Source organism: Brevundimonas sp. EAKA, from assembly GCF_000698025.1.
Classification (GTDB): Bacteria; Pseudomonadota; Alphaproteobacteria; order Caulobacterales; family Caulobacteraceae; genus Brevundimonas; species Brevundimonas mediterranea_A.
On the sequence record NZ_JMQR01000005.1, the window covers coordinates 1 to 57,671 of the forward strand.

Below are 57,671 nucleotides of genomic sequence, written 5' to 3' on the forward strand. Positions count from 1 at the left end.
CTGCTGTGGTTCGGCTCCGCCGTCGTCTCCGACACTGCGTGTTTGTTGGTGGCCGCGCCCGCCGCCTCTTTCTCCGCTGACCGCCTCGCCATCCGGCGCGAGGACCGACACCTGACGGCCCTCTTCGGGCCAGCCTGGTCCGCCTACGCCGATCGCGTGGACCGCTGGTTTGGGCGGCGGATGCCGTCGCAATCACCTTAAGGCTGGCTTAAGCTTGGCCCGGCCTGTTGCGACAAAACGCAGCAGGAAACGACGATGGGAGACATCAAGAGGCCCGCGCCAACCACGGGAACGCTTGTCCGGTGCTGATGGGCCTCCTCATGAGCGGTGCGATCGCCGCCGCCGGGCAACCCACGGACGCCCAGGATAGCTGGCGCGTCTCCGGATCGGCGCGCGCGCGGGGAGAGACGCTGTCAGGCCAGTTTTGTCCGATGGCGGAGCCAAGCGACGCCGTCCTGACGACGCGGCTGACGCTGGCCGTCGAGCGGGATGTGGGTCACGTGACGTTCGGGCGAGGTGTTCGATTCGCGGGCGTTCGGGCAAGGTCCGCTGTCGTCGGTCGGCGTTGGCGAGGTCAATGCGCTGGAGTTGGTTCAGGCCTACGCCAAGATCCGTCTCGGCGCGCGACGTGAGCGGACACTGAAACTCGGCCGCTTCACCATGGATCTGGGTTCCAAGCGTTTCGTTTCTCGCCAGAATTTTCGCAACACCACCAACGCCTATACCGGCGCCCGTTTCGACACGCCCCTGGCCGACGGCGCGCTGACGGCCTTCTGGGTCATGCCGCAGGTGCGGTTGCCGGACGACAGGGCCGCCATCGAGGACAATCGGATCGCGTGGGATCGAGAGAGTTCCAACCTGCAGTTCGCCGGCCTGTTTTGGACTCGCGACCTCGGCCAGCGGCGGTCGCTCGACCTCTATGTCTACGGCCTGACCGAAAGCGATGACGCGGACCAGCAGACCCGAAACCGCCGGCTGGCGACGCCCGGCGTCCGTTGGCGCCATTCGCCGGCGGCCGGGGCGTGGGATGTCGAGGTCGAGGCGGCGGCCCAGGTCGGTCAGGTCCGGCGCTCGGCCTCGCCCGCAGACACCCAGGATGTGGATGTCAGGGCGGGCTTCATTCATCTGGAGGCGGGACGTACCTTCGCCCACGACTGGTCGCCGAGACTCGCCGCCCAGTTCGACAATGTCACGGGCGATGGGGGACGGGGCGACTATGGCCGGTTCGACACCCTGTACGGCGCACGCCGCTTCGAGTTCGGCCCCGCCGGTCTCTACGGCCCGGTCTCGCGCGCCAACCTCGTGTCGCCCGGCGTTCGCCTCGAGGTAAAGCCCGACCGCAAGCTGGACGGCTTCGTCGCGGTGCGGGGCCTGTGGTTGGAAGACGCGCGCGACAGTCTGGGCGCGACGGGGGTCATCGACCCGTCGAGCGACAGCGGCCGCTTTGGCGGAACTCAGATCGAGGCGCGGGTCCGCTACAAGCTGACCCCCGACGTCACTCTGGAGACCGGCGGCGCCCGGCTCTTCAAGGGCGGCGCCCTGACCGATGCCCCGAACGCGCCGGCGACCGCCGACACCACCTACGGCTATGTGGACGTGACCTATGCCTTCTGACAGAGTCCTCGCCCCATGTCGCTGACCATCGGCCTCCTGCTGGCGCTCAGCTTCCTCGTGTCCTTGCTGGCCCTCGCCTTTCTGATCTGGGCGGTGACGAACCGGCAGCTCCAACTACACCAGGGCCAGGCCTACACCGTCTTCACGCCCGGCGAGGCGGGCACGCCCGACGATGCGACGATGGCCGGCGAGGACACCCAGTCCGTCGGGCCGCATCACTATGACACCGAGCGCGAGGGCATCGATGCGGTCTCGCGCCGCCCCGTGATGATCCTGATCGGCAGCGGCATCACCTGGCTGGTCATCGGCTCCATTTTCGGCCTGATGGCCTCGCTGAAGCTGCACTGGCCGGACTGGCTGACGGACGTCGCGCCGCTGACCTTTGGCCGGGTCCGCACGCTTCATCTGAATCTCGTGATCTATGGCTGGCTGTCGATGACCGGCATCGGCGTGGCGCTCTGGATCGCCCCGCGCATCTTTCATACGGAGCTGCGACATCCCCGACTGCCTGTGATCGGGGCCGTGCTCTGGAACATCGCCGTGGCCTGCGGCGCTCTGGCGATCGCCTCGGGCTGGACGGATGGCGAGGAATGGCTGGAGATCCCCTGGCAGATCGATGGGCTGTTGGCCCTGGCCGGGGCCTTCTTCGTCTGGCCGCTTCTCCACACAGCACTACGGCGCAACGTGGACCACATCTATGTGACCGGTTGGTACTATCTCGGGGCGCTGTGCTGGTTCCCCATTCTGTTCTTCATCGCCAATCTGCCGGGCATCCATTCGGGCGTGCAGGAGGCGACGGTCAACTGGTGGTTCGCCCACAATGTCCTGGGGCTCTGGCTGACCCCGCTGGGCGTTGGCGCGGCCTATTATTTCATTCCCAAGATCATCGGCAAACCCATCTACTCCTACAGCCTGTCGCTGCTCGGCTTCTGGGCGCTCGCCTTGTTCTACAGTCAGGTCGGCATCCACCATCTGATCGGCGGTCCGGTGCCGACCTGGGTGGTGACCCTGTCGATCGTCCACAGTGTGATGATGTTCGTTCCGGTGATCGCCGTGGCCATCAACCAGCACGTCACGGTCGCCCGCAACCTGTGGGCCTTCAAGGCCTCGGTCCCTCTGCGGTTCATCTCGCTGGGGGCGGTCATGTATACCCTGGCGTCCTTCCAGGGGTCGATCGAAGCCTTGCGCACGATCAATACCGTGACCCACTTCACCCAATACACGGTCGGGCACGCCCATCTCGGCGCCTATGGTTTTGTGTCCTTCATACTGTTCGGCGCGGTCTACCACATGGGCCCGCGACTGACGGGACGGCAGTGGCCCGAACCGGCCCTGATCAAGGCCCATTTCTGGCTCGTGGTCATCGGCTTCGCCATCTACTTCTTCGCCCTGACCATCGGCGGCGTGCTGCAGGGTCTGGCCATGCTGGACGCGACGCGCGCCTTCGCCGACAGCGTCACCGTCCTGGCGCCCTATCTTGAGGCCCGGTCTGTCGGCGGCGGGCTGATGACCCTGGGTCACCTCATCTTCGCGGGCCATTTCATAGCCCTGCTGGCCAAGGGCCGCGCGCCCCAGGCCGGGGCCGTCCCCACCGACACCGTTCCGGCGACCACAGCATGAACCGCGTCATTCCTCTGGGCGTCCTCGCCCTCGCCATCCTGGCCTTCGCCACCCTGATGCTGGTCATCCTTCCCGGCATCCAGATCCGCGAGCAAGCGCCCACGCCGGGTCTGCTGCCCTACACGGAGGCGGAGCTTCGGGGACGGGCGGCCTATGTCTCCGAAGGCTGCGTCTATTGTCACAGCCAGCAGCCCCGCGCCCTGGACCAGGCGCCGGACAGCGAACGCGGCTGGGGCCGGGCCGCGGTGGCCTCCGACTATTTCTACGACCAGCCCCATCAACTGGGCACCATGCGCACCGGGCCGGATCTCCAGAATGTGGGCGCGCGACTGCCGAGCGAAGCCTGGCACATGACCCACCTCTATCAGCCGCGCGCGATCTACGACTGGAGCATCATGCCGGCCTATCCTTATCTGTTCGAGGTCAAGGACAAGGCGGCGCCGGGCGACGTTGTCGTTGCGCTGCCGGAACGCTATGCGCCCAAGGGCAAGGTCGTCGTGGCCAGACCGCAGGCGCGCGACCTCGTGGCCTATCTGCGCAGCCTGGACCGGACCTTCCCTGCCCCGCCCACGGCCGTCCGCGACGACGGATACAGCGAAAAGGGCGAGCCGAAATGATCCGCAAAAGGCCGCCTGACGCCCCTCGGCCCCGCGAACCGGACGAGGCCTTCGAACCCTACGAGGAATTCCGGCGCATTCCGCTGCCGGTCTACTGGATCGCCATCGCCCTGGCGATCTGGGGCGCGGTCACCTTGTGGGACAACGCCCAGGCGGTCAGCGTCGGGCGAGAAGAACGCGCCGAGCAGATCGAGGACATCCCCGCCCTCGCCTTGAACAGCGGCGCTCAGGTCTTCGAGGCGCGGTGTTCGACCTGCCATCAGCCCAACGCCGTGGGCGTGCGCAGCGCCATCCCGCCGCTGGCGGGATCCCGGTTCGTCGCCGCCGATCCGGCCGTCATCGTGCAGATCCTGCTGCATGGGATCGACGGCCCGATCGATGTCGGCGGCAAGGTCTTCGACGGCCATATGCCGAGCTTCGCAAGCGTGCTGTCCGACGCCCAATTGGCGCGGGTCGCCACCCATGTCCGCCAGACCTGGGGCGGCGATGACCAAGAGATCACGCCCGCCTTCGTGACGGCGCAGCGCGACCGCTTCCCCGGCCGCGGGGCCTGGCGCGGAGGCGAGGAGCTGGCTCGGGTCGTCGATCCCGGATTGGCGCCTCAACCTCCGGTCGGACCTGTCCGGATCTTCAGTTTCGACGATCCTGGCGTGATGCGTCTGGTCACAGAGGGCCGAGGCGAAGCCTGGGCCTGCGCCTCCTGTCACGGCGCCGCCGGCGAGGGCGGCGCCAACGTGCCCCGACTGGCAGGTCTGCCCGAGGGTTACATCGTCAAACAGCTGCAGGACTATGTCTCGGGCCGCCGTCGCAATGAGACCATGCAGACCGTCGCCGGCGCCCTGAGCGACGCCGACCGACGCGGCCTCGCGCGATACTATTCGGCCCTGCGCACGCCCTCCACAGCGCGGCCGGAGCTTGGCGGCGGACTGAAGCGTGGCGAGCAGCTGGCGCTGTATGGCGACTGGTCCAAGAACCTTCCCGCCTGTTTCAGTTGCCATGGCCCCTCGGGCTTCGGCGTGGCGCCGAACTTCCCCTCCCTGGCGGCCCAGCATCCCGCCTATACGGCCTCGCAGCTGGCCGCTTGGGTCGGGGGGCAGCGCGACAACTCTGACGTCCAGCTGATGAACGAGGTCGCACGCAATCTGTCCGACGCGGACCGACGCGCGATCGCCGACTATCTGGCGACCCTTCCGCCGGTGCCGGCCGCTTCCGATGATGAAAGGCGATGACCATGGATGACGACGCTCCGCCTCCCGCACCGCAGGATCGGCCCGCCAAGGGCCGGTTCGCCCGTGACGTGATCTATGCCGTCGGCGGCGGCTTCGCCCTGTTCGCCATCGCCGCCTACGCCTTTGACGCGGGCTGGCTGCGGGATCGCAAGGCTGGCGAGGCCGACGGCGACAGGAACGTCCACGCAGCCCTGTTCCAGCCGCCGCCGGACAGCGCCATCCCCGACGGGCCGGAAGGCGATGCGATCCGGCGCGGCCAGGCGATCTTCATGAACACCTCGGCCAATGCCTCGGATTTTGTCGGCAACAATCTTTCGTGCTCGAACTGCCACCTCGACGGCGGTCGACGGGCCAACTCGGCGCCCATGTGGGCCGCCTGGACCGTCTATCCCAAATACCGTTCCAAGAATAAGCAGATCAACACCATGGAAGATCGGGTGAAGGGCTGTTTCACCTATTCGATGAACGCCCAGCATTCGCCGACCGGCGGCCCGCCGCCGGCCGGTCACGACGTCTACAAGGACCTGCAAATCTATATGCACTGGCTCGCCACCGGAGCCCCGACGGGCCAAGACTTGGAGGGCGCCGGCTATCCGGAGCTTGAAAAGACCGCGGCGGGTTACGACCCGGCGCGCGGGAGCCGGGTCTACGCCGCCAACTGCGCGACCTGCCATGGTGCGGACGGCCAGGGGCAGTACGACCTGAATGGACGGCCGGTCTTCCCGGCGCTCTGGGGCCCGCGGTCCTATAACTGGGGCGCCGGCATGGCGCGGGTGAACACCGCCGCCGGCTTCATCAAGGCCAATATGCCGCTCGGCCAGAGCGATCGTCTCACAGACCAGCAGGCCTGGGACGTCGCCGCCTTCATCAACAGCCACGAGCGCCCCAAGGATCCCCGCCAGACCGGGACAGTGCAGGAGACGGCCCAAAAGAACCACAGCGGCGAGGAGACGTTTTACGGGCGCACCTACCAGGGCCGTCTGATCGGGGTGGGCACGCCTGAACCGGCCGCTCGCGCCCGGCCTTGAGCGCAGACCCCCGCCAGCAGCTGTTCGCCGTGGACGGCCTCTTCTGCGGCGGGTGCGCGCGCGGTCTAGAGCGTCGGCTTGGCGAAACCGACGGCGTCCTCCTGGCCCGGGTCCACCACCTTTCCGCCTCGGCCCTGGTGCGATGGGACACACAGCGCTGCGATACCGCTCATCTTCGCGCCGTCGTCCGTCAGGCCGGCTATCGCCTGATCGAGCGCGCCGACCCTCAGGATGCGGTGGACCGGTTCGACGGTCAAATCCGCCAGTTGACGCTCAGGCTCGCCGTGTCGGTGGCCTTCGGCATGTGGGCGATGGTCGCAGCGATCGTGATCTATGTGACTCCGAGCCTCGGCGCGAACCTCGGCTGGAGGCTGGCTATCGCCAGCGGTCTGCTGGCCTCGCCGGTGCTTCTCTATGGCGGTTGGGACATCGGCCGCATGGCGATCCGATCCCTGCGTCTCCGCGCGCCCGGGCTAGACCTCCTGGTCACGCTCGGCGTTCTGGGCGCCGTGGCGGCCTCGCTCGTTCATCTGGGGGCCGGCGATCGCCACGTCTACTTCGACACGGCGGTCATGCTGATCACCCTGCTGCTGACCGGACGTCTGATCGAGACCCATATCCGCCGCAGGGCCGCCCAGGGCGTGGTGGCGATGGGCCGTTTGTTCGACGACACGGCCCTGGTCTGGCGGGAGGCGGACGGCTGGCAGGCGGCGCCCAGCGCCAGCCTCCGTCTTGGCGATCTCGTGCGGATCCCTGCCGGCGCCGTAGCGACCGTCGATGGCCTGATCTTGACCGGTAAGAGCCGCCTGAACTCGGCCGTGCTGAACGGCGAATCCGCGCCGCGCGCCATCACTCCGGGAGACCGCATCAGCGCGGGGGCCGTCAATCTCGACCGGATGATCGAAGTCTCGGTTGATCGCGAAGCCGGAGATCGCGACGTGGATCGGATGGGGGGACGGGTGGCCCTAGAACTGGCGACGCGCGGCGGTGACGAGGACCGGATCGCGCGCCTGGCCGGCACGCTGACCCAGGGCCTGATCCTGGCGGCCGTCCTGGTGACGGCAGCGACGCTGGCGGTTATGGCCGACGGGGGCGAGGCGGTGATGCGCGGCCTGGTCGTGCTCCTGGCGGCCTGCCCCTGCGCCCTGGCCCTGGCCGCGCCCCTGGCGCAGGCGCGGCTCTCGGCCAAGGCCGCCGGGCACGGTCTGCGGTTTTCCGATCCCGGCGTCGTCGATCGCATGGCCGGGCTGCGCACCGCCTTTCTGGACAAGACCGGGACCCTGACCCTGGGCCGCCTCGAGGTGGTCGCCGTCGACCCCTGCCCCGGCTGGTCTGTGGCGCAGGTGCTGGACCTGGCGGCGCGTGCGGAGACCGGCATCGCCCATCCCCTTGCGCAGGCCGTCGTCGCCGCCGCGTCGATCGGCGACGCGGTCGTCGTCGGCGGTCAACGCCTGGATCGCGGCGCCGAGACGACGCTGGCGGACGGAACCCACGTCCATGTCGGCGGCGTCGCTAGTTTGCAGGGAGAAACCCGTCTTCGGGTCACCGTGGATGGTCTCGCGGTCGGCGACCTTCTGCTCGCCGATGCGCTGGACCCCAGCGCCGCCGACGGTGTGGCGCAGCTCAAACGGCGAGGATTGCGGGTCGCCATGGCCACCGGCGACGCCGACGGGCCGGCCCTGGCGGTCGCGCAGCGGATCGGCCTGGACGCCGCTGCGGTCCACTGGGGCTGCACCCCCGCCGACAAGGCCGACAGGATCAGGAACACGAGAGGACCTGTGCTCTTCGTCGGCGACGGCGTGAACGACGCCCCCGCCCTGACCGCCGCCGCCTGCGGGGTCTCGGTGGCCCGGGCGCATCCGGCCGCCGCGGCCACGGCGGCGATCGTCATCCTCGAAGGGGGTCTTGAACAGGTCGACGTGGCGCTAAGCCTGGCCGCCGAGACACGCCGCAAAATCCGCCAGAATGTCGTCCTCGCCCTCGCCTACAACATCATCGTCCTGCCCCTGGCGGCTTTGGGCCTGCTTTCTCCCTTGGGGGCCGCAATCGCCATGACCGCGAGTTCCCTGCTGGTGCTGCTGAATGCGTTGCGAGATTGACCGACGGGGCAGTCCGGGGGCCATCCGCCCTCGGCGCCGGACGAACACCGACACCTCATGTCTTGCGTTGAGCGCCGGTTTCGACCCAGCACGGCTGTGGGATTTCGATAGAGGGCCTTTCGCGCGGGCGCTCGGACGACGGGGAACGTCCGGCGATCCTCAGATCTGGAGCCAAGAGACGCCAATGGCTCGGCAGCGATCGCGGGGAAGATGTTGAGCGGAGCACGCTTGTTTCTAGCCCGCCGCTACGAACGATCTGATGGCGATTGCCATGGAGTTCCGCTCAGCAGCCTGCGCCAAAAGTCCGTTCTGCGAATTGGGCGCCCTAAGTCTGATCCGCACGATCCCATCCGCGCATGATGACCCCCTACTCGACGTCAAGATATGCTGATCGCGCATGCCGTCATCCTCCCGCCGAGCGCAGTCAGGAGGATGTGCCCCGGCTTCTTCGGCGCAGCGGTCAGATTCGCTCCGCCGAAAAGACATATATTCATTGGGCGTCACCCGTGGTTGTCTCGATCTGCGCCGGTTAGGGCGCCGCCTGTCGAGGCGCGACCAGCTTAGGGAAGTAGGGCGGCGGCTTGCAGGGCGCGCCGGCGATCAGCGGATGCACCTTGGCGAGTTTCACACCGAGGCATTGCGTTACGAAATCGCCCGCGTCATAGGCCCCTGGCGCGCCTTCAAATGACTGGTGGTGATAGACGGCGTTTCGCGCATCCCGGATGCGGTCGAGCCAAGTCACCGCGAGTTGCTTCGGAACCATTTGCCCCTTGAAGACGAACTTGGGCGCGAAGAGCGACCAGTGGTCCTCAATCAGGAAGACGAGGTGTCCGAAGTCGCAGGCTGTCAGGAGCTCGTTCCCGGTGCGAAAGCTGGTGACCGCGACCTTCTTGTCGATCAGGGACTGCAGGATTCGCCCCATTCGGTAGGGAATCTCGCGGTTGATGTCGACGTTGCCGATGCGCGTCACCGACCGGGGATCCCACGCGCTCGACATCAGCCCTTTGAGTACAGGGTTCCACCAACCTTGGATGCCGTAGTGGGTCTCCAGCTCGACGGCGAGGCTCGCGCGCAGGGCGGTCTCGACCGTGTGGAACATCGGGAACATCTGAGCGTGCTCAGCGACCTTGCGATTGTAGATTCGGTAGATCGCGTCGCGGATATCGCCCTCAGCCGGTTCTTCCGGCAGCTTCTTTTTCGCGGTCGCCGCGATCTCCTGGATGGCGCCGCTCAAAAGCTGCGAGCTGACGACCGACAGGTCCGTTCGGAGACGGTCGATTACGGCTTGGTCGGGTCGCTGCGGCAGGGCGTCGATGAGGGCGTTCAGGGATTCTGTGATAGACTTGGTCACGCGCCGACGCCCCCGCTCCAGCCCGGCGCATTGACGAACCGGGAAACAAACCTCATATTCACGGCACTCCAGCCACGTCGTTCCGTGGGTTCGTTACCAGCCGCAAGGCTGGCGTGGAATGAGTCTAAACAGACTTCCAAGGGCCGCCGCGAGGCGGCCCTTCTACTTTGGGCCTCGATCCGAGCGGTCAGGCCGTCGCCTTCCACCTCGTGCGTCGAGACCGGATCGGTCACGGCTCCACCAAGGGTTCAAGTCTTGAGCGAGAGCTGCAGCTTGTCCTGATAGACCCTGATGCGCTTTTTCGCCCTGGCGACGACGTCGTCGTAGAAGAGGATTTCGGAATAGGTCTCGCCCAGTTGTCGCCTGGCCACCGGGTCGCGGAGCTCACCTGAGGAAAACCAGCCCGTGCCGGTCGGAAACTGGGTCCAGGTCTCGCCGAGCCGCAGCGGGTTGAGCGTGTCGCCGATCAGATAGCAGTAGAAACGGTTGAGCTTGCCGCCGGACTTGGCCGCAAGGAGATGGGCGTACTCCCGCAGGTCGCCGGTGTGATCGTCCATCGACACGCCAGGCGCCTTGAACTCGACAATGATCGCCGACCCCTCCTTGCTGAAGAGCGCGATATCGGGGCGTTTCGCGGCATGGTCATTGGAACGCTCGACCAACAGCTTGGCGAACTCGCGATCGATATCGTCCTCGAAGACGGTCTCGTCCCCCTCCCAGACGATACTGGCCAGCGGAACATCCGACGCGATGTAGTCGTAGTACTGGTAATCCTCGCTCAGCAGCCAGATGTCGTGATCGGTGACGTCGGTGCTGTCCCGCCGCATCGGGAAGAAAATGCTGTGAATGATCCGTTCGTCCTTGCGGCGGACACCATCCGCCAACGACTGCATGGCGAGGTTCTTGCCGCAGGCCAGGGCGAGAATTTCCACGATGGCGGCGCGGCGAACGACGAGCTGGGACAGGTTCGCCATGTCGAAATTCTTGAGCGACGAGGTGTACTTCCAGGCCAGCTGGTTGATCTTCGCACGGAACTCCTCGGAATCCGGTTCGGCGCGGATGATCTCCTCCTTCAAGTCGAAGATTTCCGCCGTCTCCTCGATGACCCGCTCCTGGTACTTCTTGAGCACGCGCTCGACCACGGACTGCGCCGGCTCGCCATAGACGATGCGCGTCGAGGTGTCGGCCAACATGGCTTCGCTCACACCGAACTGGTCGGTGAGCTCCTTGATCACGACCTCCTTCGTCCAATCCGCCGGAACGACCATCTCCTCGATCACGGGATCGATGGCGGCATGGATGTCGGCGTAGGAGAGGGGGTCCGAGGCGAAGAGGTCCGTGGTCGGGATCTCGGCGGGAATGTCGTCGAAGCCGTCGCGCTGTTCGTTCACCCGTTGGTCGAGGAAGTCGCTCTCCACGAGGACGATGTGGTGAAAGCCGCCGACAGGGTTGTTCTGCTCGGTCTTCGTACGGAGGTAATAGCCTGTGATGTCCTGCACCGGAGAGGATTTGGCGCAGAAGGCGATCGCATTCCTGGGCAGGCCGAACTCGGCGGCGTCCAGCTGATAATGCGAGAGCCGGAAGGTCTGATGGACCCCGGTCCCCTCGCCCGTCGACGGATTCCGCTCCTCGACCTCTACCGACCGTGTCGCGGTCACTTTCGGAAGATCGGCCCGCTTCAGCACTTCTGTGTTGGCGTCGCCGTCGCCATGGCGGGTCACAAAGGCGATGCCGAAATCCCCCAGGCGTTCATCCAGCCCGACGAGACGCTGGAGGAAGGCCATGAGCATCTGACGCTTCAGCGCTGCAGCGGAGAAGAGCGTGCTGGGGGCCGCCCCCGCGAAGCGCGGCCGCGCCGTCTCCTTGAAGGCGCCGAGCGACAGCGCCGTGCCGATAACCGTCTCAGCGCCGGGCGTTTCCGAGAAGTCCTCGAAATCGATCTGCTTGGTCGGCTCGGCATAATCCATGCGACGATGGATCGCCTCCCCGCCCCGCCTGAACGTGCTCTCGATCGATAGCGAACCGAAGTAGTGGAAATACTGAATGCGCCCCGCGCCCTTACACTTGCCGATCCCGGCGATGTGCAGGTCGTCCTTGTATGACGTGTCCTTGGTGAGGAACGCCTTCAGCTGATCGTCACCGAGCCCGCAACCGTTGTCGCGACAGCGCACCGACATCACCTCGAGCTCGCCGAACAGATCGCTCGTCCTGAACACCACGTCCACACGGACATCGAGCGCCGGCGCCGAAGGCTCGGCATCCTTCCGGATCAGGTAGGAGTCGATGGCATTCGAGATCAGTTCCTCGAACACAACATAGGGGTTCGTACTGAGCTTCGTATTCTTGATGCTGCCCCGGATATCGAGCGTCATAGTCGTGTCGGCCCGTCTTCGAGGTGTCGCCCTTCCCTCTCCAGACCAGCGCCCAGAGGGCAAGTCAAGACGACTTTCTTCGCTCCACGAGACGTCCGCGACCGCACCTGGCGCAGGCGAACGACTCTGGAACACTCGCGCAATGCGGGTATCATCGCCCCTCGTTCAAGCCGCTGGAATCACTCCGGCGGATCGGGGGAAGTCTTGACGGCGTTCGAAATCCAGAATGAGAACCGGAACCCGGGCTCCGCTCTTCGGAACGAGGCGGCGAACTACCTCAGCGGTCTCTACGGAAACGGCCGCACCGAGATCCTGATCGCTGGAAAGAAGGTCGACGGCGTTTTCGAGCGAGACGACTTCGGAAGCCGCGAGACGATCATCCTTGAGGCGAAGGACTACGCGCGCCCCCTCCATCGGGACGACCTCAAAGCAATCTGGTCGGACTATGAGACGGTTCTGGATGAAGTGCGGCCGGCCAAGCTTCTGGTCATCTCCCGTCACGGTCTGGCTCCCGGCGCACAGGCCTATCTCGATACCCGCCCGCCGATGCGGCACCGCACGATCTGGGAGCTGGAAGACGAGGTGCTGGGCCTGCGACCTCACACCCAGGCGATGGCGGCCGCCTTTGAGGAGGGCGGGCTCAGCCGGTTCTACATCGAGGCCCGAGCCGCCGAGGTCGCGTATGATGCCGACATGGCCGAATCCGAAGGCGAGGTCGTCGGTCTGATCGACGAGGTCGTGGCATGGCTGGCTACGGAAGACCCCACGCCGCTGGCGATCCTCGGCGGTTACGGGGCCGGCAAATCGAGTTTCGCCAAACGCCTCGTGACGCAGCAGGCGGCGCAGGCTCTGACGGATCCCAGCGCTCGCCGTCCGATCCTGATCAAGCTCGGCGGGCTGTCCCGCTACAGCGATCTGGAGGGCTTCCTCGGCGCGATGCTGACGAGTCAGCACAATGTCCGGGGATACAACTTCACCCGCTTCCTGGACTTCAACAGCAAGGGCCGTTTCCTGATCGTCCTCGACGGCTTCGACGAGATGAAGCACGCGATGTCCTTCTCGGAGTTCCGCGCGCAGGTCGGTCAGTTCAATCAGCTCATCACACCGGGGGCGAAGGTGGTTCTGCTGGGCCGCCCCTCCGCATTCACCACCGACGCCGAACACCACTATGTACTGAAAGGGCGCATCCCTGCGCAGGATCGCTGGCGCAAGCTGCCGGGCTGGCCCGAGTTCAGGGAGTACCGCCTCGCCGATTTCAGCGACGCGGAGCGCGATCTCTTCATCGCCGGCTTTCTGGCCTATCAGGCCGGAACCTCGGGCGATGGGGGTGCGGATGCGGAGTGGGTCGACAAGCGTCGCCAGGAGGTGTCCGAACTCGCGGCGGCGGACCCTGCGGTTTTCGGACGCCCCGTCCATCTGAAAATCCTCGCCGAAATGGCGGCGGACCGCGAACAGGATCTGACCCGACTGCGCCGAAGCCCGTCGCGCTGGTCGCTTTATGATGAGTTCTTTCAGTCGCTGGCGCGCCGTGAGGCCGAGAAGCCCGCCCGCACCCCCATCGGCGAGAAAGATCGACTTCGTTTCCTGGCCGAACTCGCCTTTTGGCTTTGGAGAGATCGGGCCGCAGCAACGAGCTTCGTCGCGGAGGTCATTCCATCGGACCTTCTCGCGGACTTGCCGGATGGAGACGCGCACGAGGTCGAACACAAGCGTCGGGAGTATCTCGCCGGGGCCTTCCTGGAGCGGAAAGCCGGCGACATCTATTATTTCCCGCACCGGTCGTTCGCCGAATTCCTCGTGGCCTCCCGGATGTTGAGCTGCCCGCCGCAGGCAGGCGACCATGTCCTCTACGGGACCCTCGCGCAGGAGGGCGTTCTGGAGTTTCTCCAGACCCCCGAAAACCAGCCCCGCCTCCGCGCCTGGGCGGAAACCTTCGTCTCGGCGCAGGGCTCGCTCCGGCCGAGTTACATCCGCCTTTTGATCGATGCTTTCGGCGGACCAAACCCGCTCATCCAGCACATTCCTTCAACCTACTGGACATTGCCGATCCGACTGATCGGCGGATCGTTGAAGATCGATCCGTCGAACCTGGCGCCTCTGCGGACCGCGATGATGCAGGCTCGCGTTCCCGAGCTGGCGCTCGCACTGCAGTTGCTCGAGCCTCACGGCGTTCTCGCCTCTGAAGACACTGTCCGTCAGGCGCTGGAGCCGATGATCGCCGGCGTCCTGATCGAACGAACCCTGGGACACGTCCGAGAGCTGCCGCAGAATGATCGGCTCTCGGTCGATGGCGAAGAGGGCGAGCGCATGCGTGCGCTTGCGACCGCGGGGGTAAAGGAAATCGCGGCCGGCCGCACAGGGCGCGTGGTGTCCATGAACTGGCTTGGACTGCTTGAAGGGGCCTGGGCGGCGAGCCAGGCGCACGGCGTCGTCCTCAAGACCCACGCCCCTCAACAAGCCTCGGGTTACCCACCCCTCGAACTGCCTCTCGATGTCGTGCTCTCGACGATCCCGGTGGCATCCCGCCCACGGATTCAAGGGTTTCTGCATAAGCTTTCCGACCTGCGGCACATCATCGTTGTCGCGCGCCGTAACCCGCGCACGATCGCAGCGGATCGGCCAATCCGGAGGCCCTGAATTCCGCTCGCGCGAAGCCCTTCCCGGCGTCGTGCGGCGCGGTTGTGCAGGCGACGCGCGATCATCGGAGAATGGCCGACCGAGGCCGTGGGTGCGTGGTGAGGTGACGTGGGCGCCGAACGTTTGCACCTGATCGACGGACCGGGACCGCCGACAGGAGCGGCGCGCCGCCCAGCCGTCACTCAAAAGGGCGAGAGCGCCAGGTCGACCCTCTCGATCAGGGCCCGAAAGAGTTCAGCCGTTTCGGTCACATAGGCTTTGGTGAAGACCGTCAGCTTCTCGTTGTTCTTGTCGCGGCCGTTTCGATGGACGCAGTCGTGACGATGCTGAATCGCGACAAACAGCTTCTCCCTCTGTGTTTGCTCCTTGAGGAGTTCGACCTCCAGAGCGATCCGGTACAGCGTGTCGACCTTCGCGAGGTTGTGGTAGCGGATGTCGGCCAGATAGGCCCCGACCCTGTCTCGGATCAGGCCGGGATTTTCCTGGATCTCCGCCAGGGTGAACCTTTCCTTCGCCAGTTCCTTGTCGCCGGCGAGAAGCCGCCCCAGACGCTTCTCGTCGCCCAGCACTTCCTTGAGAAGCGTGTCGCCGAGGAAGGCTTCGAGAGCCGCAACGTGCTGAGAGAAGACCATCCGATTGATCAGGGCGCCGCCGTCGTCCGAGCCGTGGGCATCGAGATAGGCCTGCGCCTGCTCGAACGACTCCGCCCAGATTGAGAGCGGGTTTTCCGGGAGAGCGTAGTCGGACCAATCCTCCTCGGGAGAGTAGAAGGCGACATCCGCCGAAACCGCCGTCTCAGGATGGGCGTTGAGCCTGACCTCGCAACTGCCTGCGCTGTTCACGACATAGGCCTCAAAGACGGTTTCGCAGTGGGGGCATTCGACCTCGGTTTCGCCCTCGGAGTTCAGGTCCGACATGCTTTCGGCTGCGCTCCAGTCCGGCTCGGGCACCTCCGCGCTCGTGACCGCCAGGGCGTGGCAATCCGGGCATGTGAACTGGATCTGCGTCTCGAAACGTTGGGTCATGCGGGCGCGGTCCTCTTGAATGGGCGGGGGTCGGCATTGGGCCGACCGCGCGAACGCCAGATATCGCGGAACAGGACCGGCTTCGCCCCCCAGTTGCTGTCTCTGGACAGACTATCACACGACCGGAGTAGAACGACGCCCTCCGAAGCTCCCAATACGCAAGAAGTTCGGTGATCGTCCGCAAAAAAGTTGCGGGTCACACGCAATCTATTGGCGGTCAAAATATAACCTTGCATTGCATCAAATATATCTGCACTAACTTGTGTAATCGGATCGGCCTCCCCCCGTTTCCCGGTCCGCCCATTGTTCAGTCGAGGGCGTCATGCAGACTTCCGAACCACGAGACCCCTATGGAGCGGCTCTGGGTGCTCTAAAGCGGTTCGCCGAGGCGGGCCGGTTTGTTCCGGGCGAGCCGATCGTGGTGACGGAGCTGGCGGCGGAGGTGGGATTGAGCGCCACGCCGGTCCGGGAAGCCCTGGCCTGTCTCGCGGGACAAGGGCTCATCGAGCGCAGACGCGGACGCGGCTACTTCTACCCGTCGCTGAGCCCGGCGGAGATCATCGACCTGTTCGAACTCCAGCTCGCCTATCTCCACGCCGCGCTGACCCTCTACCCCCGCGGGCTCACACCTTTGCGCAAGGCGGCCGTTGCGGTCGATCCGCTCGACGGCGTTCAGGCCCTTTTCGACGCGATCATCAACCAGTCGACCAACGCCGCGCTTGTGCTGGCCCATCAACGTGTCGTCGACCGGCTCAAGGCCGTTCTCAAGGCCGAGCGCATCCATGAAGAAACTGACGGCGCGACCGTAAGGACCATGGTGGAGGTGATCGTCGACGGGCGGATCCCGGCGCTCCTGGGTCTGCTGGAATCCTATCACGAGCGCCGCTGCTCACGCACAACGATCCTGGTGATCGAGGCCGCCTGATCCCCTCACTCCGTCCCACTTCGCGCCACCTCTTCCCGAGGCCCGACGCCGGCGAAGACCAGAGCGGCCAGTGCGCCAGCCGCCCCGATGCGCCGGTCATGGTAGCGCCCGACGGTCGCAGCGAACGCGGGCGCGGCCTCCTCATTGTAGGCGGTATAGAGCCCTATCGCCTCGTCACAGAGATCGTCAAACAGGGTCGCCTCATGGCGGCGCACCAGATCGAGCTGTCCGCTCACCTTCTGAAATCCGTCCCACAAGGCCTGATTGCCGGCGCTGCAGACGATGGTCGCGAACAGCCGGTTCACGGCCGCTATGGGACGACCGTGTTCGTAAGCGGGCGCCGGCGGACGCACGGCTCCGAGGGCGCGCAGGTTCACCTCGACGGCGATGCGGACGTAGTGGCCATGCATCGCCCAACGGTCACGGGCTGCGGTGGCGTCCAGCCGCAGGGTGACATAACCGCCGGTCGACGCACGCTCGACCAGTCCTTCTCCGCTCAGCCGAGCAAGAGCCTCTCGGATCGGCGTGGTCGACAGGCGCAGCCGCCGGGCCTCGTCCTGAACAATGACCGGCGACCCGCCGGCCAGGGCTCCCGAATGAATACGCTCACGCAAAGACGACAGCGCCTGGGTGAACGGGTCGCGATTACGCGCCATGTTCAGATTCCGATCTGCTCGGACCCCGGTCCGCCCCCTGATCGTCCACCCAAGCATCGTTCCCCAGACCGGCGAGTTCGTCTGCGAAAATCTTCTTCGGACAGGCCGCCATGCTCTGGCGCGCGCCCCGCCGATTTCTTGCGGGTTCTTCGTCTCGCTCCGGAACCATTCAAAAAAGTCGCACACGCCTGCATTGATTCGACACACCCAACACAGCACCTTCAGTGGTGAAAGGTCGAATCGCCTATGCTTTCCGATCCACCAGAAAAGTTGAGTGATGCACGGCTGATCGGTCTGGCGGCGCGGACGGTGCGGCGTGCCCGAAACATGACCGCCCAGCAGGTGGCGACCGCCATGAACCTGCCGCTTCGCACCTACGAATACTTTGAAGCCGGCGCTGGCCGGGTGAACCTCGACTACGTTCACCGGTTCGCCGTCGCGACGAACTGCGACCCGTGGTCGCTCTTGCTCGGCCCTTCGCTCGGCTCGATCGAGTTCGCGCGTCAGACGGCTGACAGCAAGCTCATGCTGATCTTCCTCATCGCCCTGGGCGAGTTCGTCCGGAAGATGGGAGACCGGCTTTTGACGCTCGATCCCCGCGCCCTGATCGAGGCCTTCACCGAGACCTTCCGCAAGCTGGAGGAAGAGAACCGGGCCAAGAGCGAGGAAACCGAGTCCTGGCTCGACGCGGGCCGCGACCGTCTGGCGGGCAAACCGCCGGAAGATGAGGTCTGAGCCGCAGCAGTTGAAATACACGACAGATATAGATTGCCGCTGGGGTCACCGCGGGCGCTCCATGACCTGCCGCAATCCGCGGCGACTTGCGAATGGAGGCTACCATGACCAGCACCGTTCAGATCCGACTGATCGGCTTCGGACCCGTCACCGCCCTCACCCGGGGCGCCATCGTCGGGCCGCCGCTGGAGATCGAAGAGACGCCGTTCGACGGCGTGGCCTGATCGCCCGGGACGAGCGTCGTTCGCGGCGCTCGTCTTGCCCCACATTGAGGATGACCGGTCGCCCGACAGCCGTCGCGGCGACGTTTGTGCATTCGCTCCTGTCCGATCGACAAGGCTCAAATACACGACAGATATAGATTGCGACCGCCGGCTTCGGAGCGGCTCCATAGGCTGCCGCAATCCTGCGGCCTCACAACCTGGAGGCTCTCATGACTGGCATCGCTCAGATCCGACTGATCGACCTCGGTCCCGTCACTGTTCTGACGAGGGGCGCGGTGATCGGCCCGCCCGTCGAACACGAGGAAATGCCGTACGACGGCGGGGCCTGACGGCCTCGGGGACGAACGCCTTTTGCGGCGCTCGTCCCCAGCCGCCGCGCGCGTGCCTCATGGAGAACCAGACCTTCGATTCCCCCACGCCCTTCGTCGCCGAGCCGGGGAGCGCTCTCGCCCACCTTTGGGAGCATCTGCATTTTGCTGTCGTCGATGAAGACGTCATTGTGCTCGATGAACGGACGGACGCTTACAGCTGCCTGCCCGGCGCCGGAACGGTGATACAAGTCCGTGGCGACCTTATCGTCGCCCCCGAACCCGTGCTGGAGCAACTTCGGGACGGCGGGTTTCTCGGCCCCTCGGGTGAGACCCGGGCCGTCGCGCCGCCGGCGCCGACCCGAGCCCTTCCCCTGCCGCCGTCGCCTGCGATCGATGTGGTTGCGACCACGCGGTTCTGGTGGTCCTGGTGGCGCGAGGGACGGAATTTCGAATCCCGATCCCTCGCGAGTCTGCTCGCCACGCACCGCCGGCGCTCCCCCTCCTCGAGCCTGTCCGAAGAGGAGGTCGCCCGTCTGACGGCGGCCTTCGTGCGCCTCCTGCCTTGGGCGCCGGGACAGGGCGCCTGCCTCTACCGGGCGCACCTGCTGAGGACCTTGATCCGGGACGCAGGCGGAGACGTGCGATGGGTGTTCGGGGTTCGCACCTGGCCATTTTCCGCCCACTGCTGGCTGCAGGTCGGCGACGCGGTGCTCGACGACGAGCCGGACCGGGTCGCCGTCTACACCCCGATCATGGTCGTCTGAGGTGGGGCATTTTCTGCATCTCGCCTGGTCCGACACCAGCAACCTTGCTCTCGCCGAAGGCCTTGTGGCTGAAGCCCAGGCCCGAGGGTTTGTCCCGGTCCAGGTCATGGAGCAGGCGTGGCTCGGCACGAAGGGGCCGAGGCCCCTGGCGGTCCACCATCCCGCCGGCGAGCATCTGCTCGTCCTCGGCGACCTGTTCGATGCCCTCGACGGGGATCGAACCCCTATCCCGACGCACGGCGACGACGCCGACCGCGCACGCGCCCTGATCCGGCGGTACTGGGGGCGGTACATCGGGATGTTCAGGACGCCGCGAGGCCAGGTCCGCCAGATCCTGCGGGACCCTTCCGGCGCCCATGAATGCGCGGCCTGGCGGTACGAAGGTGTCCAGGTCGTCACCTCCGAACTCTCCGACTGGCTGCTGGAAAGCGCCGCGCCGCCGGTCCAGATCGACTGGGACGTGGTGGGCGGTCTGCTGCGCGACCCCATCAATGCGACCGCGGCCAGTCCGTTGATCGGGATCAGGGTCGCCGAGGCCGGCGACCTGACCGATCTCAACGCCCGGCGAACGACTCCGCTGTGGCGTCCGGTAGACTTCACCGCCTCGGTCACCTCCGATCCCCGCGAAGCCGCAGCCTGGCTGAGAGGCCGGATCGACGGCTGCCTCGCCGCCTTCGCCAAGGTCATCGAACGGCCGGGCGTCGAAGTGTCCGGCGGGCTCGATTCTGCGATTGTCGCCGGCGGCTTTCAGGCTGGGGGAGCGACCCCGCACCTCTGGTTCAACATGTTCGGCCCGTTCGCCGAAGGCGACGAGCGTCGGTTCGTTCGAACCCTCGGAGATCGCCTCGGCTTCGAACCGCACTGCGTTCAACGCGCGATCAGGCCGATGACGACGGAAGGGTTCGAGGTCACCGCTCGAGGTCCCAGACCCGGAGTGAATGGAAGAGATTACTCGTTCGACACGGCCGTCGCGGAAGCCTGCCGGGAGGCCGGCGTCGACGCCCTCCTGACCGGGAAGGGTGGCGACGGGGTCTTCTTCCAGATGGGGGTTCCGGACATCTTCACCGACGTCCTTCGCGAGCGGGGTCTCGGCGCTGTGTTCAGCCCCGCACTACCGCAACTGGCGCGGTGGACACGCCGATCGACCTGGTCCCTTCTGCGCACCGCCCTGAGCACACCGCGACGCGCTCCGCTCGACCGGTCGGCACGCAGACTGTCCATCTTCAATCCGGAGAGCGTTTCGCACGATGCAGAAAGGGATCTGCATCCGTGGCTACGCGGGCTGGAAACGGTCCCGCCGGCCAAACGTCTCCAGATCGAATCCGTGGCGGCGGGCCTGGCCTATCAGAGCCAGTGCCGCCGAACGGAGGCTGCCGACCTGATCCATCCGCTTCTGGCTCAGCCCGTTGTCGAACTGGCGCTCGGACTGTCCGTTCCCCTCCTCACCGACGACGGTCGGGCCGATCGAAGGCTGGCGCGCGCGGCCTTCGCCGACAGACTGCCGCCCGAAATCCTGCACAGGCGATCCAAGGGTGAGATGACCGCCTACTTCGGGCGCCAGGCGGCCGCGAGCATTCCGTTCCTGAGAGACCACCTGCTCGGGGGTCGCCTCGCTGCGCGCGGACTTATCGACCGGGGTCGTACGGAAGCCCTCCTCGACCCTGACCGTCTGCTCTGGAAAGGCAGCGTCCCGGACTTCACGATGGCGGCAGTGATGGAGAGCTGGGTCCGGCGCTGGGAGGCGATCGGGGCTGGGGTCTGAGTACCGGCGGGACCTCGCCCGAGCTGAGGGTGCGGTCGAGGAAGGCCACGATCTCCGTGTAAAGATCCCGGATATTGTCCGGGCTCCAGAGGTGATGGCCCTCGCCCCAGTAGGTGAGAAGCCGTGCATCCTTGTTCTGTCGCCAGAGCGCCGAGAACATGATCTCGGACTGGGTGCTCGGCAGAAGATCGCGGTCACCGTGGACGAGAAGAACCGGTGCCGAGATCCGGTCCGCGCCGAACAGGGGACTGTTCCGGACATAGAGGTCAGGCGCGGTCCAGGGCGGCGCGCGCATTCGCCCCTGGCTTTCCTCGGCCCATCCGATGCGCTGGCGCAAGGAGAGTCCGAACTCCGGATTGTCCCGGTTGGCGGGAGAAAACTCGCCCCAGGCGGTCGCAAGATCTGACAGGCCCGCAACGGAGATGATGGCCTTGAACCGGTCCGTCTGCGTGGCGGCGACCAACCCAGCATAGCCGCCGAAACTGTGTCCCCAGTGCGCGACGCGGTCCGGATCCAGATCCGGGTACTGCGCGAGGGCGGCGTCGACCACCGCCAGGACATCCTCAGCGTAGTCCTCCGCGGGCTCCTTCTCCCGGTCGAGAGGCACGATCGGGATCAGCACTGCATATCCGCCGGAGACGACAAGCTGGGGGTTGGCCCAGGCGTTGAGCGCGGCGGGTTCCGACGGCGCGGCCGCAGGGCCGCCTGGGTAGGAGAGAACGACCAGAGGCGTCTTCTCCCCCCGCCACTGCCGGGGGCGATAGAGCCAACTGAACCGCTCTACGCCGTCCGCCCCCCGATGGCGGACCCGTTCGGGCTCGGGGAAGTCGATCTCTCCCATCCATGCGTTGATCATCGACAGTGTCCGGTCGGGGCGACCCGGCTGCTGAAGGCGCAAGGTCTGGACCCCGTTTTCCACGGTGCGGACGATGACGCCGTCGGCGCCGGCGTAGACGCCGGAGACGAAGGCGTCGCCCGTCGCCATCACGTCAGGATCGAGGTCCGGGCGGGCGATCGCACCATCGGACAGGCGCACCGCCATCCAGCCCCGCCGGGGTGGAGAGTTCCGCTGGCGTCGCTGCGACTCCAGATAGCCTGCGCCGTCGAAGCCGGTCACGACGCCGGTCGGAGCGACCATCGGCGCGGCTTCGCCAGAGACGGTCACGGCCCAAGGGCGGCCTCCGGCGACCAGCAATAGCCGCTCCCCGTCGATGGCCCCGATGTCGACGGACGGCGGACTGAGCGCCGCCGTCAGGTTGACGGCGCCCTGGCGTCCGAGCCGGTGCCAGTCGTTGCGCTCGCCCGTCGCGGTGTGGGCGAAGAGGACAGGCCAGTCTCCCAGCCAGTCCGCATAGACGCTGTTGAATGTGGCCACCCCGCCGCCGGTGTAGGGCCTGAGACCGCCGAGATCGTAGCGCTGCACGGCGTCACCGTCCGGGTCGACGCCGAGAAGGTCGCCGGCCTCCCATCCTTCGGCGCCGCGCGCCCACACCAGCAGACGATCCGAGGCCGGCGACCAGGCCAGCAGGCTCGGGGCGATATCGGCGTCGCCCAGCGGCGAGGTCACGGCGCCCGTCCGCAGGTCGGCAATGCGAAGCCTTCGCTCCCGATCAATGGCCTGCGGCTCGAACGCTGTTGTCGGGTCGAAGGTCGCCGCCGTGGCGGTCTCGACCAGCGCCAGGCGATCTCCGTCCGGGGAGAGTTCGAGGTCGTAGAACCAGCCTGCGGCGAGCGGGGTGGCGATGCCTGAACGAACGTCGAGTCTGACCGCCTGGTTCTGCGGAGGCTGGGGCATGTCGCCGGCGAAGGCGCCGCTGCCGAGGGAGGTCCGCTGCGCCGGTCCACCGGCGTCCGTCGCACGCCAGCGCGCCTCGAGCGCTCGCCTGCCTCGCGCACCGCTGGCCAACCATTGCGGCAACGATCCATCGGGTCTCACCAGCAGCAGGAGCTCGTCGTCCGAACGCCATTGCGCCGCCTCCCCGAAGACAGAGAGCTCCGGCGACAGGGAAAACCAGTGGACCGTCCGATCCGACATTTCCACGACCCCGGCCTGCCACCGGTGATCTCTGAGACGGAAGATCAGGAGTCTGCGCCCGGACGGCGACCAGGGCCCCAGGACGTGGCCGTCTCTCTCCTCCGGCCGAAGGAGGCTCTCAGCAGGCCGGCCCGAGGCCAGATCCACCACTTTCAGACGGCTCACGGTCCATGGGTTGCGGAGACCGAACTCGAACGACGTCGCCTGGTCGTAGGGCGCGCGTTGTTCAAACACCGCCCACCGCCCCGTCGGATCGATGGTGGCGTTGCCGAAGGACTCCGCCGCGAGCATGTCATCCGTGCGATAGGGACGACCCGGTGTTGCGGGCGAGGGAGATCCGGTGGCGACCTCAACTCCCGCCGGAGCGTTCTGTGGGATCTGCGCGGCAGCACCCCATCCCGCGCCCGACAGTAGGATGAAGGCCGAGGCGGCGACAAATGCGCGCGAACGCGCGCGGCGTCCTGCGGACGCCGTCTGGCGTACGCTCGAAGCAGCTCGGGGCATGACGGCCTACCAGCGCTTGATCAGCTGGAACGCCGCGACCCGGCCAAGCGGACCCGCCTGCCCCGGATCGAAGCCGAAGCCTTGCGGGGAGTCATAGAAGGGCGGGTCCGCGTCGAAGACGTTCTGGATCGTCAGGGCCACCTCGACGCCCTCGGCCAATCCGGTTCCGACCCCCGCCCAGCGCAGCTGAAGATCGGCGGTCGTGAAGGCGTCGATGGTCCGCCCCGCCGCGTCGCGGTAGTCGGCGGCATGGTTGACGCCGATCCGCGTCGACCAGTCCCCGCGCGTCCAGGTTGCGGCGGCCTGGGCGCGGAGATCGACGGGGAAGCCCACCAACCCGAGAACGTCCTCGCGAACGGCCACCGGGGTCACCCGACGGCTGTAGTCCAGCAGGTAGGATGCCGAGAGGGAGAGACCGAAAGCGTTGTCTCCTACGTCGAAGTCGTAGCTGCCCGCCAGATCGATCCCCTCGACGTTCAGTTCGCCGGTGTTGGCCCATCGGCCGTCGAGGATCACCGAGTAGGACGACGCCGGATAAAGGGTTGGCGAGACGAAGCGCGGGTCGGCGAGGAAAGCCTGGACGCGAGCCAGATCGGCCGCATTCCCGGGCGTGAGACGGGTGACGAACGGCGACAGGCTCGGATCGACGAGGATGCTGGTGATGTTCTCCAGCGCCGGTCGACCGATCTTGTTCTCGAAACGGATGTCAAAATAGCCCGCGCTGAACCGCATGCCGGGCCGGGGCGCCCATTCGACCCCGAGGGTGAGGCTATCGGCCGTTTCCGGTTCGAGGTCGGTATTCCCGCCGGACTGCAGGATCGCCACGCGGCTGACCCCGGAGTCGGACACGGTCAGGGGACCGAGCTGGACCCGATCGAAGACTTCGGTGAGGGCGGGGGCGCGAAAGGACGTCCCCCAGCTGGCGCGAACCGTGAACGGGTCCGAGGGCTGCCAGATCAGGCCGATCTTGGGATTGGAGGTCGTGCCGACGTCGTCATAGTCCTCGGCGCGCCCCGCCAGGGTAAGCTCCAGACGCTTGATCCCGGGCATTGCATTGGCCTCGCCCACCAGCGGCGCCCGCACCTCCATGAAGACGGCGCCGATGTCGCGGACCTGGGGGTCGCCGATGGTGATGACCGGAGCCACGCCCGAAGCGAAGTTCTGGCTGCGACGGTTGAACTCCTCGCGCCGGAACGACGCGCCGATCGCAATCCGGAGGTCCCCGCCCGGCAGTCTCAGGGGTGAGCCGTCCAGCATCAGATTGGCGGAGCTGATACGGCTGCGGTAGCGGGACCAGGTGTAGCCCTGCGAGATAAAATCCAGAACCGCGTCGCCGTTGGCCCCGCCCGACCCGAAGGGATTGAAGTATCCGTCCCGGGCTGCGTTGTAGGAGGTCGCCGGATTGTCGACGGCGTTGCCCAGCGCTTCGGCGAGGAAGGTGCTGTTAAGCTGGTTGTTCGTGCCGCCTTCGCTGAGCTCCTCGGCGAAGGCGCCGTAGGCTTCCAGCGTCCAGTCCCTCGGCAGCGCGATCTCGATCCCGGCGGTCCCGCCGAGGCTGCGCGACATGCCGTAGCTCTCGGTCGGACCGAGGTCGCCGATGAAATTGTAGGCGATCAGGTGGGAGGCCGAACCGGTCGGCGATACGAAGAAGGGGTTGTTGCGTCCGATGGTGAGAATGCTCACGGGCGCGAGGTTGGCGTATTCGAACGTCCGCCGGCTGAAGCGGGCGTCGGCGGACACTTCGATGTGCGAACCGAGGTCTTGGCGGACGCTCGCATAAGCGCTGTGGCGCTCCTGGAGCGGGAGGATGTCGACGTCGGCCCGCCGGTTGCCGAGGTTGGCGCCGCCTGCCTCGAAGTCCGACGGCGTGCGCGCCGTGCCGTCGGGACCGGGTCGGATCGCATAGGTGCTGCGATAGGCGCCGCGAGACGCGTCGAACACAACGATGCTGCCGGGCGGCCCGTAGAAGCTGCGGCGATCCGTGCCGCCCCAGGGCCTCAGATCGCCGGTGGCGGTGTAGTCGCGGTCCGCCGAGTTGAGCGCCGATTGATGCTGATACTCGTAGGACAGGAGCGCCGAGCCGGTCTCCCACCGCGTCCCGAACAGGTGGGACGCCAGCAGGTCCTCGCCCCCGCCTTGCGCCGCAGAGGCGCGCAGCCGGGTTTCCTGACCCTCATAGCTCCGCCGCAGGATGACGTTCACCACGCCGGCCACCGCGTCAGATCCATACAGGGCCGAGGCGCCGTCGAGCAGCACGTCCACGCGCTCGACCGCTCCACCCGGGATCGCCGAGACATCGGCGAACTCCCCCTTCATTCCGGTCCCCGCCAGGCGCCGCCCATTGACCAGAACGAGCGTCGCGTCCGCCCCGAGCCCTCGGAGGTTCACGCCCGTCGCCGTCGAGGTGTTGCTTCCTAGCGAGTCGGCGCCCAGCAGCAGGCTGTTGGGTGTCGCGTTGCCCGAATAGGACTGAGGCAGCCGAACGAGGGCGTCGGCGACCGTGGCGTCGCCGCGCCGGTCGAGGTCCGAGCGCGAGATCACGGTCACGGGGGACGGCGATTCCCCGGGGCCTCTCAAAAGCGTCCCAGTGACGACAACCTCGTCGATGACGGTGGCGTCGTCGGTCGCCGCCTGCTGCGCCGAAGCCCGGCGCAGAACTATCACGCCCGGCCGACTGCGCGACCAGACGACGCCGCTTCCGGCGAGCAGGCGATCCAGCGCCGTGTCCGGCGCATGCCGTCCGCTCAGTCCCGGTGTCCGAAGGCCGGCCACGAGGTCGGCGGTATAGAGCATCTGCACATTGGCCTGCCGGGCGTAGGCGATGAGCGCCGCGTCCAGCGAGCCGCTGGAAATATTGAACTCGCGGGCCTCTTGGGCCTGCACGTCGGTGGCGAAGGCCACGGCGGCGATGGGCACGAGCGCGACGCCGGCAAGCAGGCTTCGGGTGCAGATGGTCATGAGTTAGGTCCTCTCTGACGCAACGGCGCGTCGAACAGGAGACGCAGGGCCGTCATCTCATCTGAGTTGGAGCCTGAAATTTTTATCCGCCGACGGATCGCGCGGTGAGGCGGACGCCGCCGTCGGCCTGCGGCTGGGCGGTCAGACCGAAGAGATCCGAGACGGCCGCGACGAAGGCGTCCCTGTCACCCGTGGCGAAGGAGCCGTTGACCGCGACCTCCGATGCAGGCCCGGCCGCCAGGACAATCTTGTCCGGAAGGTAGCGATTGACCTCGGCGACGGCGTCGCGCAGCGGCGTGCCCCGGAAGACCAGGTGACCCTGCGACCAACTCGTCTCGACCGTCGCATCGACAGCAACCGGCGCAGGGTCACGACGCGATGTCTGGACCTGTTGCCCCGGGGTCAGGCGCCAGTTGCGGGTCTCGGCCTGGACATCGGTGACCGCGACCGATCCCTCGACGAGGGTCACACGCGCCCCGGTGGATTCGCGCCGGACGTCGAAGACGGTGCCCAGGGCCGTGACCTCCGTGCCCCCGGCCTCGACCCTGAAGGGGCGGGTCGCATCGTGGGCGACGGTGAACAACGCCTGACCCTGTTCGAGCACGATCCGCCGTTCGCCAGAGGCGAACCGCACCCTGATCCGCGTGTCCGTATCCAGCCGGACCTGGGTCCCGTCGTCGAGCGCGACGACCCGTTGGCCGCCGATCTCCGTTTCGTACAGGCCTCGCGTGGGCAACCAGAAGACCAGCGCTAGCGCCAGGGCGGCCACGGGGACGAGGACGACCGCGACCGGGAAGAGCCGTCTGGACCATTCGCGTTTCGTCCTTGGCCTTGAGGTCCGCAAGGTGGCCTGGGTCAGGTTCTGGATGTCGCCATCCGACGAGAGGGATCCCGTGCTCCGCCAAAGACGCTCGACCTTGTGATAGGCCTCCACGTTGCCAGCGGTCTCGCGCCACGTCTTGAACGCATGGAGCGTGTCGGCGGACACGGGGCGTTCCCCGAGTCGGACATGCCACTCGACCGCTTCACGGTCCGCAACGCCTGTCGCGCTCTGCGGGTCGCTCATGGCGTTCCCCATCGGCTACAGCCGCAACTGGGCTGCGCAGTACTCGAGCGCCTTGATCATCCGCCATTGGACCGTGGTCACGGGGATGTTCAGCCGCTCGCCTATCTCTTGATACTCCAGATGCGCGAAACGGCTCAAGACGAACACGTCCCTTAGTCGGGGCGGCATCGTCATAACGATCTGCTTGAGAAGGACCATGTCGATCTGAGAGGCGGGATCCACGAGCGGATCAGGGTCCAGCCGATCGTTGGCCCCGAGAGGCGCTGGCCCCCGCCGCCTGGCCTTATCAATGATCAGGTTGTCGACGATCTTCAAAAGCAGCGCCTTGGGATGCTCGATCAGACCCTTGCGACTGTATGGCGCGGCCCGGATCCAGGCCTCCTGGGCGAGGTCCTCGGTTTCGTCGCCGAAGCGCTGCCTCAGCCGCGCCGTGAGCCAACCGGAATAGGCGCGATAGAGATCGTGAAGGCCGTGATCGGCCTCCTTGTCTCCCACACCTCCAGTTCGATCCGACACGGGCTCGCCTCCAGATGATGAGGCGAGCCCGGCCGAAGCACCGGGTGTTGAGACCATGCTTGAGGCATGCGCCGACGCCTTTAGCCCCCAAGTCGTTGTCCGAGGGGCCTGGACATACGCGCCAGCCACACCGCTGCCGCGGAGCGAAGATGTAGAATGATCGTCTCAAGCGAGGTTCTCACGCCTCGGCGCCGCCCGAAGGCGACGCACTCAAAGCTTGAATCATGGCGGCGGGGTTTGCAAGCGGTGGCGCATTGGGTGCGCATGTCATCCACGACAAGCCAGCCGCGCGAGCCTCACCGCGCCTAAGCGCCCCATCGGGACACGCGCGTCTTGTCTGAATTCGCTGTCGCGGTCTTCAGGCGGTGAACGGTCTCATCGATGCGACCTTGCGTATCCGATCGACGACCTCCTTCGCCGCTCGCTTGGCCTCCCCTCGTTTCATGCCCTTTCGGCGCAGCTTCAGGGCGGTGTGGGCGAGGAAGAGCCGGTCCCAGGTCGCCTTGAAGCCCGTGTCCGCCACCTCGACGATGATCTTCGGCTTCTGTGGATCGTCCTTGAGACGATCCCCTGGCCGGCCAGGTTGCACATAGAGGCCGCGATTCTGGAGGATCTGCTCCACGATGACCCCATGGTTCTTGTTGAGATCGAATTCCACCATCACCACTGCTTCCACCGGGCGAAGAAGGGTCAGGATGAGGGTCACCGTCTCCTCACGGTGCGGAAGCCTACCCCACTGGACCCGGACGTCTCCCGGCGGCCCATGGTCGTGAGCTGCGATCGCCGCGTCGATATCGGGACGCTCCGTGGTGTCGAGGATGACCAGGGGAAACATCCGACCGTCGCCCACCCCCACGGTGGCGAGCGATCCGTCGGCGATGATCGGCGCGATCAGCTTCTCGTGGCTATGGTTCAGGGCGATCATCGCCTTGCGGAACGCTCCGATCATCGGAGACTCCAGGTCAGCATGTGGGTCTCGAGCGTCGTCTTCTCCTGATGCGTATCGGTCGCGACCAGCTCGTAGCCCTCGATGGTCGAGCCCTTCAAAAGGTCGGCGGCGACCGCGAACCGCACCCAACCTTCGACGGTGTGATGGGCGTCGATGCGCAACGGCATCAGGAGCATCGGCACGCTCTCGTCGGCATTGGGGATCGCCGGCGCCAACAAGGTCAACGGAATCTCGCGGCGGTGGCGGATGCACAGTTCCAGCCCGGCGACACTGTTGGCTGTGTCGGTTGGGTTGGCGATCTGGAGGTGGATGGCGAACGATCTCTTCCCGTCGATGTCGGAGACCTTGGAGTCGATGAGGCGGAGATCCAGCCGGGGCGCGCGACGGGCTTCCTGCCGCTCCGCCAGTCGCTGAGCGCGGTGCGCAGTGATCCAGCTCATGATCGCAACGACAAAGGCGGCGAGGGAGACGAGACCGGTCGCGATGGCGATCACGTCAGACGAGGTGAGACCTTTCATCCGATCGCCTCGCGCTTGCGGGCGATGCGCACTTCGGCAGCCGCATCCTGTGACGCCCTGAAAGGCCCATAGTCGGCCGAGATTTCCCCGAGGCGAGTGTTGTTCTCCTCATCGCCGACGATCTGGGTGAAGGCGACTCCCAGGGCGATCCCGATCATCAGGATGCGATCGAGCGTGTCGGCGATCCGCTCGGGATCCTCGGGACCGACCAGATAGCCGTTCCAGCTCTCACCGTCGTCAGCCATCCTCATGTGCCGCTGCAGGGACTTGCCGGAGGGGTGAACGGCATCGTCCGACATCACGCGATAAAGGAGGTACAGGTGTCCCAGAGGGCCGAGCTCCGCGAGCTTCGAGATGTTCAGGTTCGACACGGATCCGATGCTGTCCACAACATCCTGAAGCATCGCGGCGTCCGCGGACATACCGCTGCGGAGGATCGTTTTCGCCTGCCCCTTCTTGGCGGCGGCGGCATCCTCGATCATCACCGCGCGCGCCTTGTCCGGATTGTCGTGAAGCGCGGCCATCAGCAGGGTGTTCTCCAGCAGTCCGCGCGCCAGTGTCCGCGCCTCAACATCCATGCCGCGTTCGGCCATCAGCACCGCTCCCTGCAACTGGGCGCAGGACCGATGCAGGAGAAGCAGGGCCATCGGCTCGCGGTCGAACGGCATGCCCCGCACGGTTTCGCAGGCCGCGGTGGCGGCCTTCTGAAGGCAGGCATTGAGGGCTTCGACGAGTTCGAACCCGAGGGCGTTGCCGTTCCGCCTGGCCTGGATGCGGTCCGAGATCGCCGTCGACAGAAAGCCTGCTTCGTTGAAAGTCGTCATGCTGCGGATAACACGGTCGTCCCGTCTTGAAGGCAAGGGTCGTCTCTCCCTACCTAGGATTCACGCCCAGGGCGCACGGGGAGGGACTATTCGGCGGGATGACGCAGCAAGGGTTCAGCGCGAAGGACATGGTCGGGGCCCGCGCCTTGTTGGCGTGGTCGCAAGCTGACCTGGCCAAGGCGGCGAATATTCACCCCAGCGAGGTCGCTGACTTCGAGCTCGATCGGCGTGAGGTCAGGCCTGCCGCCATCGAGGCCATGACTGAGGCGATCGCAGACGCCGGCGTCCGGAACGACGATCAAGGCCTCAGCCTCATTGAAGATCCCGCTGCGCCGACCCCCTTCTCCGGCGGGAACCCGACCCGCTTGATCGAGGCTTCCGACCTCGTCGTCTGGGCCGACAGCCGCGACGGCCAGGCTGGCATGCCCGAGCTTCTGAGCCGTTTGATCCGCGCCGAGCGCGGGGTCGCCGCCAGAGTTCGATTCCCGTCCGGCGACAGCGTCGCTCAACATGGCTGGGACGGCGAGGTCCGCGTTGTCGGCGCGTCGGTCAGGATTCCGGATGGCCAGTCGGGGTGGGAAACCGGGACCGACCAGAACAAGAAGTCAAAAGCCGATGGAGACATAGAGGCCCGAACGACGGATCACGGCGACCTCGACCCGGCGGATACGACGTTCGTCTTCGTAACGCCCCGTCGTTGGGCAAAGCAGAAGGACGTCTGGGCCAAGGCGCAGCGCGCCAAGCGCATCTGGAAGAACGTCCTGGCCTATGACGCCGACGACCTGGTGGACTGGATCGAGTGCCATCCCGGCGTCGGCCAGTGGCTCGCAGTCCGCCTTGGCAAGCGCCCTAGAGATCTGAAGTCACTCGCGGACCTCTGGGCGGACTGGTCGGGCGCGACCCAGGTTCCGTTGAGCGGAGAGCTTACATGCATCGGACGCGACGAGGATGCTGCGGTCGTCCTGCGGTGGCTTTCGGCCCCCGCCTCAGAGCCGCTGTTCGTTCAGGCCGAGTCCGTCGAAGAGGCGGCGGCCTTTTTCCATGCGACGATCGAGATGTTGCCTGATCGGTACTATCGCGCCGTGGAAACCCGCGTCCTGGCGCCGGAAACATCGGCAGCGGCGGCGGAGCTTGCCGACGGCCTGACGCCGCTCATCCTCATCCTCAACGAGACGGAAGCCGGCGTCGCTCAGCGGCTCTCTCGAAAGGGCCATTATATCTACGTCGCCCTGGGCCCGAACTCGGAGGCGCCTGACTCAGCGCGTCGGTTGGCGAAGCCGACCCGGAACCAGCTGCAGCAAGTGTTGGAGCGGATGGGCCTCGAGTACGGCCAGGCGCAGAATCTCTCGCTCGACGCCGGCCGTAGCCTCGCCGTCCTTCGCCGTCTCATGCCTGCGGCACCGGGCAGCCGTCCATCCTGGTCGATCCCGCAGCCGCCTCGTCCGATGCTGGGTGCGCTTCTCGCCGGCGGATGGCTCGAGACGCTGGACGGCGACAAGGCCGTCATCGAACAGCTGGCCGGCGTCCCGTACGAAGAGGCCGTCAGAGCGCTCGGGCCATACGCGACCGCTCTGGACGGGCCTCTGCGCAAGCGCGAAGACGCGTGGCGACTGAAATCGCCTCGCGACGCCTGGACCCTCCTCGCGCATAGTCTGACGGCTCCGGACATCGACCGCTTCCTGTCCGTCTATTGCGAAGTCTGCGCCGAGATCGATCCGACATGGGACATGGCGCCGGACGAGCGCTGGCTGGCTCCCATTCGGAACATCCACCCGCGTTTCTCGTCATTCCTGAAACAGTCGATGACGGAAACGATGGCGCTTCTGTCGTTGTACGGCGACCGGGCGGGTCTGGTGGACGGCGTCGAGGCGAAAGTCGCCAGGTCCCTCACCACAATTCTGGACGGCGCCACGGAGGCGATCTGGTGGTCCCTCGGACCCGTCCTGCCGAAGCTGGCGGAGGTCGCGCCTTCGGCCTTCCTTGGCGGCATCGAACGTGCGCTCGGCCCGACGCCCAGCCCACTGATCGCCTTCTTCGAGCCCGAGACGTCGACCCACACCGTCACGCGGCTTCCCCAGCTGATGTGGGCCTTGGAAAGACTGGCCTGGGATCCGGCTCTTCTGCCTCGGGTCGCCGACGTCCTGGCGCGGCTCGATGCGCTGGATGGGGGCGGCAACAACGTCGCCCGTCCGAAGCAGGTTCTCACCACGATCTTCCTGTCGTGGTCTCCTCAAACCCACGCGACGCTGAAGCAGCGGCTGGCCGTCATCGACGGCCTGCGCAAACGACATGGAGACATCGCCTGGGATCTCATGATCTCACTCCTGCCGCGCTCGCACGCGATCACGATGCCGACGTCGTCTCCGCATTGGCGCAAGGCCGCGCCAACCGACCGCGAGGCGTCGCCTGAGACGGTCGTCCACGACTGCGTCGTAGAGGTCTCAGACCGGCTGATCGAGGATGTCGGCAATCGGCCAAAGCGTTGGAAGGCTCTGCTCAAGGCCATGGAGCTCCTTCTGCCCGACGCTCGGGCTGGGATCGGCCAGAAGTTGCTGGAGGCGGAGCCGACGATCATCGGCGAAGAGGATCGCGACTTCACGCGCACGGCCCTTCGGAAGGTCCTGGCTCGCCACCTGGAATTCCAGGACGCGGACTGGTCGATCCCGGCGGATGAATTGACGGTCTTCCAGACCACCCTCGAGCGGTTCAAACCCGAGGATGTCCTCTGGAGGCATGCCTGGCTGTTTTCCAACGGCACCGGCTGGATGGGTTCCGTGCGCGAGTGGCGTCAGTCGCTGGACGAAGCGACCGCCGCCCGTGCGGCGGCCTTCGAGGAGATCGTCGAGGTGCGCGGAATCGACGGCGCGCTGGCCCTCCTCGACCGATGCGATCAACCCCGGTGGGTGGGAGAGGCGGTAGCGCACTCGCCCGCCGCAGCGTCCTGGCGGTCAGACTTCATCGAACGCGGACTGGCCTCCGATGACGGGCCGCTCTGGCAGGCCGCAGCCGAAGCGATCGGCCTTCTACGCGAGAAGGAAGGCGGCGCCGATTTCGTCACCCGCCTGCTGCCGGCGCCGGCCCCCCAACTGGACGAACGCGTGGTCGGACGCCTGCTCCACTTCCTCCCGGCGCGCCCCGAGACCTGGTCGGCGGTCGCGGCCTACGGCCTCTCGTCAGAAGATCGCTACTGGCGTACTCTCGCGGGGTGGGCGGTGGCTGAGACCAAAGAGGAAACCGAGCACGCGATCCGGCGCTTCAACGTCGTCGATCGCGCTCGTGACTCTCTCCATCTGATCGGAAGCCGCCTTGAAGTCGACCTCGATCCAAAGCTGATCGTCGAGACGCTCCACTTGGCGCTGAAGACGATGAACCAGGCGAGCGAGGACACGAACGAGCCGGTGATGCGGCTCCACTACCTCACGCGGATCCTCGCCCACCTCGAAAACCATCCCGAGGTGTCGGACGAAACCTTGGTCCTGCTCGAGTGGTACTACTTCCACATGCTGCGGTACTCCGAGCGACCCAGCCCGGCTTTACACCGCGAACTGGCGAGGAACCCGGACTTCTTCCTCCAGGTGCTGACCATGGTCTTCCTGCGGGACGACGACGGCGGCGGCGCAGACGAGGACCTCCCGGGCGGACCCGCGACGCCGGAACAGCGGGCCGCCATGGCCCGGCACGGCTACGATGTGCTGGATGCTTGGAACCGCATCCCCGGCGCAGACGACAAGGGGCGGATCGACGGCGCCGAACTCGAGCGGTGGGTCACGGAAGTGCGCCGCCGCGCGTCGGAACTGGGACGCAGCCTGCCGGCTGACCTCCGGATCGGCCGCATCCTCGGGATGAGCGCAAAACCAGCCGGCGAGGTTTGGCCTCCCATCGCCATCCGCGAGATTCTCGAGAGCGCAGGATCAGAGACCCTGGAGGATGCTTTCGTCTCGGGTGCGTATTCATCGCGCGGAGTGATCACCCGTGACCTGAGGGAAGGCGGTCGCAAGGAGCGGACGCTGTCTGACCGCTACAGAGATCACTCGTCGGCGATGGCGTCAGACTACCCCGTCACCGCCCGGCTACTGAATGACATCGCCGATATCTACGACGGGCGGGCGAAGCGCGAAGATGACGAGGTCGAGGAGCGGAGCTGGCACTGAGATGCCAGCCGAGCGTGATCAGCTTGCTGCGCCTCGAAGCTGATTGAGGCGCTCGCGGCAGACTTCGGCGACGACGGCCCCGAGGCGGCGGGCCGAAATCGCCAGCATTTCGAGGTCTTCCCGGCTGACATCGTACTGGTCCGAATAGCGGGCCTCGACATAGGCGCGCTTCAGCGTCTCGAACCGCCGCCGTTCGGCCCGCTGCTCACGCGGCCACGCCTCGACAAGGCGCTTGTCGATGTCCTCGGCCAGCGACCTCAGGAACTTGATGTTGTGGGACCGCGGGAAATAGAACGTGTGGACGAGCAGGAAACAGATGTAAGCCGCCTCCACAGTCTGGTGGAGTTGGAACGCTGCGTTCTTACGCCTCGAAAGCGTCGACTCCTGCGCCAGCAGGTGCGCGACGGTGTCGAGCCAGACTTCAATGTCCGCCTGCTTCGTATCGAAGTACCGCTGCGCCATCTCCAAGGCGTCAGCCGGCGTCATCGGCTTGGGAGTCGCCAACGGATGGCCCGGCAGCTCGTAGAGCATGACCCCGTCGCGGGCGATGTCGGTCCAGAAGTATTCGCCGCGTCCGAGAGCCTGGTTCACCTCGGCGAGGTCGTGCACGATGATGTTGACGATCCGGCCAACCGACGGGTCGTGGAGGATCTTATTCTCGGCCTCCCACCAGTAGTCGGCGATGTCGGTCAGCTTGGGGTGGCTGACGATGACCAGCAGATCAAAGTCCGAGAGGTAGCCGTTGTCCGGTTCGTCCAAGAGACTGGGCGACGAACATCACCTTGACCCCGTAGCCGCTGAGCAGGCGCAGGGACTTCTCGAAAAAACTGACCCGGCCGAGCAACGGGAACTCATCCATCAGCATGAGAAGGTTATGGCGCTTGGGCCGCCCATCGGCGGCTTCGGTCTCCCGAACCGTCAGGGACTGGGCTGCAGCGTAGAAGAAAAGACGCACCAAGGGCCTCAGCGCTGCGCTGTCAGCCGGCGCGACCTGAACATAGAGAGACAGGGGCGCCTCAGCGCACATCAGGTCCCCCATGGAGAAATCCGACCGGGACAGGGAGCGCTCGATGTCCTCGCCCGCCAGCCATTTGAGGTAGGAGCGCGCCGTCCCCTGGACCGAGGTCCGGAAGCGATCATGCATCGCCGCATAGCCCTTGACCGCCGTGGCGATGAACGGATGTGTCTTCGGTTCGCCGCTTGGACCCGGACGGTGCAAAGTTTTGGTCATGACGTCGGCGGCGCTGTCGAGGTCGGCCAACATTTCGCGGACCTTGACCAGGGTCTTTTCGTCATCCTCGGCGGTGTAGAGGACGTGCAGGATCACGGCCTCGAGGATTTCCGACGCAGCCTTGTCCCAGATCGCCTCATCATCGCGGACGCCGCCGGGATCGGAGAGAATGGAGACCAGTCGCTGAACGTGGGCGAGCTCTCCCGGTCCCGGCAGAATTTCCGCGAGCGGATTCCAGCAGGCCGAGGCTGGATCGCGCGGATCGAAGTACAGTGCGTGGCTGAACCGGGCGCGCCAGCCGCTGCTGAGCCGCCAGAGCTCCCGCTTGGGATCATGAACCAGCACGCTGGAGTTCCACGACAACAGCGTCGGCATGACGTGGCCGCGCCCCTTGCCCGACCGGGTGCCGCCGGTCACGAGACTGGGACGGAGGTCGGTCGTTGCGAGAACGCGTCGTCCAAGGACGCCGAGGATGCATCCGCCGAGGGCAGTCAGCCCGGCGCCTTTGGCGTCCTTGAGCTCTCCCCAGCCCCGGATGCGTCGATGGGTCTTGTCCCCCGCCAGCGTCCCCACCCCCAGCCCCCCGACGCCGCCGACCAGGATCAACGGCGCGCACCGCGACATCACGGCCTGCGCCTCGGCGCCGAAGGCATACCGCCAGTGCAAAATGGCCCAGGGCGGATAGAGGGCGAGGTCGGGGCCGATGCGCCATGCCGGTCCCAGAGCGTCGGCCCAATGGTAGGTCCAGGCGAACATCTCCGTCGCGCCCTGGGCGCCCACGGCGAGGCCGAACCCCAATCCTGTCAGCTTGGCCCACACCTCAGGAGTCCGGAGGCCGGACATCCCGGCCAGCTTCAGCTTCAAGGATCAACGAAGGAGCGGCGTCCATTCGACGGTGGTGATAGGCGGTCAAGGCGTCGACCAAATCTGTTCCCGACGACCGTTTAAACAGACCCACCAGCGCCGCCGCCTCATGGTCGAAATCCTCGAACACCCGGCGTTCCGCCTCGGCCAGCTGCAACAGCGGACTGTTCACCCGGTCATAGGCGTCCACCAAGGCCGCATTGCCTGTGGTTCTAACCGCCCTGAACATGTGATCGGAAAGGGTGCGGCATGTTCTCTGCAGTCCACCGCCGCGCAGTACGGGTCTCGCCGCGGGATCCCCGCCCTTCAGGCTGGTCGTGAGGCACAGCAGGCGGAAGGCGAACCTGTCGCGGACAAGAGCGGCGTCAAGTCGGGGAGCCAGAAAGCCTCCCAGGGGCGCTCGCTCGATCAGGCCGAACCCACACAGCCAGCCCAGGGCCTCGCGAACCGGCGTAGCGGATAGATTCAGCCGGCGCGCCTCCTCGATGATCACCACCGGGGCTCCCGGCGTGAAGGCGCCCTGTTCGGCCCGTGCGCGAAGGCTTTCCAGGGCCAGGGTGAAAGGGTCATGCTTGCGGATCAAGGTGAGCTCCGATGGCAAACGCCCACTATGGCGCCTGCCCACGCCTCGCCAATGAGTTGCAGCCACGGGCGATCCGTCTCGGTCGCAAATCGTCCGAATCTCGGTCAGGAGGCGCTGCAAAACATGCCGATATGTGGCCGATTTTCCTGTTTGCTTTCGCAGCCGCACACGTGATCGTTGATCAGAAGCCGGACTGATTCTACGTCGGAAGACGGAAGGGTATGCGCGGATGAGTGGAGACGACCCGGAACTTCCAGACGATGGCGCGCTGCTCTCGGCGACCCTAAAGTCGTTGCGCCGCTACCGCCGGATGACGAAGGCGGAGACGGCTGCGGCCATGCGGATCGCCATCCGGACCTATGCCCGCTTTGAGGCCGGAGAAACCCGGCTCAACCTCGACTACATCCACCGCTTCGCCGCCGCGACGCAAAGCGACGCCCAAGCGATCCTGATGGCGGTGGCGATTGGATCGCCTGAGCACGCCAGACGGTGCGCAGAGAACCAGATGGGCTCCATCTACACCATCGGGCTCGAACAGTTCGACCACCTTCTCGGCGATGACATCCGCAACCTCGACAGCCGGAGCATCATCGCCGCCATCGTGCGAATGTTCGAGGAGCTCGCCAAGGCGCTGCGCGAAGGAGATCCGGCCCGGGATTGGATCGAGAAAGGCTCGGCCAATCTGCGCGCCAAGCGACCCAAGCCAGGACGCTGAGCTCAAATATACTCCAGATATAGCTTTGCAGCTGACCGATCTGCGCGCTCACTGGTTGCGCCACAGCCGTGGCGATCAACCAAGGAGAGACTGAGATGAAGACGACCAAACTGCGCCTCGTCAGCTTCGGCAGCGCCAAGGCTCTGACGCGGGACAACATCCAGGGCGAAGACACCGAGATGGGCGTGTTCCCCCGCCCGCTGGCCCTCGGCTGAACGAAAACGTGGGCGGCGGCTCACCGCCGCCCACACCGGTCGTACAGAAAATGCCCACACATCTCTGGCCGCGCGACGGCATTCATTTCGCCCGGGTGGGTGACGATCTCATCATGCTCGACGTCGCCGCCGACACGTACAGCTGTTTGCTGGGCGCTGGCTCCGTCGTCAGGCTTGAGGACGCGGGCCGCATCGCGATCGACGACGACGACCTCGCGATAGAACTCGAGACCCACGGTATCGTCCAGACCGACCGCCCTCTGCGCGAGCCTCGAACACCTGTTCTGGCCTCGCATGAAGCGCCGCGGTCTGCCGGCTCAACCGACGCGGCGCCCGTCTCCCTTGCCCTGGCCCATCTCCTCGTTTCGACCGTGGTCTTCCATCGCAAGACCTTGGCGCAACTGACCGTGGCCGTGGAGGTCGGCCCAAGGTCGGACGCCCGGAAGTCCGATCTGACGACGGTGCTCGCGGACTATCGCGCGGCCCTCCCCTGGACGCCGTTCGAGGGCGAATGTCTCCAGCGCGGTTTTCTTCTGAAGCGCCTTCTTCGTTCTCACGGGATCGCATCCGACTGGATCTTCGGGGTCAGAACCTGGCCGTTCGCGGCGCACTGCTGGATCCAGGTCGAGGACCTCCTCGTAGGCGACAGTCTGGAGCGGGTCCGTAGCTATACGCCGATCATGGTCGCCTGATGGGTCGCTACGTTCTCATCAGCGCGTCCTCCCAAACCGCCGCCAAGGCTCTGTCGGCCGATCTTCGCCGCCGCTGCGAAAACGCCGGATGGGCCGTCGTGGAACTGAGCACAGCGGCGTGGCTCGGCCTCGCTGGCCCGCATCGGCCCAACCGGCTGGCGGTGGGATCTTGGACCCTCGTTGGGGATGTTCTTCATCGGCGAAGGCCCGAGTTCCCTCCAACTGAACGGAATGATCCGTGGGACTACGAGCGCAAACTGATGGCGCGGTTCTGGGGACGCTTTGTGGGCGTACAACTCGCGGCTGACGGACAGGCCCGATCCCTCCTTCGTGACCCGTCAGGCGCCCTGGAGTGTGTCGCCTGGGAACAGGATGGACTTCTGGTCGTGGCGTCGAGCGTGCCTGACTGGCTCCCTGCAGGTCTGGCGATCCGGTGGTGTCCAAACCACGACAGGCTCGGTTTGGCCATGCGCGACCCCATGAGTTCTGCGGACTGGCTGTTGATGGACGGCCCCGTCACGGTTGCGCCGGGAACCGTCCAGCCCCTGCCGCTCTCCTCTTCTGCGGCCACGGTCTGGACGCCCTCGGGCTTCGCACGGCGGAGCCTGTCGCGCCGCTGGACGCTCGACGAGGCTATCGAGACCTTGACGACGGCCGTTGACGACGCCGTCGCGGGCCTTGCCGGCCTCGACGGATCACTGGCGGCGGAGGTGTCAGGAGGACTGGATTCCAGCAGCGTCGCCGCGAGTCTGGTGCGCAGAGCCGAGGTCCCTGTCGCGCTTTGGCTGAACGCCTACGGGGCGACACAGGAGGCCGATGAGCGGGTCTACGTGCACGCGCTGGCCCAGACACTGGGGATATCGCCGACGTTCGCGCCGCACGCTACAGGCAGTCTGACCGAGCCGCTCCTCGAGCAGATTTCGGGGGACTTTCGTCCAGGATTAAATGCGCTCGACGTTCATCATGACCTGGAGTGGGCGCGACGCGTCGCCGAGGCCGGCGCCTCGGCCCTGATGACGGGCAAGGGCGGAGACTCCATCTTCCTTCAGAACGCCAGCCCCGATGTTTTTACCGACCTCTGGAAAGCGAGAGGATGGCGCGCGCTTCTATCAAAGGATGCCGCTCGGCTCGCCGCTCGAAACGAGGTCTCGGTCTGGACGATGATCCAGCGCGCCCGGCGGGATACCCGACAACAGGGGTTCAGTCTGTTGCGTGACGACACCCTGCTCCCAAGCCGGGAAGAAGCTCCAACGCTGTCCCATCCCTGGCTCGCCGGCAGCGAGGCATTCGGTCCTGCCAAGATCCGACAGATCGCCGGCGTGATTGACAGCGTGTCGCGTCACGGTCCGTCCCTCCTGACGGAAACAATCGACGTCCGGCACCCGTTCTGCGCCCAGCCCGTCATCGAGGCCTGTCTGGCGATCCCGACCGCCTTGCTGACGATCGGCGGGCGCGACCGCGGTCTGGTCCGCCGGGCGTTCGCGGACCGACTCCCCGCGCTGATCGCCGAGCGCCGGTCCAAGGGTGACATGACCCGCATCTATGGCCGGATGGTGCTTTCCAGCCTCGACGTCCTCCGTCCCTGGCTTCTCGACGGAAGGCTCGCGGCGTCCGGTCTGATTGATCGCGCCCGAACGGAGGCGGCCCTCACTGAAGAAGCGCTGATGTGGAAGGGCCAGTTCGGCGCGATCATCCGCGCGGCCGCCTTCGAAGGCTGGCTCAGGGTGTGGACCCGGAGGTTCGGGGCTTCGTCCCGGTAACGTCTTCCGCAGCGAGCGTCGTCTCGAGCCAGTCGAAGATCTGCCCGTAGAGGTCACGGATGTTAGCCGGGCTCCAGTTGAAATGCTCCTCGCCCCAGTAGGTGACGAGGCGGGCCCGACCGCCCAGCCGGCTTAAGGCGCTGAACATCCGTTCCGACTGCGATGTCGTGACGAAATCCATATCGGCGGTCATCAGCAGGACGGGACTGTGGATTTGGTCCGCCGCGAGCCAGGGACTTGCTTTCGCATAGCGTTGGCTGGCCTCGAACGGCGACTCGCCGAGCCCACCGTGGCCGGTTTCGACCCACCCCTGCTGATTGAGCATCATGAATCCTTCTTCGGGTGCGGCCCGGTTGGCCGGGGTGAACTCTCCCCAAGCCCCGAACATGTCCGTGGTCGCCGCCCAGGCGATGTAGGATCGGTATCGGCTCGATCGCGTGGCGACCGCGAGCGCCGCATACCCTCCGAAACTGTGCCCGAAAATCGCGGCCCGGTCGGCTGGGAGTTCCGGATGGGCCGCGACTGCGGCCTCGAACGCCAGATCGACGCTGCGGGTGAAGTAGTCCGCTGGATCATCGCCGTACTCGCTTCCTGGGATCGAGGCGCTGAGGACGGCATAGCCGTCTCCGACGAGTATGGCCGGTCTGACGCCATAGATCAGACCGAGGGGACCGGACCAGGCGCCGCGACTGGCCGACCCGGGATAGAGGGACACGATGATCCCCCTGATCTTCTGGCCGGATCCCAAAGGCGGCCGGAACAGCCAGCTTCGCGTCGGGCGGCCGGACGCATCGAGATGGTCGATCGGTGTCGGCGTGGGCAGGGCGACTTCCCTGAGACCGACGTTGACGCGGTCGAGCGTGCGCGCCTCACCCGGCGTGAGAAGCAAGAGCGCTTCCGACACTCCGGTGCGCTCTAGCACGAGCGCGGCGGAGTGCGAGCTCGCCAGCAGATCGAGGGGTTCGCCGCCTCCGACCCCGAGCGTCTGGATCCTGGCGTCGGTGAGGATTTCGACGCCGCCGGTTGTCGTCAGGGCCGTCATCCAAGTCTGGCGCGGCGCAGCGTTGACCCGCAGCCTGAAAGGGGCCTCGACGTCATAAGGCGTGACGGCCTTCAGCCCCCCGTTGGCCGGCGTCTCTCTCCGGGCGCCAGACCGGGTGACGCGCCAGGCGGCGCCATCGGCGATGACTCGCAAGGCGTCGCCGCCGAGGGTTGAGATCTGATCCGGCGGGGCCGCCATCGTCGATGTCAGCGACCGGGCGTCGCCGTGTCGCGGAAGCGCATACCAGTCCCGACGACCGCTCCCCGGCTGACTGGCGAACAGGATGGGGATGGACCCCAGCCAGTCGGCGCGGACGCCCGTCACGAGGTCGATCGCCCGGCCGGGGGTCGGATCCAGCCCGTGGCGATCCACGGTAGTCACCGCGCCGTTCCGGTTGACTGTTCGGAGATCGCCGGTGCCCCATGACTTTCCGCTCGCCCGGCCCCAGACCAGCACGGAGTCGCCCTGCGGCGACCACCGCAACAGGTGCGGGGCTACTTCGAAGTCTGCGTCCGGAGTAATCCGCACGACCCGTTGCGGGTCGATGAGCACAAGTCGCTGGACCCAGGGAACCTCCGACTGGGACATCTCATCAGTGGGCAGCGGCCGAGGAGCGACCCCCTCGATCACGGCGACCCGGCCGCCGTCGGGGGAGAGGGCGAAATCCACGATGACGCCTTCAAACAAAGGTCGCCCCTTGCCCGTCGTGGCGTCGACCAGAACTAGGGTCTGCAGGCTGCCGGCGCCCTCGGCCATGGGCAGGCGGTTCGCCGTGTCAACGACCGTACGTGACGGGGCCTGACCCGACGCCGTTCGCGCCCAGGCCTGCGCGGTCCGGGTCTGACTGGCGTTGTAGTAGCGCAGGAGCCAAGGCAGGTCGCCGTCGCGACGGGCCATGACGACGACCTCGTTATCGCCGCGCCATTCGGCGACCGCCCCCATCTGCGGCATCTCCGGCGTCAGCCCCGTCCATAGTACGGACCGATCGGCCATCGTGACGATGCCGACCTCAAGCCGGGCGCCGGTGAAGCGGTAGATCAGGACGCGAGCGCCCGACGGCGACCAGGACCCGCGTAGAAGACCGGGTCCTCCGCCTGGGAGAAGCCGCTCGGACGCGGCGTTCGGGCGCCGCAGATCCACGAGCCAAAGGTCGGTGACCGTCCAGGACGCACGCTGGCCCAGATCGAACCGCGTCGCGCTGTCGTAGGGACCCCGTTTCTCATAGATGGCCCAGCGCCCGTCGGGCGAGATCGCCGCGCGGCCAAAGGCCTCCAGTCCGACGACATCCTCGACCGTGACGCCCCGATCCTGCGGGAACACGGGCGTGACGAAGCAGATGAGCGCGAGCAACGCCCCGGCCAGGGCGGACAGGGTCCGGACCATGGGACCGGCCTACCAGCGCTTGACGAGCTGAAGTGCCACGACCCTTCCCAGAAGACTGCCCTGACCCGGATCGAAGCCGAACCCGCTCGCGGCGTCGTAGAACGGCGGGTCCTCATCGAGAAGGTTCTGGACCGTCAGGCTGATCCTCAGGCCCGCCAGAGCTCCCGTCTCTGGGTTCCAGCTCGCCTGGGCGTCGGCGGTGTCCCAGGCGTCGATGCGAACGCCGGCCCGGTCCTCATAGGCGTCGACATGGTTCCAGTGGAGGCTGGCGGCGAACGCGCCGTCGGTCCAGGTCGCGCCGAGCCTCGAGCGGAACTTGACGGGAAAGCCGATCAATCCCGACACCTCCCGGACCGGGGCGGTGGGGGTGCTCCGGGTCTCGTATTCGAGAATGTAGGAGGCCGAGCCGTCAATCGAGAGATTCGCCAGGCCCAGCACGGTCGGAACCCGCCCTGAGAGGTCGAACCCCCTGACGCGGACCGCCCCGGTGTTCACCCAACGCGCGTCGACGATGGCCGCGTAGTTGGTGGCGGGATACAGGCCGCCGGCTGTGAACTCTGGCCGGCTCAGATAGCTCTGGACGAGGGCGAGGTCCGCCGCGTTGTCGGTCGGACGGACGAGGGTGACGAAATTCACGAGGTTCGGATCGGTCAGCACCCCGGACAGGTTCTCCGCTACGGGCCGGGCGATCCGGTCGGTGAAGCGGGTGTCGAAATAGTTGGCGCTGAGCGTCAGTCGGTTGCGACGGCGAAAGTCCGCCCCGATCGTGAAGGTCTCGGCCGTCTCGGGTTTGAGGTCCGGATTGCCGCCGCCCAGCTGCAGGGCCAAGGCTCGGCTTCCGTCGGCGCGCGCGAAGAAGGTGGCCGAGATCGCTGGATTGTCGTGGATCTGCGGCAGGGAGGCCGCGCGAAAGGACGTCCCCCAGGAACTGCGCAGGGCCAGACCGTCGACGGGAGACCAGGTGATCCCGACCTTGGGATTGGTGGTCGTCCCGAAGTCGCTGTAGTCCTCGAACCGTCCCGCCAGCGACAGTTCGAGGCTGCGTACACCAGGCCTCGCATTGTCGGCGCCGACGATCGGGATGCGGGCCTCGGCGAAGACGGCCTCGATATTGCGCGCCCTCTCCGGCGTGGAGGTGGAGACCGGCGCCGGCGTGGAGGAGAAGGTCGTGCTGCTGGCCTGGAACGTCTCGCGCCGCGCCTGGGCGCCGACGGCGAGCTGAACGTCGCCGCCCGGCAAGGCGAAGATCGGCCCCTGCACCAGAAGATTGGCGGACGACGCCCGGCTGCGGTCGCTTGTTTCCGAAAACCCGCTCGAAATGAAGTCCAGCACGGTCGCGGAATTCGCCGTGCCTGTGCCGTAGGGATTGAAATACCCATCGCGGGCGGCGCTGTAGGCGGTGGCTGCATCGTCCGGAGTGACGCCGAGCGCCTCGTTCAGGAACCGAGTGTTGACCCGTTCCGGAACCCGAACGGACCCTTTCTCGCCGGCGAACGAGACGTACCCCTCAAGTGACCATCGCGCGCCGAGATCGTAGCTCGCCCCGGCCGTGACACCGAAGCTTTCCGACCCCAGAGACTGACGCGGATTCCCCAGGTCCCGGACGAACGAGTATCCGACCATCTGGGACGCCGCGCCCGTCGGAGAGATGAAGAACGGGTTGGAGGCCGTGACCGTCATAAGGCCGATGCTTGCGGGCCCGGCGTATTCGATGTTCCGCTTGTTGTACCGCGCATCGGCCGTCAGCTCGAGCCGGTCGCCGATCTGTTGGCGCACCGCGCCATAGGCCGCCTGACGTTCGACCCCAGGCAGAAGATCGGCGCCCAATGAGGGCGCTTGCAGGTTCGCGGAGCCGGCGACGAAGTCCGCCGCGCTTTGCGCTGAGCCTGACGCATTCGGTCGGATGGCGAACTGGGAGATATAGGAGGCGGTGGCGGGGTTGAAGACGACCAGGTTACCCGGAGCCGAGAAGGTGAGGCGGCGATCCGTTCCCCCAAAGGGCCGCAGATCGCCGTCGGCGGTATAGGGCCGGTCCTGCGAGTTCAGCGCATTGATCGTCTGAACCTCATAAGCAAGGTAAGCCGATCCGGAAGACCAGGAGCGACCGCCGACGACGGAGCCGACGAGATCTTCCGCCCCGCCTTCGGCTGCGGACGCCCGCAGGCGGGTCTCTAATCCGTCGAACGACCGGCGCATGATGACGTTCACGACGCCGGCGACTGCGTCCGCGCCATAGAGGGCCGAGGCGCCGTCGAGCAGGACATCGACGCGCTCGACCGCCGCGGAGGGCATGGCGGAGATGTCGGAGAAGTCGCCCCGGAAGCCGGTTCCTGCCATCCGCCTGCCGTTCACTAGCACGAGCGTGGATGCCGGCCCCAGACCGCGCAGGTTCACCCCCGTGGCGGCCACCCTGTTCGAGCCTTGAGTGTCGGAGTTCGCGAGTTGCACGCCGGGCGTCGCCGAACCTGCGTAGTTTTGAGGTAGAGCCGTCACCGCCTCCGCCACTGTTGCGAACCCGCGAGCGTCCAAGGCGTCGCGGTCAAGCATCACCACCGGCGAAGACATCGGCCCGGACGACTTGAGCAAGGAGCCGGTGACGATGATGTCCTCGACCTGGGTGGTGACCTCCGCGCGCGGGCCGGCCGTGTCGGCGCGCCTCAGGAAGATGACGCCGGGGCGGACCTCGGACGGGCTCAGACCAGTCCCGGACAGAAGCCTTGCGAGCGCGTCCTGCGCCGTAAATCGCCCGCTCAGTCCCTCCGTCCGAAGGCCCACGACCAAATCACCGGAGAAGAAGATTTGCCTATCGGACTGGGTCGCGAACAAATTCAGCGCGTCGCGCAGCGGACCCGCCGGAATGTTGAACTCACGCGCATCCTGAGCGCAGGCCGTCGCGCTGATGGATACGGCGCAGGCGACGATCGCGCTGCAGGACAATAGACTCAAGCGACTCATATTCAGGGCTCCCCTCGACGCCACGCGACGTCGAAGAGGAGGTGATCGAGGCCCCGGGCGACCCCGGAGCCTCGACGGATTTATTTTCCGCGTTCCGACAATCGGATCGAGCCGTCCGGCCCGGCCGACGGCTCCAGACCGAAAACGCCCGACGCCGCTGCGACAAAGGCGTCACGATCCCCCGTCTTGAACACGCCGTTGACCGGCACTGTCGCAAGATCCTTCGCCTCCAGAACAACCTTTGCAGTGAGGTACCGGTTCACCTCGGCAACCGCTTCGTTCATCGGCGTGTCTCGGAACACGATCCGTCCCTCGGTCCAACTGGTGGCCGTGGGCAAATCAACCGAGCGACTGGCTGTGCCGGCCGGGGTCACTCGCGCCTCCTGGCCCGCCGCAAGTCGTAACGGCCTTTCCGGCCCGGACAAACGGGTCACATCCACCGCGCCGCTGACCAGAGTGACGCTGACGCCGGAGCCTTGCCGCTGGACGTCGAACACCGTCCCTATGGCCGTCACGCGCGCGTCGCCCGCCGCGACGACAAATGGTCGCTGACCGTCATGGGCCACGGAAAACATCGCCTGTCCGCGTTCAAGATCGACGAGACGCTGGCCGTCGCTGAACCTGACCCTCATCCGGGAATCTGTGTCGAGGCGAACCGACGACCCGTCCGCCAACTGTACGACCCATTGCTCGCCCACGCCGGTCGTGAAGGTGGATCGCCCCTGCCACCACGTCCATCCGCCGATCACGAGTGCCGCAGCTGCGCCGAGGGCGGCCAAGCCCAGCAGTCTTCTGGTCGATCGATCCTCTGACGTCTTGCGGAGTCGACGCGACATGGCGTCGTTGAGCGCCTCGGTAATCTCCGGCCGACCGGCGAGCTTCCGGCTTTCCGTCCAGATCAGCTCGACCCGACGATACGCGTCCGCGTTGGCCGGAGATTTCCGCCAGTCGAAAAACTCCCGGATCGTCTCTGTCGTGACGCTGCGCGCGCCGAGGCGTTCGTGCCACTCGGCCGCTTCCTGGTCCGGAGTTTCAACCCGTGCTTTCGGGTTGCCCATGATACGCCCCATTCCCTAGCGCCGAAGCTCTGCGGCGCATTGAGCCAAGGCCTTGGTCATGCGCCATTCGACGGTCTTCGGACTGATGTCCAGTTGCTCGGCGATCTGGTTGTTCGTCAAACCGCCAAATCTAGATAACACAAAGACATCCCGGAGAGGTTGTGGCAAGGCGAGCACGATTTCCTGAATCTGCACCGCCGCGTTCTGGGTGGGCTCCAGGGCCATTGTTCCCAACGGAGCGGCGCTGTCGAGTATCTGCCGCCGCCGCCGATGCTGACGATCCCCGCTGAGACCGATGTTAAAGGCGACCTTCAACAGGAATGCCCGGGGGTGACGGATGTCCAGATCCGCCTCGATCGCTGCCACTCGTAGCCAGATTTCCTGGACCAGATCCTCAGTGTCCGCGCCGAACCGGCGACGAAGTCGCGCGACAAGCCAAGGTGAGTAGCGGCGATAGAAGGCTTCCAGTCGGGCGTGCCGGCGGGACCGGCCGCTGTTCTCGTCTCCCACGGTCTTGGCTTCCGACACGCAACCGCCTCCATCCAGATGAAGGGGCGCTGAGAGTCGCACATGGAAATACCTGCGCCCGTGAGGGGTCGTCGGACGACGTTATCGACGCGTCCAGACAGGACGGCGGACAGCTCGAAACCGTCGTCGTCATGATCAGCTAGAATGTCGCAGGGGATTCCACGCCCCTATCGGCCAAGGCCGACATCGGAATCGTGGCTGATTTGATTTAGGTCCGCAAGACCCGGAAAGGTGGAAAGGGGCGGGCGTTGGAACCTTGCGACACAAGGCCCGGAAATTTCAGAGAGTGTCCGACCGCTACAGGCTTTCGCCGGTCCCTGCGGACAATGGACATGCGCCTATAGACCGGCGCCCGCTCGGCACCCTATCGCGGCAGCGGGCCATTGGGAACTGGCGCGGAGACATCCGGATTAGCCAAAGACTTCGGACGCCGCATCTGCGTCCCTCATGGCTGGGATGACAGCCGACAGCGTAGGGTGACCGCTGTAATCGAGATCGCCCAGATGAAGGAGCGACAGACGTCTCAGTGCAGCGGCGGCGGTCGCGATACCGACGGAGGCGATCTGCTTTTGCGCGTCATTGGGAAAGAAATAGTCCACCCGATGATCGTCCATGCGGAAGAAGCTCATCGGGGCCGCGTGGAGGTGGGCTGAGAAGTACCCGTAGAGCGCAGTGAAAACATCAGGATTCCAGCCCGCAAGGGCTGCAGACTTGCGCATACCGCCGATGAAGATCGTTTCGCCTGACACGAGGCGCTTCTGTTGTTCACCATCGAAGCCCGCGAAAGCCGGATGTGACCGAATTTCCATAATCAGGTCTTCGCGACCCGCCTTCAGGTCAGCGGTGCCCGCGGATGCGGGCCAGGCGCGAAGCAGCTTGATTCTGGAGACCGTGTCGTGAAGTCGCAGCACGGCATAGCGGAAGGCCCAGTCCTCCTCGTTCACCCGTTCGACCAGGTAGGCATACATCGACAGGCATTCGACGATCATGCGCGCGAGGCCCAGCACCGCAGAATGATCGAACATGTTGGATCGACACACGAAGCCGATCGACCGACCATGGGCGCAGGCCTTGGCGTGCACCATAGACGCCAGTTCGCAAGCGCGGTCCGTCGCCGATCCAGTCAAGACCATGGAGACATCGTTCGAGAACCCGCTGACGAGGATGAGCTCTTCCAGAGCTTCATCCACCGGGGTCACGGGCGCGGATACTCCATCGCAGGCTCCGAGGGCATGGCGCCGTCGGCGCAATTTCCTGTTGAGGTTCACCGACGGGCGCCCGGGTCTGCTCGCAACGTCGTCGCAACTCCCGCAAGCAGGGAATGGGGCGCGGGCATTGGAATCCTCCGACAAAGAGGCGCGCTGATTGAAGGGCGGCCGCATCCTAACGCCTGCCGAAGCACGCGTTCCCCGGACCGAAGACCGACCTCTATTCACGTCTACCCGCTGAGCTTCATTCTGGCAGATTCCCCATCCCGCGAAAACGCCCAAGACAACACGCAAGCCGTGCTTTTCCTTGCCGACTGCCCGCCAATCAGAGAGACTCGGACCGATGAAGAAACCTCTGAAGTCATTGACGCCTGCGAAACGCCGGGAGCTGGACCACGCCGTGGCCATCCTGCGGGAAGAGTTTGCCGTCGCGACCTCCACGCGCAAGGCGCAGCGCCTGCGCGACGGACGCATCCTCAAGATCATCCTGTTCGGCAGCTACGCGCGCGGCGACTGGGTTCACGACCCGGTCGGGCGGTATTTTTCGGATTTCGACCTACTCGTCGTCGTCGACCATGAGGACCTGACGGATTTCGAATTCTGGGAGGACTCAGAAAAACGGCTTCTGGCTGACATCACCTCCGGCCAAATGTTGCGCACCCCGGTCAGCGTTATCGTCCACAGTCTTGATGACGTGAACTACAAGCTGGAGCACGGTCGATCATTTTTCATCGACATCGTCCGCGACGGCGTGACCCTGCTGAACACGCCCGGGGTGGACTTTGTCGAGTCTATGGTGCTCTCGCCGGAAACGGCATTGCAGGAGGCAGAAGACACCTACGAAGAAGCCACCGAGAGCGCCGACGAGTTCATCGACCTAGCAGATGTTTCACGCTCTCGGAGCTACACACGAAAAGCGGCTTTCCTCCTGCACCAGGCTGTCGAAACCCTCTACGCCGGACTGTTGCTCGTCCTCACCGGCTATTCACCGAAGTCCCACAAACTGACCAATCTGCGCCGGCTGACGGAGCCCCTCGTGCCTGGTCTGGCGCAGGCTTGGCCTCACGAGACCAAGCTCCAGCGGCGCAGTTTCGAGCTCCTTCGCGCCGCCTATGTGAAGGGTCGATATTCGAAGCATTTCAAGATCACCGACGAAGAGCTGGCATATCTCGTTGAACGGATCGGGATTCTGCGAGGCCTGATCGATGCGGCGTGCCAGAAACGGTTAGCCGACCTGCGTGATCAGGCCGGTCGAACCGACTGATCAATCGGCTAAGGTAGCCGACCCCCACCGAACAGCAGGATCGCGATTGCCCCAGATTCCCCGGATTCTCGTCCCGCTCGACCCTCATGATCCAAACACCTGGATCGAGGCGCTCAGCTATGGGCTCGATCTGTGCGACCCCGGAGAGACGGATGCCCATCGGATTATCCTTGCGGTCCCGAGCCGCGCCCAGATGAAGTCCATGACTATCGCGGGCCACCTCGGTGCAATGTTCACCAAGGCGCTCGCCGAGGGCCAGAGCGTAACCCTCCCCCGCGGTGTGACTCTATTGGCGGAAGCTGTCGCCCAGCTCCGGACGGGCGCTGAGAAAGTCGTCGTTATCGCCTACTACGCGGACGACCAGGCTCTCGATAAAGTGGATGGTCTAGCCAATGTTGAGGGCGTGGTGGTCGTGCCGAGCTGGGCAGACTCCGTTTCCCGCTGGACGAAGCGATGGACGCCACAGGTGCACGGTCAGGCTGCGGTCGCGCCAGTCATCCTCATCGCAGACCCCAAGGTCGAGAAAGCCCTCAAGACACTGAGCCGATCAGTCAATCTCGGACCCGAAGTCTTACACGCATCCGACGACGCCTTAGCCGAGCAAACCTTCCGCATCCTGCGCAATAAGGGGCACAAGGCCGCGCCTGCCGATATTCGCTCTTGGGCCATAAAGAACGGATGGAAGGACAAGGCTGCCACCCGGCTGGAGACCTTGGCCGCACGCATCCTCCTCTCGAAGGCGAAGCCCTCCCTCGCCAAGATTCCTGAGGCGGAAACGCGCTACGCCAACTGGGTCTAGGCCGATACCTTCGTCGGGGTACCGCCTTGCGCAATGCGGTCATGAGCATGCCTGCTGGCATAGACAGTCGACGCTGAGGGCTGAGCATTTGCTCAGGAGGCATAGGCCCAAGTTAGGGCTGGCCCTGCAAGGACCCAACGGATCTCTGCCCGCATCCCGGCAACTGCACGTTTCGTCAGATCACGGCGGGTCTAGAACCTGGGCTTACGCCGATCTGAAGCAGCCACACCCGCGATCGACTTTCAATGAATGACAATGCGCACGAGGCTGTGCTATAAGAGTTTCACGGCCGTCTCGCCGGACCTGTCGCCGGGTCAAAGCGGGCAGATAGATCAAGCACCTCCTGTCGATCCTCAACAGAGGTCGATGCGTAATCGGCGAACTTCGACCATTTGCTGAGGTACCGACAATGCGCGTTTTCTATCTGAGTCATTCTAATCTCAAATCTTTGAAGCGGTCGCTCGCTGGCCAGCAGGACGTGCGTTCGAGCCATCTTACCGAGGCCATTGCGAGGGGCTTCGGCTTTGGAACGGCCGCAGCCCTTCAAGCCTGGATGAACGATGACGACGGTCAGTATCGGCCGTTTGATCAGGAAGCGTTTTCGGATCGGGTCAGCGAACTGCATGGAGCTTCTGAAATCACGTTCAACTTCCCCGAGCTTCCCCGCGAAGACCGGTACGTCGAAGACGTCTTCGATCAACTGCATCCCATCGTCTTCAGGAAGGATCACATCCAGTTCCAACTGCCAGGCATCCACGAGATCGTTGACATTCAGCTGCGCCCTCTGCCGGGCGGGTGGTTCCGGTTCGACCGCTCACATGCGATCCACACGCCGGTCCAAGCAGGCCCTTACTACCCGAGTCGTGACATTGACGATGACGCGTCTTACGCCATGCATCGGGCGATCGAGAGCCTTGCGAGCTATCACCGCGAGGCGGTTGGCGAAGGGCACACGCCCTCTGAATCCTGGCTGGTCAGTCGCTCACGTTAACGAACTGGACTTTGTTCCCCCTCCTCGACAGGAGGGGGAATGTCGTCTGAGAGAGTAATGGATGTCTGGGATGTCGCATCCTTTCCGGAACCGGTGATCGAAGCACTCCGTGCTGTAGACGGCGCTTTCGTGGCCCACACGCTAAACGTCACCCAGAATCGCTATGAGCCGGACCCCACGGACGAGCCACGTCGGCTCGGGCTCGACGTGATCGCTCGCACCATGGCGGGAGTAACCATCCGAGCCTGGCACTACGGGCGTCTCTGCGCCGATGAGGTGGAATTACTGATGCGCGAAGGCCTGTGGCCCACGAGTCAGCATCGTCGCAATATGCGCCTACGCACGCGGCAGGATGCCGGCGACCTGACGAGCGACGATGTCGCGAGCCTGACGGCATGTTGAGAGCTGAACACGGACTCCTTCGGTGTCAAGGACGGGGCTGTCTTCATGACCTCCACGCCTCGGCACCCCGAGGAGGACTATGTGTGCAGCCTCCTCGCATCCTGGGGTGGCGAGGCGTTGGCGCGCCCACGCGCAGGAACGCCCCTCGGCCAACGGCTGGCGCTTATCGGCGAGCCCGCGGTCCTCGAGATTGCGCTGCCATTCGATCTTCTCCCCGACTGGCGGCGAGGCCTCGTCGTGGAGGCGATTGAAGGTGGGTGGCTTGCTCGCCAGGGCTGTGGCGTTACAGAGAATGGACGGGACCTGCACGTGATCGAGCCATTGGCTCCGGAACGTATTTTGAGGGTGCTTCGTCCGTGCGACCACGACTTCCATACCCTCGGCAAATCCTATCCCACGGCAGCGGTCTGCCTGTCTCCGGATGGCGCGCTCCGCCGGTAACCGGGGCGAGTCACCGACTGAGGTTCGCGCCCCTGCCGGTGACCAGTTGCGCCAGACCGTTAGTCGAGGGAACGAGCACTACCGTCTGATCGATCTTGACGCCGGCGTACCCCATCCGAAGCCTGGCGTAGTGTTCCACACCCGATCCGTCGCGCACTACCGCCCACGGCGAAGCCCCTGCCTCATCATGAAACCCCGTTTTCACGACCACACCTCGCACCGGCTCCCTGCCGAGAACCCGTACATCCCTCGCGCCCTCCAGCCGACGCTGATTGAGGGTGCGGATGATGTCCCGCCGCACTTGGAGCGTGCGCAGTTTCGTCTCCATCTCGCCGTCGAGCCGATACCGCCGCCCGGACCGCCCCGCGAGCCCTAGCCGTTCCAGATGTCTCAGCCGCCCGCGCGTCAGAGCCGCCCAGGCGTCGGTTGATCCGACCCCGTCATCGACCATCCCGTTCTTGTCCGCCTCGGCGATCAGCCGCCGGTCGAAACCGGTAAAGCGGTCGGCCTCCGTCTCCTTCCAGATGCGCCGCTCAGCCTCCACCCGCGAGAGATCGCCAAGCCGCTCCTGCGCCACTTCCTGCGCCCGCGCGCGAAACCCATAGCCGATGTAGTCGCGCGGAATGACGAGGTCTCGCCCGTCCTCGCGCCGACCCCGGACCAGCACATGGGCGTGAGGTTGATCGGTGTCGAAATGGCAGGTCGCCACCCATTTCAGGTTCGGCTCTCCGAGGTCCGCCGAGACCCGGCCCATGACCTCGCGGACATAGGATTTCATGTCGAGCCGATCGCCATGTTCCGGCGAGATGATGAACCGGAAATGATGCCGGTCCTGGCTCCACCCTTCCGTTTCAAAACCGGGTTGAACGCCATCGAGACCAGGGTCGAAAAACTCCGGCCGCGAGCCTTCCGCCCCGGCGCCCGCTCGCCCGAGGTAGGCCACATGCTTGGCGAGCGCGGCTCCCCGATCGGCGCCCTTGCCCATGTGCCGCGAGACCAGCGCCTTGACGATGACCTTCTGGCGAACGTCCAGACGAAAGGCGCGACCTGACCGGTTCTGAGCCGCCTTGAGCACCCCTGACCGGTTTCCCAGCGTAAAGGCCCTCGAACTCGCCAGACGCTTGAGCATGCCGCTTTTGACATCCATCCGCTCGGTCTTGAGGGAAAGGGGAAGGCCGACGTGCACCGCGTCGACGGTCCGCTCGGAACGGGCTGAGACCCGCCCCTCGATCGCGTCCCGGATCAGCATTCGCAGTCCTCCAGAGCATGGAGCGAAGGCTCGAAGGATGACAACTCAAGACAAGTCGTCAATGATGCTCCGAGCTGCCGCTAACTGTCGGGCAGAATAGAAGAAACCGGCGCAGTCAAAAACACCCTTTTATCTTGCCCTCCGACCCTTTTTGCAGATTGTCATCCATCGAAATCACACGCCGACATACCCTATCAACAGTCATCATAGTTGGTGACCGGAAGCGAGATACACACGCTGCACAGGCCGTCGATCGGATCGAGCCGCCGGATGACAAACAAAAACCCGCCCGGCCGAAGCCGAGCGGGTCGTTGTTTTCAGGTCCAGTCTCTCAGGCGGCCCGGGCCTTGATGGGCACATGCCGCAACCCGGACTCCATCGCCTTCTGCCCGAGGTTGAGCGCAGGTCCGAACGGCCGGTGGTCCTCCCTCATCCCCGCCAGCGAATGGACCAAGGTCAGGCAGACCTCCGGCTCGAGCGCGATGAGCTCGTCGTTCGCCCTGAAGGGAGCCGCCTTGCCGTGGGTGTCGAAATCCGCGCGGGCGAGGATCAGCTTCACCCCCTTCTGCTGGGCCCATTTGATCGCGAGTTTCTCGGAGCCCTTCGCCCCGGTCGTCGCCAGAGCCATGTCCGGCCATTCCTGTTTCGCCCAGTTCAGAGCGTCGAAGATCCGACCGGCATCCTCCGCGCTGTCGGCCGTCGGCGCGCCCCGGAAGGCGATCACCGGACCGCCCGGATCCGCCTCCCCGGACTTCCGCTGCTTGATCGCCCGGATCGCCTGTTTCGCCTCAAGCTGGGCCGCCGTCAGATGGGTGCCGCGCCGCGATCCCCGCCAGGCCGTCCAGACCTCCCCGGTCGCGACCGTCCAGGTCTCAGACGCCGCGTCCCGGATCAGTTCGCAGGCCTGCGTCGCCGCATCGCCTGCTCGGGCCTTCGCCGTGGCTTCCTGGAGTTCGACGTCAGCCGCTTCCGATCCGTCGAAGTCCCGGTCGAGCGATCGCATCGTATCGCGCGCCCGGTCCGCATCGCGTTCGATCCGCCCGGCCGCCGAATGGAAGGCGCCGATCAGGGCCTCTCCCAGGATGGTCTGGAAATCCTCCAGCGCGGTGTCAGAGATGACGTCGATCAGCTCGGTCATGAGCGCGCGCCCGAGTTGAACCAGGGCGTCTTCGGTCGGAAGCGAACCTCCCTCGTTCAGGGAAGCGGACAGGTCGGCCAAGGCGGAGGATGAAGTGTTGAAACGGGTCATTGGAACATTCCTAGAGAATGTCGAGCGCCCCATGCGCAACGACCCCGGTTTTGGCCACAGCGGGGTCCCCGGCAGTCACCGGAGCGGAGGGCCGCTTGCCCTCCGTGGAGGGAATAAGGCGAAGCCGTTGACTTCCGGGGTGCTGTGACAAAATCGGAGGGCGTTGTGTGGGGGTAAGTCGTCGTCGCCCTTCGCGACGACGACACCACTCGGCGCCGTTGCGCCGATACGGAAGACAAGACAACGCTCTTCCCGTCCGTCGGCGTCGGCGAGCCGGCGGCGCTACGCGGTTGCGAACGTCTGAGGGCGCCGCAGGCAATAGTCCGATGCTCACTCACTGGCATGAGAGAAACCAGCGGTGCTAAATCAACCCGTCCTTCAAACGTCGGAGCCTGGTATGGAGAAGATCACCGTCGCCGTGCTGCGAACCCAAGGCGGATGGCGCGTCATGAAAGACGATCGGCAGATCGGTGAATATGACTTCCGTGTCGATGCGGAGGACGCCGGATTAAAGCTGACGCGGCAAATCCATCTCTCAGGCCGCGACGTGGAGCTTCTCGTGCAAACCGAGGGCTCCCACGACGTCACGCCGATGCGAGGCTGGGAGACGGTTCACTGAAGAGAGGACGGCCTGTCTACGGGCCTTATTCTGCGGCGGAACCGGTCCAGCCGACGGGACGCCAGCCTGCCAAGAAAGGCCTCCATCGCCCCCTGAACGGGGCCGCTGATGTCACGCTTGCGGGCGTCCATGTCGAGGACATGCGCCGCCTTTTTTTCGGGAATTCCAGCCAGAAGCAAGGCGCGCGTAGTCGTCGCGGGTCCCAGCGCAGAATCTGACGGGCGACTTTCAACTCAGCGGCCGGGGCCGCGTCGGGACCTCGATCGGCCAGAGGCCGACAAGCGGGCGGCCCGATCTTGGCTGCCCGGGCCAAATACAAACGGCGACCTCGTCGAGGCCGCCGTTCAGATCGTCTCAGATTGCAGCAAGGGCGTGACGGATCTCAGTCGAGAAGCGCCAGCCGGTCGAGGGTGCGGGGAGTGTCCGCCGCCGGCCGATAGGCGACGGCGGCATGCAAGGCACAGAAGGCCCCCCGGGTCACCGGTTGACCGCACAGACTGAAGTCAGCGGCTCCGGGCTCACCGAAAGGCCAACGGCACTGGCAGCGCCGCACCGAGAGGACTGTTGCCAGGCCATGTTCAGCCGCGACTACGGGACGAGCGTCGATCGGCCGGGTCGCCAGGGACCTGGCCGGCGAGAGGCCGACCGGCTTCGGACGGGCGTCAGAGCCTTTGGGCGGGCGGCCGGAACGGCCCGCCGACAGACCTATGCGATGGACCTTGCCGAGCACGGCGCTGCGCGTGATGCCATTGGCGAGATCGCGGGCGATCTGCTCGGCGGTCTGGCCCTCGAGCCAGAGTGTCTTCAGACGACCGATGCGGTCATCGGTCCAGGCAGAGGCGGTCATGGGAAGCTCCGATGCTGACGAGCCCGATCGGCTCGCCCTGCGCCGCCCTGCCTTTCCCTCCCTCCCCAAAGGAAACGGCCCGACGCTCGCGCGCCGGGCCGCTCTCATTCGCCCGCTGTCTAGAACGGGATGTCGTCGTTTAGGTCGTAGCCACTGGCCGGCTCCTGGACCTGGCGACCGGAGTCGCCCTCGTCCTCGGCGGCGCCATCGGAAGCTTCGCGCCGGTTCTTCAGTCGGATATCCCCGACGATCACGCGCATGTCGTAGTGTTCGACACCGTCCTTGCCGGTCCAGGTGTCGTTCTCGACATGACCCTGGATCACGACGCGGCTGCCTTTGCGGGCGAACGGGCCGATGTATTTCTCGGCCGTCGCCTCGTTGAAGCAGATGCAGTTGAAGCCGGTCGTGCGTTCGCCGGGCGTGCCGTCGGCCTTGCGGAAACGGGTAGTCTCGAGCACGCGGAAGCTTGCCCGCTTCTTGCCCGAGCCTTGAGCCGAGAGGACGGAGGGGTTGGCCGTCAGATAGCCTTCGATGATCACGGTTTGCATGGTCAGTCTCCTGAGAATTGAATGTTGATGAGGGATCAGGCGGCGGCGCGGTCGGCGCTGCTGTCCTGGATGTCGCGTTCCTCGGCCCAGTCGAGGACGGTGAGCCGGTTGATGACCAGTTCCTTGGCCGTCCGCTCGGTCCCGTTCTTGGCCGCGTAGGCGGTGTCGATGAAAGCGCCGATGACCACGGCCTCACACCCCTGCGCGAGGCCCCGGGCTATGACCTTCTCGTTGAGGCCTTTGGACCAGCTCACGCAGTTGACGCCGACCAGCCGATCCTTGCCGGCGTTGTCGACGCCGCGGCTTTCAAGCAGGCGAAACACCGCCTTGCCGAAGTCGTCGGTGATCTGGGGGTCGGCCGCCAATCGGCCGGTGAACATCACGTTTTGCATGTCAGTCTCCTGGATATCCGAAGCCGTCGGGGAGCCGATCTCCCCAATCCCGCTTCACCCGGAAACTCCCTTCCTCCGCTCCTTTGGACGGTGTTCGGTCGCGCACGCGATCCTGGGCCTCACCGACATTGCCGAACCCACAATGT

The 57,671-nt window shown here is 65.7% G+C and carries 44 protein-coding genes and 1 pseudogene; 21 read left to right on the forward strand and 24 right to left on the reverse strand.

The genetic code is table 11. The annotated features are described in order from the left end of the window. The 7 genes and pseudogenes from ER13_RS18920 to ER13_RS01565 all read left to right on the forward strand — a co-directional run. Window positions 1-201, forward strand: a pseudogene (locus ER13_RS18920) (isoprenylcysteine carboxylmethyltransferase family protein); the annotation flags it as partial. 315 nt (window positions 202-516) lie between these two features. After that, window positions 517-1,614: an alginate export family protein gene (locus tag ER13_RS01540; RefSeq protein ID WP_052004684.1), complete on the forward strand. Its 1,098-nt coding sequence runs from the start codon at window positions 517-519 to the stop codon at window positions 1,612-1,614. 15 nt (window positions 1,615-1,629) lie between these two features. Then, window positions 1,630-3,234: a cbb3-type cytochrome c oxidase subunit I gene (locus ER13_RS01545; protein ID WP_035305690.1), complete on the forward strand. Its 1,605-nt coding sequence runs from the start codon at window positions 1,630-1,632 to the stop codon at window positions 3,232-3,234. Next, a complete protein-coding gene (locus ER13_RS01550; RefSeq protein WP_035305693.1) occupies window positions 3,231-3,851 on the forward strand; it encodes a cbb3-type cytochrome c oxidase subunit II in 621 nt (206 codons plus the stop codon). The genes ER13_RS01545 and ER13_RS01550 overlap by 4 nt, the downstream gene beginning before the upstream one ends. Next, window positions 3,848-5,080, forward strand: coding sequence for a c-type cytochrome (locus tag ER13_RS17535; protein WP_052004686.1), 1,233 nt, complete (start codon window positions 3,848-3,850; stop codon window positions 5,078-5,080). The genes ER13_RS01550 and ER13_RS17535 overlap by 4 nt, the downstream gene beginning before the upstream one ends. 2 nt (window positions 5,081-5,082) lie before the next feature. Next, on the forward strand, window positions 5,083-6,108 hold the full coding sequence (locus ER13_RS01560) for a c-type cytochrome (protein WP_052004688.1): 1,026 nt from the start codon (window positions 5,083-5,085) through the stop codon (window positions 6,106-6,108). Beyond that, window positions 6,105-8,207: a cation-translocating P-type ATPase gene (locus tag ER13_RS01565; RefSeq protein ID WP_035305696.1), complete on the forward strand. Its 2,103-nt coding sequence runs from the start codon at window positions 6,105-6,107 to the stop codon at window positions 8,205-8,207. The genes ER13_RS01560 and ER13_RS01565 overlap by 4 nt, the downstream gene beginning before the upstream one ends. A gap of 529 nt (window positions 8,208-8,736) precedes the next feature. Here ER13_RS01565 and ER13_RS01570 read toward each other — a convergent pair. Together ER13_RS01570 and ER13_RS18925 are read right to left on the reverse strand one after the other, a co-directional pair. After that, window positions 8,737-9,558 carry a hypothetical protein gene (locus ER13_RS01570; protein WP_035305698.1) on the reverse strand — a complete coding sequence of 274 codons (822 nt, stop codon included), beginning with the start codon at window positions 9,556-9,558 and terminating at the stop codon, window positions 8,737-8,739. A gap of 248 nt (window positions 9,559-9,806) precedes the next feature. Further along, on the reverse strand, window positions 9,807-11,930 hold the full coding sequence (locus ER13_RS18925) for an ATP-binding protein (RefSeq protein ID WP_035305702.1): 2,124 nt from the start codon (window positions 11,928-11,930) through the stop codon (window positions 9,807-9,809). Window positions 11,931-12,134: 204 nt separating this feature from the next. Here ER13_RS18925 and ER13_RS01580 point away from each other — a divergent pair, with 204 nt between their 5' ends. Continuing rightward, window positions 12,135-14,567: an NACHT domain-containing NTPase gene (locus ER13_RS01580; protein ID WP_035305704.1), complete on the forward strand. Its 2,433-nt coding sequence runs from the start codon at window positions 12,135-12,137 to the stop codon at window positions 14,565-14,567. Between the two features lie 182 nt (window positions 14,568-14,749). Here ER13_RS01580 and ER13_RS01585 read toward each other — a convergent pair whose 3' ends face one another. Further along, window positions 14,750-15,517 carry a hypothetical protein gene (locus ER13_RS01585; RefSeq protein WP_147399892.1) on the reverse strand — a complete coding sequence of 256 codons (768 nt, stop codon included), beginning with the start codon at window positions 15,515-15,517 and terminating at the stop codon, window positions 14,750-14,752. Between the two features lie 397 nt (window positions 15,518-15,914). Here ER13_RS01585 and ER13_RS17540 point away from each other — a divergent pair, with 397 nt between their 5' ends. Beyond that, window positions 15,915-16,517: a GntR family transcriptional regulator gene (locus ER13_RS17540; protein WP_081836073.1), complete on the forward strand. Its 603-nt coding sequence runs from the start codon at window positions 15,915-15,917 to the stop codon at window positions 16,515-16,517. 5 nt (window positions 16,518-16,522) lie between these two features. Here ER13_RS17540 and ER13_RS17545 read toward each other — a convergent pair whose 3' ends face one another. After that, window positions 16,523-17,173, reverse strand: a complete 651-nt coding sequence (locus tag ER13_RS17545) for a GntR family transcriptional regulator (RefSeq protein ID WP_052004693.1) — start codon at window positions 17,171-17,173, stop codon at window positions 16,523-16,525. A gap of 270 nt (window positions 17,174-17,443) precedes the next feature. On the opposite strand from ER13_RS17545, the gene ER13_RS01600 reads away from it, so the two are divergent. From ER13_RS01600 to ER13_RS01610, 3 genes are all read left to right on the forward strand, one after another. Then, on the forward strand, window positions 17,444-17,908 hold the full coding sequence (locus tag ER13_RS01600) for a helix-turn-helix domain-containing protein (protein WP_155988049.1): 465 nt from the start codon (window positions 17,444-17,446) through the stop codon (window positions 17,906-17,908). Window positions 17,909-18,520: 612 nt separating this feature from the next. After that, window positions 18,521-19,207 (forward strand): lasso peptide biosynthesis B2 protein, encoded by a 687-nt coding sequence (locus ER13_RS01605; protein ID WP_052004694.1) that lies wholly within the window; start codon window positions 18,521-18,523, stop codon window positions 19,205-19,207. 64 nt (window positions 19,208-19,271) lie between these two features. Next, on the forward strand, window positions 19,272-20,969 hold the full coding sequence (locus ER13_RS01610) for an asparagine synthase-related protein (RefSeq protein ID WP_183218350.1): 1,698 nt from the start codon (window positions 19,272-19,274) through the stop codon (window positions 20,967-20,969). Here ER13_RS01610 and ER13_RS01615 read toward each other — a convergent pair. The 7 genes from ER13_RS01615 to ER13_RS01645 all read right to left on the reverse strand — a co-directional run bounded on the left by ER13_RS01615 (window position 20,905) and on the right by ER13_RS01645 (window position 30,339). Continuing rightward, complete coding sequence (locus ER13_RS01615) at window positions 20,905-23,295, reverse strand: prolyl oligopeptidase family serine peptidase (RefSeq protein ID WP_035305709.1); 2,391 nt, start codon at window positions 23,293-23,295, stop codon at window positions 20,905-20,907. The two genes, ER13_RS01610 and ER13_RS01615, sit on opposite strands and share 65 nt — an antisense overlap. 219 nt (window positions 23,296-23,514) lie before the next feature. After that, entirely contained in the window at window positions 23,515-26,466 is a 2,952-nt protein-coding gene (locus ER13_RS01620; RefSeq protein ID WP_035305712.1) for a TonB-dependent receptor, read from the reverse strand. A gap of 82 nt (window positions 26,467-26,548) precedes the next feature. Beyond that, entirely contained in the window at window positions 26,549-27,532 is a 984-nt protein-coding gene (locus ER13_RS01625) for a FecR domain-containing protein (protein ID WP_035305714.1), read from the reverse strand. Between the two features lie 15 nt (window positions 27,533-27,547). Beyond that, a complete protein-coding gene (locus ER13_RS01630; RefSeq protein WP_197019695.1) occupies window positions 27,548-28,048 on the reverse strand; it encodes an RNA polymerase sigma factor in 501 nt (166 codons plus the stop codon). Window positions 28,049-28,406: 358 nt separating this feature from the next. Beyond that, complete coding sequence (locus ER13_RS01635) at window positions 28,407-28,997, reverse strand: hypothetical protein (protein ID WP_035305720.1); 591 nt, start codon at window positions 28,995-28,997, stop codon at window positions 28,407-28,409. Further along, the gene (locus ER13_RS01640; RefSeq protein ID WP_155988050.1) at window positions 28,994-29,491 is read right to left on the reverse strand and encodes a hypothetical protein; all 498 of its coding nucleotides are present in this window, start codon (window positions 29,489-29,491) and stop codon (window positions 28,994-28,996) included. The genes ER13_RS01635 and ER13_RS01640 overlap by 4 nt, the downstream gene beginning before the upstream one ends. Before the next feature lie 20 nt (window positions 29,492-29,511). Further along, window positions 29,512-30,339, reverse strand: coding sequence for a DUF5677 domain-containing protein (locus tag ER13_RS01645; protein ID WP_035305726.1), 828 nt, complete (start codon window positions 30,337-30,339; stop codon window positions 29,512-29,514). 98 nt (window positions 30,340-30,437) lie between these two features. On the opposite strand from ER13_RS01645, the gene ER13_RS17550 reads away from it, so the two are divergent. Beyond that, the gene (locus ER13_RS17550) at window positions 30,438-34,490 is read left to right on the forward strand and encodes a helix-turn-helix transcriptional regulator (RefSeq protein ID WP_052004698.1); all 4,053 of its coding nucleotides are present in this window, start codon (window positions 30,438-30,440) and stop codon (window positions 34,488-34,490) included. Between the two features lie 18 nt (window positions 34,491-34,508). Here the strand turns inward: ER13_RS17550 and ER13_RS01655 are convergent, their stop codons facing one another. From ER13_RS01655 to ER13_RS01665, 3 genes are read right to left on the reverse strand one after another with little or no spacing between them, the layout of a single operon-like run. Further along, on the reverse strand, window positions 34,509-35,249 hold the full coding sequence (locus ER13_RS01655) for a HEPN domain-containing protein (RefSeq protein WP_052004700.1): 741 nt from the start codon (window positions 35,247-35,249) through the stop codon (window positions 34,509-34,511). Further along, complete coding sequence (locus ER13_RS01660) at window positions 35,212-36,564, reverse strand: type IV secretory system conjugative DNA transfer family protein (RefSeq protein ID WP_231492445.1); 1,353 nt, start codon at window positions 36,562-36,564, stop codon at window positions 35,212-35,214. Before ER13_RS01660 ends, ER13_RS01655 begins: the two co-directional genes overlap by 38 nt. After that, window positions 36,542-37,168 (reverse strand): GntR family transcriptional regulator, encoded by a 627-nt coding sequence (locus ER13_RS01665; RefSeq protein WP_035305731.1) that lies wholly within the window; start codon window positions 37,166-37,168, stop codon window positions 36,542-36,544. The genes ER13_RS01660 and ER13_RS01665 overlap by 23 nt, the downstream gene beginning before the upstream one ends. Window positions 37,169-37,397: 229 nt before the next feature. On the opposite strand from ER13_RS01665, the gene ER13_RS01670 reads away from it, so the two are divergent. From ER13_RS01670 to ER13_RS01680, 3 genes are all read left to right on the forward strand, one after another. Continuing rightward, window positions 37,398-37,883: a helix-turn-helix transcriptional regulator gene (locus ER13_RS01670; protein ID WP_155988051.1), complete on the forward strand. Its 486-nt coding sequence runs from the start codon at window positions 37,398-37,400 to the stop codon at window positions 37,881-37,883. A gap of 265 nt (window positions 37,884-38,148) precedes the next feature. After that, window positions 38,149-38,790: a lasso peptide biosynthesis B2 protein gene (locus ER13_RS17555; protein ID WP_052004704.1), complete on the forward strand. Its 642-nt coding sequence runs from the start codon at window positions 38,149-38,151 to the stop codon at window positions 38,788-38,790. Next, window positions 38,790-40,550: an asparagine synthase-related protein gene (locus ER13_RS01680; RefSeq protein WP_081836077.1), complete on the forward strand. Its 1,761-nt coding sequence runs from the start codon at window positions 38,790-38,792 to the stop codon at window positions 40,548-40,550. Before ER13_RS17555 ends, ER13_RS01680 begins: the two co-directional genes overlap by 1 nt. On the opposite strand, the gene ER13_RS01685 is transcribed toward ER13_RS01680, so the two are convergent. The 5 genes from ER13_RS01685 to ER13_RS01705 all read right to left on the reverse strand — a co-directional run bounded on the left by ER13_RS01685 (window position 40,510) and on the right by ER13_RS01705 (window position 48,715). Continuing rightward, the gene (locus ER13_RS01685; RefSeq protein ID WP_035305736.1) at window positions 40,510-42,975 is read right to left on the reverse strand and encodes a prolyl oligopeptidase family serine peptidase; all 2,466 of its coding nucleotides are present in this window, start codon (window positions 42,973-42,975) and stop codon (window positions 40,510-40,512) included. The genes ER13_RS01680 and ER13_RS01685 overlap by 41 nt on opposite strands. A gap of 9 nt (window positions 42,976-42,984) precedes the next feature. After that, a complete protein-coding gene (locus tag ER13_RS01690; RefSeq protein ID WP_035305739.1) occupies window positions 42,985-45,930 on the reverse strand; it encodes a TonB-dependent receptor in 2,946 nt (981 codons plus the stop codon). Window positions 45,931-46,010: 80 nt separating this feature from the next. Beyond that, window positions 46,011-46,988: a FecR domain-containing protein gene (locus tag ER13_RS01695; RefSeq protein ID WP_035305811.1), complete on the reverse strand. Its 978-nt coding sequence runs from the start codon at window positions 46,986-46,988 to the stop codon at window positions 46,011-46,013. A 15-nt stretch (window positions 46,989-47,003) separates the two neighbouring features. Continuing rightward, window positions 47,004-47,516: an RNA polymerase sigma factor gene (locus tag ER13_RS01700; RefSeq protein ID WP_052004711.1), complete on the reverse strand. Its 513-nt coding sequence runs from the start codon at window positions 47,514-47,516 to the stop codon at window positions 47,004-47,006. Window positions 47,517-47,926: 410 nt separating this feature from the next. Continuing rightward, entirely contained in the window at window positions 47,927-48,715 is a 789-nt protein-coding gene (locus ER13_RS01705) for a DUF5677 domain-containing protein (protein WP_035305742.1), read from the reverse strand. A gap of 352 nt (window positions 48,716-49,067) precedes the next feature. Here ER13_RS01705 and ER13_RS01710 point away from each other — a divergent pair, with 352 nt between their 5' ends. The 4 genes from ER13_RS01710 to ER13_RS01725 all read left to right on the forward strand — a co-directional run bounded on the left by ER13_RS01710 (window position 49,068) and on the right by ER13_RS01725 (window position 52,180). Further along, window positions 49,068-49,988 (forward strand): HEPN domain-containing protein, encoded by a 921-nt coding sequence (locus tag ER13_RS01710; protein WP_035305744.1) that lies wholly within the window; start codon window positions 49,068-49,070, stop codon window positions 49,986-49,988. A gap of 46 nt (window positions 49,989-50,034) precedes the next feature. Beyond that, window positions 50,035-50,787, forward strand: coding sequence for a hypothetical protein (locus ER13_RS01715; RefSeq protein ID WP_035305746.1), 753 nt, complete (start codon window positions 50,035-50,037; stop codon window positions 50,785-50,787). A gap of 409 nt (window positions 50,788-51,196) precedes the next feature. Then, complete coding sequence (locus ER13_RS01720) at window positions 51,197-51,778, forward strand: hypothetical protein (protein ID WP_035305748.1); 582 nt, start codon at window positions 51,197-51,199, stop codon at window positions 51,776-51,778. A gap of 57 nt (window positions 51,779-51,835) precedes the next feature. Further along, window positions 51,836-52,180 carry a hypothetical protein gene (locus ER13_RS01725; RefSeq protein ID WP_155988052.1) on the forward strand — a complete coding sequence of 115 codons (345 nt, stop codon included), beginning with the start codon at window positions 51,836-51,838 and terminating at the stop codon, window positions 52,178-52,180. 451 nt (window positions 52,181-52,631) lie between these two features. Here ER13_RS01725 and ER13_RS01735 read toward each other — a convergent pair whose 3' ends face one another. Both ER13_RS01735 and ER13_RS01740 read right to left on the reverse strand, forming a co-directional pair. Further along, the gene (locus tag ER13_RS01735) at window positions 52,632-53,870 is read right to left on the reverse strand and encodes a DUF3363 domain-containing protein (protein ID WP_035305757.1); all 1,239 of its coding nucleotides are present in this window, start codon (window positions 53,868-53,870) and stop codon (window positions 52,632-52,634) included. 331 nt (window positions 53,871-54,201) lie between these two features. Then, window positions 54,202-55,119, reverse strand: a complete 918-nt coding sequence (locus tag ER13_RS01740; RefSeq protein ID WP_035305761.1) for a DUF2493 domain-containing protein — start codon at window positions 55,117-55,119, stop codon at window positions 54,202-54,204. Window positions 55,120-55,516: 397 nt separating this feature from the next. On the opposite strand from ER13_RS01740, the gene ER13_RS01745 reads away from it, so the two are divergent. After that, entirely contained in the window at window positions 55,517-55,738 is a 222-nt protein-coding gene (locus tag ER13_RS01745) for a hypothetical protein (protein ID WP_035305764.1), read from the forward strand. Window positions 55,739-56,120: 382 nt separating this feature from the next. On the opposite strand, the gene ER13_RS01750 is transcribed toward ER13_RS01745, so the two are convergent. From ER13_RS01750 to ER13_RS01760, 3 genes are all read right to left on the reverse strand, one after another. Further along, a complete protein-coding gene (locus ER13_RS01750; RefSeq protein WP_035305766.1) occupies window positions 56,121-56,585 on the reverse strand; it encodes a GcrA family cell cycle regulator in 465 nt (154 codons plus the stop codon). A gap of 119 nt (window positions 56,586-56,704) precedes the next feature. Then, a complete protein-coding gene (locus ER13_RS01755) occupies window positions 56,705-57,133 on the reverse strand; it encodes a single-stranded DNA-binding protein (protein ID WP_035305768.1) in 429 nt (142 codons plus the stop codon). A 35-nt stretch (window positions 57,134-57,168) separates the two neighbouring features. Then, the gene (locus ER13_RS01760) at window positions 57,169-57,525 is read right to left on the reverse strand and encodes a hypothetical protein (protein WP_035305771.1); all 357 of its coding nucleotides are present in this window, start codon (window positions 57,523-57,525) and stop codon (window positions 57,169-57,171) included. Window positions 57,526-57,671 lie beyond the last annotated feature (146 nt).

Bases quoted from the DNA above. Each gene is read 5' to 3' on its own strand.
- ER13_RS01745 (WP_035305764.1), top strand. From the start codon at position 55,517: ATGGAGAAGATCACCGTCGCCGTGCTGCGAACCCAAGGCGGATGGCGC.
- ER13_RS01625 (WP_035305714.1), bottom strand. From the start codon at position 27,532: ATGAGCGACCCGCAGAGCGCGACAGGCGTTGCGGACCGTGAAGCGGTC.
- ER13_RS01740 (WP_035305761.1), bottom strand. From the start codon at position 55,119: ATGACCCGTTTCAACACTTCATCCTCCGCCTTGGCCGACCTGTCCGCT.
- ER13_RS01710 (WP_035305744.1), top strand. From the start codon at position 49,068: ATGAAGAAACCTCTGAAGTCATTGACGCCTGCGAAACGCCGGGAGCTG.
- ER13_RS17550 (WP_052004698.1), top strand. From the start codon at position 30,438: ATGACGCAGCAAGGGTTCAGCGCGAAGGACATGGTCGGGGCCCGCGCC.
- ER13_RS01680 (WP_081836077.1), top strand. From the start codon at position 38,790: ATGGGTCGCTACGTTCTCATCAGCGCGTCCTCCCAAACCGCCGCCAAG.
- ER13_RS01695 (WP_035305811.1), bottom strand. From the start codon at position 46,988: ATGGGCAACCCGAAAGCACGGGTTGAAACTCCGGACCAGGAAGCGGCC.
- ER13_RS17535 (WP_052004686.1), top strand. From the start codon at position 3,848: ATGATCCGCAAAAGGCCGCCTGACGCCCCTCGGCCCCGCGAACCGGAC.
- ER13_RS01635 (WP_035305720.1), bottom strand. From the start codon at position 28,997: ATGATCGGAGCGTTCCGCAAGGCGATGATCGCCCTGAACCATAGCCAC.
- ER13_RS17545 (WP_052004693.1), bottom strand. From the start codon at position 17,173: ATGGCGCGTAATCGCGACCCGTTCACCCAGGCGCTGTCGTCTTTGCGT.
- ER13_RS01545 (WP_035305690.1), top strand. From the start codon at position 1,630: ATGTCGCTGACCATCGGCCTCCTGCTGGCGCTCAGCTTCCTCGTGTCC.
- ER13_RS01760 (WP_035305771.1), bottom strand. From the start codon at position 57,525: ATGCAAAACGTGATGTTCACCGGCCGATTGGCGGCCGACCCCCAGATC.
- ER13_RS01720 (WP_035305748.1), top strand. From the start codon at position 51,197: ATGCGCGTTTTCTATCTGAGTCATTCTAATCTCAAATCTTTGAAGCGG.
- ER13_RS01750 (WP_035305766.1), bottom strand. From the start codon at position 56,585: ATGACCGCCTCTGCCTGGACCGATGACCGCATCGGTCGTCTGAAGACA.
- ER13_RS01690 (WP_035305739.1), bottom strand. From the start codon at position 45,930: ATGAGTCGCTTGAGTCTATTGTCCTGCAGCGCGATCGTCGCCTGCGCC.
- ER13_RS01735 (WP_035305757.1), bottom strand. From the start codon at position 53,870: ATGCTGATCCGGGACGCGATCGAGGGGCGGGTCTCAGCCCGTTCCGAG.
- ER13_RS01620 (WP_035305712.1), bottom strand. From the start codon at position 26,466: ATGACCATCTGCACCCGAAGCCTGCTTGCCGGCGTCGCGCTCGTGCCC.
- ER13_RS01550 (WP_035305693.1), top strand. From the start codon at position 3,231: ATGAACCGCGTCATTCCTCTGGGCGTCCTCGCCCTCGCCATCCTGGCC.
- ER13_RS01755 (WP_035305768.1), bottom strand. From the start codon at position 57,133: ATGCAAACCGTGATCATCGAAGGCTATCTGACGGCCAACCCCTCCGTC.
- ER13_RS01725 (WP_155988052.1), top strand. From the start codon at position 51,836: ATGGATGTCTGGGATGTCGCATCCTTTCCGGAACCGGTGATCGAAGCA.
- ER13_RS01615 (WP_035305709.1), bottom strand. From the start codon at position 23,295: ATGCTCGCGGCGGAGTCCTTCGGCAACGCCACCATCGATCCGACGGGG.
- ER13_RS01670 (WP_155988051.1), top strand. From the start codon at position 37,398: ATGAGTGGAGACGACCCGGAACTTCCAGACGATGGCGCGCTGCTCTCG.
- ER13_RS01645 (WP_035305726.1), bottom strand. From the start codon at position 30,339: ATGACGACTTTCAACGAAGCAGGCTTTCTGTCGACGGCGATCTCGGAC.
- ER13_RS18925 (WP_035305702.1), bottom strand. From the start codon at position 11,930: ATGACGCTCGATATCCGGGGCAGCATCAAGAATACGAAGCTCAGTACG.
- ER13_RS01605 (WP_052004694.1), top strand. From the start codon at position 18,521: ATGGAGAACCAGACCTTCGATTCCCCCACGCCCTTCGTCGCCGAGCCG.
- ER13_RS17555 (WP_052004704.1), top strand. From the start codon at position 38,149: ATGCCCACACATCTCTGGCCGCGCGACGGCATTCATTTCGCCCGGGTG.
- ER13_RS01660 (WP_231492445.1), bottom strand. From the start codon at position 36,564: ATGTCCGGCCTCCGGACTCCTGAGGTGTGGGCCAAGCTGACAGGATTG.
- ER13_RS01560 (WP_052004688.1), top strand. From the start codon at position 5,083: ATGGATGACGACGCTCCGCCTCCCGCACCGCAGGATCGGCCCGCCAAG.
- ER13_RS17540 (WP_081836073.1), top strand. From the start codon at position 15,915: ATGCAGACTTCCGAACCACGAGACCCCTATGGAGCGGCTCTGGGTGCT.
- ER13_RS01685 (WP_035305736.1), bottom strand. From the start codon at position 42,975: ATGGTCCGGACCCTGTCCGCCCTGGCCGGGGCGTTGCTCGCGCTCATC.